General features: G+C 70.1%; 55 protein-coding genes (2 of these 55 only partly in view). 22 read left to right on the top strand and 33 right to left on the bottom strand.

Going from position 1 to position 55,277, the window contains the following annotated elements:
- On the top strand, positions 1 to 830 hold the 3' portion of the coding sequence (locus ACFPZ3_RS15305; protein WP_379514751.1) for a cellulase family glycosylhydrolase. Its footprint begins 742 nt before the window's first position; the window shows 830 of its 1,572 coding nt (coding positions 743-1,572); its start codon lies off the left edge, out of view; the stop codon is at positions 828 to 830.
- A 383-nt stretch (positions 831 to 1,213) separates the two neighbouring features.
- On the opposite strand, the gene ACFPZ3_RS15300 is transcribed toward ACFPZ3_RS15305, so the two are convergent.
- Both ACFPZ3_RS15300 and ACFPZ3_RS15295 read right to left on the bottom strand, forming a co-directional pair.
- Positions 1,214 to 1,738, bottom strand: a complete 525-nt coding sequence (locus tag ACFPZ3_RS15300) for a hypothetical protein (protein ID WP_379514750.1) — start codon at positions 1,736 to 1,738, stop codon at positions 1,214 to 1,216.
- Positions 1,735 to 2,817, bottom strand: a complete 1,083-nt coding sequence (locus ACFPZ3_RS15295) for a lytic polysaccharide monooxygenase (RefSeq protein ID WP_379514749.1) — start codon at positions 2,815 to 2,817, stop codon at positions 1,735 to 1,737. Before ACFPZ3_RS15295 ends, ACFPZ3_RS15300 begins: the two co-directional genes overlap by 4 nt.
- Positions 2,818 to 3,079: 262 nt before the next feature.
- Between ACFPZ3_RS15295 and ACFPZ3_RS15290 the strand changes: the two genes are divergently transcribed.
- Positions 3,080 to 4,438 carry a GH12 family glycosyl hydrolase domain-containing protein gene (locus tag ACFPZ3_RS15290; RefSeq protein ID WP_379514748.1) on the top strand — a complete coding sequence of 453 codons (1,359 nt, stop codon included), beginning with the start codon at positions 3,080 to 3,082 and terminating at the stop codon, positions 4,436 to 4,438.
- A 195-nt stretch (positions 4,439 to 4,633) separates the two neighbouring features.
- On the opposite strand, the gene ACFPZ3_RS15285 is transcribed toward ACFPZ3_RS15290, so the two are convergent.
- The 3 genes from ACFPZ3_RS15285 to ACFPZ3_RS15275 form a co-directional block, all read right to left on the bottom strand.
- Positions 4,634 to 5,893 carry a serine/threonine-protein kinase gene (locus tag ACFPZ3_RS15285; protein WP_379514747.1) on the bottom strand — a complete coding sequence of 420 codons (1,260 nt, stop codon included), beginning with the start codon at positions 5,891 to 5,893 and terminating at the stop codon, positions 4,634 to 4,636.
- Positions 5,880 to 6,851, bottom strand: coding sequence for a LacI family DNA-binding transcriptional regulator (locus ACFPZ3_RS15280; RefSeq protein WP_379514746.1), 972 nt, complete (start codon positions 6,849 to 6,851; stop codon positions 5,880 to 5,882). Before ACFPZ3_RS15280 ends, ACFPZ3_RS15285 begins: the two co-directional genes overlap by 14 nt.
- Positions 6,852 to 7,069: 218 nt before the next feature.
- The gene (locus tag ACFPZ3_RS15275; RefSeq protein WP_379514745.1) at positions 7,070 to 9,220 is read right to left on the bottom strand and encodes a transglycosylase domain-containing protein; all 2,151 of its coding nucleotides are present in this window, start codon (positions 9,218 to 9,220) and stop codon (positions 7,070 to 7,072) included.
- A gap of 317 nt (positions 9,221 to 9,537) precedes the next feature.
- Between ACFPZ3_RS15275 and ACFPZ3_RS15270 the strand changes: the two genes are divergently transcribed.
- From ACFPZ3_RS15270 to ACFPZ3_RS15255, 4 genes are read left to right on the top strand one after another with little or no spacing between them, the layout of a single operon-like run.
- The gene (locus ACFPZ3_RS15270) at positions 9,538 to 10,713 is read left to right on the top strand and encodes a hypothetical protein (protein WP_379514744.1); all 1,176 of its coding nucleotides are present in this window, start codon (positions 9,538 to 9,540) and stop codon (positions 10,711 to 10,713) included.
- Positions 10,710 to 11,705 carry a hypothetical protein gene (locus ACFPZ3_RS15265; protein WP_379514743.1) on the top strand — a complete coding sequence of 332 codons (996 nt, stop codon included), beginning with the start codon at positions 10,710 to 10,712 and terminating at the stop codon, positions 11,703 to 11,705. Before ACFPZ3_RS15270 ends, ACFPZ3_RS15265 begins: the two co-directional genes overlap by 4 nt.
- 39 nt (positions 11,706 to 11,744) lie before the next feature.
- Complete coding sequence (locus tag ACFPZ3_RS15260; protein WP_379514742.1) at positions 11,745 to 12,272, top strand: MarR family winged helix-turn-helix transcriptional regulator; 528 nt, start codon at positions 11,745 to 11,747, stop codon at positions 12,270 to 12,272.
- 58 nt (positions 12,273 to 12,330) lie between these two features.
- A complete protein-coding gene (locus ACFPZ3_RS15255; RefSeq protein ID WP_379514741.1) occupies positions 12,331 to 12,711 on the top strand; it encodes an STAS domain-containing protein in 381 nt (126 codons plus the stop codon).
- Between the two features lie 7 nt (positions 12,712 to 12,718).
- Here ACFPZ3_RS15255 and ACFPZ3_RS15250 read toward each other — a convergent pair whose 3' ends face one another.
- Entirely contained in the window at positions 12,719 to 14,125 is a 1,407-nt protein-coding gene (locus tag ACFPZ3_RS15250; protein ID WP_379514740.1) for a dihydrolipoyl dehydrogenase family protein, read from the bottom strand.
- A 127-nt stretch (positions 14,126 to 14,252) separates the two neighbouring features.
- Here ACFPZ3_RS15250 and ACFPZ3_RS15245 point away from each other — a divergent pair, with 127 nt between their 5' ends.
- A complete protein-coding gene (locus ACFPZ3_RS15245; protein WP_379514739.1) occupies positions 14,253 to 15,359 on the top strand; it encodes a sialidase family protein in 1,107 nt (368 codons plus the stop codon).
- On the opposite strand, the gene ACFPZ3_RS15240 is transcribed toward ACFPZ3_RS15245, so the two are convergent.
- The 4 genes from ACFPZ3_RS15240 to ACFPZ3_RS15225 form a co-directional block, all read right to left on the bottom strand.
- Positions 15,356 to 17,212: a CheR family methyltransferase gene (locus ACFPZ3_RS15240; RefSeq protein ID WP_379514738.1), complete on the bottom strand. Its 1,857-nt coding sequence runs from the start codon at positions 17,210 to 17,212 to the stop codon at positions 15,356 to 15,358. The genes ACFPZ3_RS15245 and ACFPZ3_RS15240 overlap by 4 nt on opposite strands.
- A gap of 28 nt (positions 17,213 to 17,240) precedes the next feature.
- Positions 17,241 to 18,224 (bottom strand): chemotaxis protein CheB, encoded by a 984-nt coding sequence (locus ACFPZ3_RS15235; protein WP_379514737.1) that lies wholly within the window; start codon positions 18,222 to 18,224, stop codon positions 17,241 to 17,243.
- 76 nt (positions 18,225 to 18,300) lie between these two features.
- Positions 18,301 to 19,065, bottom strand: a complete 765-nt coding sequence (locus ACFPZ3_RS15230) for an STAS domain-containing protein (protein ID WP_379514736.1) — start codon at positions 19,063 to 19,065, stop codon at positions 18,301 to 18,303.
- 44 nt (positions 19,066 to 19,109) lie between these two features.
- Complete coding sequence (locus ACFPZ3_RS15225; protein ID WP_379514735.1) at positions 19,110 to 20,606, bottom strand: IucA/IucC family protein; 1,497 nt, start codon at positions 20,604 to 20,606, stop codon at positions 19,110 to 19,112.
- A gap of 80 nt (positions 20,607 to 20,686) precedes the next feature.
- Here ACFPZ3_RS15225 and ACFPZ3_RS15220 point away from each other — a divergent pair, with 80 nt between their 5' ends.
- From ACFPZ3_RS15220 to ACFPZ3_RS15190, 7 genes are all read left to right on the top strand, one after another.
- Positions 20,687 to 22,192, top strand: coding sequence for an IucA/IucC family protein (locus ACFPZ3_RS15220; protein ID WP_379514734.1), 1,506 nt, complete (start codon positions 20,687 to 20,689; stop codon positions 22,190 to 22,192).
- Between the two features lie 93 nt (positions 22,193 to 22,285).
- On the top strand, positions 22,286 to 23,353 hold the full coding sequence (locus tag ACFPZ3_RS15215) for a glycosyltransferase family 9 protein (protein WP_379514733.1): 1,068 nt from the start codon (positions 22,286 to 22,288) through the stop codon (positions 23,351 to 23,353).
- Positions 23,350 to 23,628, top strand: coding sequence for a hypothetical protein (locus ACFPZ3_RS15210; protein WP_379514732.1), 279 nt, complete (start codon positions 23,350 to 23,352; stop codon positions 23,626 to 23,628). The genes ACFPZ3_RS15215 and ACFPZ3_RS15210 overlap by 4 nt, the downstream gene beginning before the upstream one ends.
- Before the next feature lie 38 nt (positions 23,629 to 23,666).
- Positions 23,667 to 24,203 (top strand): SigE family RNA polymerase sigma factor, encoded by a 537-nt coding sequence (locus ACFPZ3_RS15205; RefSeq protein ID WP_379514731.1) that lies wholly within the window; start codon positions 23,667 to 23,669, stop codon positions 24,201 to 24,203.
- Positions 24,200 to 25,381, top strand: coding sequence for a hypothetical protein (locus tag ACFPZ3_RS15200; RefSeq protein WP_379514730.1), 1,182 nt, complete (start codon positions 24,200 to 24,202; stop codon positions 25,379 to 25,381). The genes ACFPZ3_RS15205 and ACFPZ3_RS15200 overlap by 4 nt, the downstream gene beginning before the upstream one ends.
- A gap of 133 nt (positions 25,382 to 25,514) precedes the next feature.
- Positions 25,515 to 26,093: a TetR/AcrR family transcriptional regulator gene (locus ACFPZ3_RS15195; RefSeq protein WP_379514729.1), complete on the top strand. Its 579-nt coding sequence runs from the start codon at positions 25,515 to 25,517 to the stop codon at positions 26,091 to 26,093.
- Positions 26,094 to 26,211: 118 nt separating this feature from the next.
- Positions 26,212 to 26,958, top strand: coding sequence for an SDR family NAD(P)-dependent oxidoreductase (locus ACFPZ3_RS15190; RefSeq protein WP_379514728.1), 747 nt, complete (start codon positions 26,212 to 26,214; stop codon positions 26,956 to 26,958).
- Positions 26,959 to 26,983: 25 nt separating this feature from the next.
- Here the strand turns inward: ACFPZ3_RS15190 and ACFPZ3_RS15185 are convergent, their stop codons facing one another.
- Positions 26,984 to 27,739: a hypothetical protein gene (locus ACFPZ3_RS15185; RefSeq protein WP_379514727.1), complete on the bottom strand. Its 756-nt coding sequence runs from the start codon at positions 27,737 to 27,739 to the stop codon at positions 26,984 to 26,986.
- Positions 27,740 to 27,821: 82 nt separating this feature from the next.
- On the opposite strand from ACFPZ3_RS15185, the gene ACFPZ3_RS15180 reads away from it, so the two are divergent.
- Positions 27,822 to 28,364: a GNAT family N-acetyltransferase gene (locus ACFPZ3_RS15180; protein ID WP_379514726.1), complete on the top strand. Its 543-nt coding sequence runs from the start codon at positions 27,822 to 27,824 to the stop codon at positions 28,362 to 28,364.
- 64 nt (positions 28,365 to 28,428) lie between these two features.
- Here the strand turns inward: ACFPZ3_RS15180 and ACFPZ3_RS15175 are convergent, their stop codons facing one another.
- Together ACFPZ3_RS15175 and ACFPZ3_RS15170 are read right to left on the bottom strand one after the other, a co-directional pair.
- Complete coding sequence (locus ACFPZ3_RS15175) at positions 28,429 to 28,638, bottom strand: hypothetical protein (RefSeq protein ID WP_379514725.1); 210 nt, start codon at positions 28,636 to 28,638, stop codon at positions 28,429 to 28,431.
- Positions 28,635 to 29,048, bottom strand: coding sequence for an ATP-binding protein (locus ACFPZ3_RS15170; RefSeq protein WP_379514724.1), 414 nt, complete (start codon positions 29,046 to 29,048; stop codon positions 28,635 to 28,637). Before ACFPZ3_RS15170 ends, ACFPZ3_RS15175 begins: the two co-directional genes overlap by 4 nt.
- Before the next feature lie 179 nt (positions 29,049 to 29,227).
- Between ACFPZ3_RS15170 and ACFPZ3_RS15165 the strand changes: the two genes are divergently transcribed.
- The gene (locus tag ACFPZ3_RS15165) at positions 29,228 to 30,028 is read left to right on the top strand and encodes a helix-turn-helix domain-containing protein (protein WP_379514723.1); all 801 of its coding nucleotides are present in this window, start codon (positions 29,228 to 29,230) and stop codon (positions 30,026 to 30,028) included.
- The gene (locus ACFPZ3_RS15160) at positions 30,015 to 30,239 is read left to right on the top strand and encodes a DUF397 domain-containing protein (RefSeq protein ID WP_379514722.1); all 225 of its coding nucleotides are present in this window, start codon (positions 30,015 to 30,017) and stop codon (positions 30,237 to 30,239) included. The genes ACFPZ3_RS15165 and ACFPZ3_RS15160 overlap by 14 nt, the downstream gene beginning before the upstream one ends.
- A 106-nt stretch (positions 30,240 to 30,345) precedes the next feature.
- Here ACFPZ3_RS15160 and ACFPZ3_RS15155 read toward each other — a convergent pair whose 3' ends face one another.
- The 6 genes from ACFPZ3_RS15155 to ACFPZ3_RS15130 all read right to left on the bottom strand — a co-directional run bounded on the left by ACFPZ3_RS15155 (position 30,346) and on the right by ACFPZ3_RS15130 (position 37,568).
- Positions 30,346 to 30,561, bottom strand: a complete 216-nt coding sequence (locus tag ACFPZ3_RS15155) for a hypothetical protein (RefSeq protein WP_379514721.1) — start codon at positions 30,559 to 30,561, stop codon at positions 30,346 to 30,348.
- Between the two features lie 537 nt (positions 30,562 to 31,098).
- Positions 31,099 to 31,728, bottom strand: coding sequence for a YrhB domain-containing protein (locus tag ACFPZ3_RS15150; RefSeq protein ID WP_379514720.1), 630 nt, complete (start codon positions 31,726 to 31,728; stop codon positions 31,099 to 31,101).
- A 29-nt stretch (positions 31,729 to 31,757) separates the two neighbouring features.
- Positions 31,758 to 32,927 carry a methyltransferase domain-containing protein gene (locus ACFPZ3_RS15145; protein ID WP_379514719.1) on the bottom strand — a complete coding sequence of 390 codons (1,170 nt, stop codon included), beginning with the start codon at positions 32,925 to 32,927 and terminating at the stop codon, positions 31,758 to 31,760.
- Positions 32,928 to 32,944: 17 nt separating this feature from the next.
- Positions 32,945 to 33,088 carry a hypothetical protein gene (locus ACFPZ3_RS15140; RefSeq protein ID WP_379514718.1) on the bottom strand — a complete coding sequence of 48 codons (144 nt, stop codon included), beginning with the start codon at positions 33,086 to 33,088 and terminating at the stop codon, positions 32,945 to 32,947.
- 76 nt (positions 33,089 to 33,164) lie between these two features.
- Positions 33,165 to 35,879 (bottom strand): hypothetical protein, encoded by a 2,715-nt coding sequence (locus ACFPZ3_RS15135; RefSeq protein ID WP_379514717.1) that lies wholly within the window; start codon positions 35,877 to 35,879, stop codon positions 33,165 to 33,167.
- A gap of 171 nt (positions 35,880 to 36,050) precedes the next feature.
- Positions 36,051 to 37,568, bottom strand: coding sequence for a golvesin C-terminal-like domain-containing protein (locus ACFPZ3_RS15130; RefSeq protein ID WP_379514716.1), 1,518 nt, complete (start codon positions 37,566 to 37,568; stop codon positions 36,051 to 36,053).
- A 183-nt stretch (positions 37,569 to 37,751) separates the two neighbouring features.
- On the opposite strand from ACFPZ3_RS15130, the gene ACFPZ3_RS15125 reads away from it, so the two are divergent.
- Positions 37,752 to 39,695 (top strand): family 10 glycosylhydrolase, encoded by a 1,944-nt coding sequence (locus ACFPZ3_RS15125; RefSeq protein ID WP_379514715.1) that lies wholly within the window; start codon positions 37,752 to 37,754, stop codon positions 39,693 to 39,695.
- Between the two features lie 54 nt (positions 39,696 to 39,749).
- Complete coding sequence (locus ACFPZ3_RS15120) at positions 39,750 to 40,844, top strand: sensor histidine kinase (RefSeq protein WP_379514714.1); 1,095 nt, start codon at positions 39,750 to 39,752, stop codon at positions 40,842 to 40,844.
- A 55-nt stretch (positions 40,845 to 40,899) separates the two neighbouring features.
- On the opposite strand, the gene ACFPZ3_RS15115 is transcribed toward ACFPZ3_RS15120, so the two are convergent.
- Genes ACFPZ3_RS15115 through ACFPZ3_RS15100 form a run of 4 tightly spaced genes read right to left on the bottom strand, consistent with a single transcriptional unit; the run spans position 40,900 to position 43,694 of the window.
- The gene (locus ACFPZ3_RS15115) at positions 40,900 to 42,312 is read right to left on the bottom strand and encodes a pyridoxal phosphate-dependent decarboxylase family protein (protein WP_379514713.1); all 1,413 of its coding nucleotides are present in this window, start codon (positions 42,310 to 42,312) and stop codon (positions 40,900 to 40,902) included.
- Positions 42,309 to 42,923 (bottom strand): TetR/AcrR family transcriptional regulator, encoded by a 615-nt coding sequence (locus ACFPZ3_RS15110; protein WP_379514712.1) that lies wholly within the window; start codon positions 42,921 to 42,923, stop codon positions 42,309 to 42,311. Before ACFPZ3_RS15110 ends, ACFPZ3_RS15115 begins: the two co-directional genes overlap by 4 nt.
- 51 nt (positions 42,924 to 42,974) lie before the next feature.
- The gene (locus ACFPZ3_RS15105; protein ID WP_379514711.1) at positions 42,975 to 43,301 is read right to left on the bottom strand and encodes a YbaB/EbfC family nucleoid-associated protein; all 327 of its coding nucleotides are present in this window, start codon (positions 43,299 to 43,301) and stop codon (positions 42,975 to 42,977) included.
- Between the two features lie 9 nt (positions 43,302 to 43,310).
- On the bottom strand, positions 43,311 to 43,694 hold the full coding sequence (locus ACFPZ3_RS15100) for a YbaB/EbfC family nucleoid-associated protein (protein WP_379514710.1): 384 nt from the start codon (positions 43,692 to 43,694) through the stop codon (positions 43,311 to 43,313).
- A gap of 142 nt (positions 43,695 to 43,836) precedes the next feature.
- On the opposite strand from ACFPZ3_RS15100, the gene ACFPZ3_RS15095 reads away from it, so the two are divergent.
- Genes ACFPZ3_RS15095 through ACFPZ3_RS15085 form a run of 3 tightly spaced genes read left to right on the top strand, consistent with a single transcriptional unit; the run spans position 43,837 to position 45,194 of the window.
- On the top strand, positions 43,837 to 44,127 hold the full coding sequence (locus ACFPZ3_RS15095; protein WP_379514709.1) for a hypothetical protein: 291 nt from the start codon (positions 43,837 to 43,839) through the stop codon (positions 44,125 to 44,127).
- Positions 44,118 to 44,960, top strand: coding sequence for a DUF4258 domain-containing protein (locus ACFPZ3_RS15090; protein ID WP_379514708.1), 843 nt, complete (start codon positions 44,118 to 44,120; stop codon positions 44,958 to 44,960). The genes ACFPZ3_RS15095 and ACFPZ3_RS15090 overlap by 10 nt, the downstream gene beginning before the upstream one ends.
- A 9-nt stretch (positions 44,961 to 44,969) precedes the next feature.
- On the top strand, positions 44,970 to 45,194 hold the full coding sequence (locus tag ACFPZ3_RS15085; protein ID WP_379514707.1) for a DUF2283 domain-containing protein: 225 nt from the start codon (positions 44,970 to 44,972) through the stop codon (positions 45,192 to 45,194).
- On the opposite strand, the gene ACFPZ3_RS15080 is transcribed toward ACFPZ3_RS15085, so the two are convergent.
- The 10 genes from ACFPZ3_RS15080 to ACFPZ3_RS15035 form a co-directional block, all read right to left on the bottom strand.
- Positions 45,191 to 45,676, bottom strand: a complete 486-nt coding sequence (locus ACFPZ3_RS15080) for a cupin domain-containing protein (protein ID WP_379514706.1) — start codon at positions 45,674 to 45,676, stop codon at positions 45,191 to 45,193. The two genes, ACFPZ3_RS15085 and ACFPZ3_RS15080, sit on opposite strands and share 4 nt — an antisense overlap.
- Positions 45,677 to 45,681: 5 nt before the next feature.
- On the bottom strand, positions 45,682 to 46,287 hold the full coding sequence (locus ACFPZ3_RS15075; RefSeq protein WP_379514705.1) for a TetR/AcrR family transcriptional regulator: 606 nt from the start codon (positions 46,285 to 46,287) through the stop codon (positions 45,682 to 45,684).
- An 80-nt stretch (positions 46,288 to 46,367) separates the two neighbouring features.
- Positions 46,368 to 46,787 (bottom strand): hypothetical protein, encoded by a 420-nt coding sequence (locus tag ACFPZ3_RS15070; RefSeq protein ID WP_379514704.1) that lies wholly within the window; start codon positions 46,785 to 46,787, stop codon positions 46,368 to 46,370.
- Between the two features lie 32 nt (positions 46,788 to 46,819).
- Positions 46,820 to 47,998, bottom strand: coding sequence for an ABC transporter permease (locus ACFPZ3_RS15065; protein WP_379514703.1), 1,179 nt, complete (start codon positions 47,996 to 47,998; stop codon positions 46,820 to 46,822).
- The gene (locus ACFPZ3_RS15060) at positions 47,998 to 48,696 is read right to left on the bottom strand and encodes an ABC transporter ATP-binding protein (protein WP_379514755.1); all 699 of its coding nucleotides are present in this window, start codon (positions 48,694 to 48,696) and stop codon (positions 47,998 to 48,000) included. Before ACFPZ3_RS15060 ends, ACFPZ3_RS15065 begins: the two co-directional genes overlap by 1 nt.
- Positions 48,697 to 48,748: 52 nt before the next feature.
- Entirely contained in the window at positions 48,749 to 50,578 is a 1,830-nt protein-coding gene (locus tag ACFPZ3_RS15055; RefSeq protein ID WP_379514702.1) for a peptidoglycan-binding protein, read from the bottom strand.
- A 7-nt stretch (positions 50,579 to 50,585) separates the two neighbouring features.
- A complete protein-coding gene (locus tag ACFPZ3_RS15050; RefSeq protein ID WP_379514701.1) occupies positions 50,586 to 51,482 on the bottom strand; it encodes a hypothetical protein in 897 nt (298 codons plus the stop codon).
- Between the two features lie 33 nt (positions 51,483 to 51,515).
- Positions 51,516 to 52,466, bottom strand: a complete 951-nt coding sequence (locus tag ACFPZ3_RS15045; RefSeq protein WP_379514700.1) for a hypothetical protein — start codon at positions 52,464 to 52,466, stop codon at positions 51,516 to 51,518.
- Positions 52,463 to 52,786 carry a PadR family transcriptional regulator gene (locus tag ACFPZ3_RS15040; protein ID WP_379514699.1) on the bottom strand — a complete coding sequence of 108 codons (324 nt, stop codon included), beginning with the start codon at positions 52,784 to 52,786 and terminating at the stop codon, positions 52,463 to 52,465. Before ACFPZ3_RS15040 ends, ACFPZ3_RS15045 begins: the two co-directional genes overlap by 4 nt.
- Before the next feature lie 57 nt (positions 52,787 to 52,843).
- Positions 52,844 to 55,277, bottom strand: the 3' portion of a protein-coding gene (locus ACFPZ3_RS15035; RefSeq protein ID WP_379514698.1) for a glycoside hydrolase family 9 protein. Its footprint extends 98 nt past the window's final position; 2,434 of the gene's 2,532 nt are visible here — the last part of the coding sequence; its start codon lies off the right edge, out of view; its stop codon occupies positions 52,844 to 52,846.

The raw sequence follows: 55,277 nt of genomic DNA, 5'->3' as shown, positions 1-55,277 counted from the left end.
TCGACCACTCCGACGGCAACCCCGACGAGGACACCATCATGGCGCAGGCCGTGAGCCGTGGCCTGGGCTACCTGGGATGGTCCTGGAGCGGCAACGGCGGGGGCGTCGAATACCTCGACCAGGTCACCAACTTCGACGTCACCCAGCTCACGTCCTGGGGACAGCGGCTGTTCAACGGCGCCAACGGCATCGCCGCGACCGCCAGGCAAGCCGCGATCTACGGCGGCGGCACCACCGACCCGACCCCGCCCAGCGTGCCCGGCACGCCGTCGGCCTCCGCCGTCGCCTCCACCGGGGCCACCCTGACCTGGACCGCCTCCACCGACAACGTGGGCGTGACCGGGTACGACGTCTATACCTCCACCGGCGCCTCGCTCGGGGCCTCCGCCACGAACTCGATCACGCTGACCGGGCTGACGCCCGCGACCGCCTACCAGGTGTACGTCAAGGCCAGGGACGCGGCCGGCAACCAGTCCGCCCAGTCGCCCTCCGCGTCGTTCACCACCTCAGCCGCGCCGGTGGGCGGGTGCACGGCGGTGGGGACCGTACAGAGTCAGTGGGGCAACGGCTACGTCGTCCAGCCCCTCACCGTGACCAACACCAGCACCTCGGCCAAGACGAGCTGGACGGTCACCTTCACCCTGCCCGCCGGCCACACCCTCGCGGGCTCCTGGAACGCCGCCGTGACGGTCTCCGGCCAGACGGTGACGGCCAAGAACCTCGCCTACAACGGCACCCTCGCCCCGAACGCCACCACCGGCTTCGGCCTCCAGGTCAGCCGCCCGACGGGCAACACCTCCATCCCGTCCGGCTACACGTGCGCCAACTGAACTCCCCGGCCCACAGGTGCGTATGAGGAGGTGAGGCCCTAACCATCTATCCCTGCCCCACACACCATCCCCGCCCGGATGGGACGGACGCGGCCGAAACCTCCACTCGGCCGCGTCCGTTTTCCACCGCCCCACTCACCGCGCTTTCGGTGGGCCCTTTCATAGGACACGAGGGAACGCGCCCACCCTGCGCCCGCCGTCCCAGAATGCCGTCCTGCCGGGGGAGCCCACCTGCCCAGGAGCTTGGCACACCGGAGACACCTACGCGCCCGCCATACACCTGCCTGCGCGCTCCCCACGCGCCTGCCTGCGCGCCCGCTCCGGTCGCCGGGGGTCGCGGCGAAGGTGGGTGGGGGCCGATGGTGGCCGGCCCCCGGGATGGGTTACTTCGCGGTGGAAGAGGCCAGGGCGAATCGTTCCTGGGCTGCCTCGATGGCCGAATCGTCCGAGAACTCCTCGAACGCCAGCGAGTGATACCGCTCAGGGATGAGCTGCCGGACCCGATCGGGATAGCCGAGTCCGGCCTTGGGCACCCGGACCTCCGGCGGGATGCTGATCTTGACGGCGATGGGCCCCGAGGCGCGTACGGAGGAAGCCCAGTCGGGGCTCTCCCCGGTGATGGCGCACATGTGGCGGGCGTAGACCCACCGCACCTCCACCAGAGAGGTGGCGCCCGGGGGTTCGGTGCCGAAGGGTTCCACGGCGCACACGACGCGGGAGTCGAAGCTGTGCCCGTGGGCGTGGTGCTCGCCGGGTGAGGCCTGTTCGAGGATCAGGGTCACCTGGGCGGCGAGCTCTTCGTTCAGCTGCGTGGAGGGTTGCCTGGCAACGAAGAACATCACCCCGGCCAGGGTCAGGCTGGCCAGGGTGACGCTTGCCGCGACGAGCCCGCGACGTGTTCTGATCACGGGCTGGTGCAGGTCAGGGTGGGTGCGGGGCTCGGGATGGAGCCGGTGGCGTTGAAGCCGAACGCGGTGGACGCGTTCGACCCGAGCTGGCCGTTGTAGGTGGCGTTCTTGACCGCCACGTTCGGCGGTTGCCCGGACAGCACACCGTTCCACGGCGAGCCGTCGAAGCCCTGGCCGCCGCTGTAGGTCCACTTGACCGTCCAGCCGTTCAGTGAGCTGGTGCTGGTGTTCTTCACGGTGACCTCACCCTGGAAGTGGCCGGCCCAGCCGGTGTTGGTGGCCTTCCAGGTGGCGGTGCAGGCGCCCGTGGGAGTCGGGGTCACGGTCGGGGTCACAGTTGGGGTCACGGTCGGGGTCACGGACGGGTCGGGGGTGCTGCCGCCGGGGCCGACACCGGTGACCTGGCCGTTGCCGCCGTCGAAGACGACGTCGGAGCAGCTGTAGAAGTTCTCGTTGCTGTCGGAACGGATCCAGTGCGTGTAGATGATGTGCCGGCCGGACTTGCCGGACGGGAGCTGGGCGTTCCAGTAGTAGTAGTTGAGCCCGCCGGCGCCGCCGGTCTTGGGCGGGTTGGTGGCGCTGCCGAACGACTCCAGGTCGGACCACTTCAGCGCCCCGTTGGCGTTCCAGCCGTTCTTGGTGATGTAGTAGTTGAACGAGCCGGGGTGCTCGGCCCAGTTGCTGTGCCGCATCTGGATGCTGGCACCGGAGGTCAGGTGGGTCAGCGGCCAGTCGGAGCGGACGGCGTTGTAGGACGAGAAGTCGTACGGGCCGCCGGTGCCGCCGCTGCAGAGTTGTCCGTCAGGGATGAATCCGCTGGTCCGGCCCGCGCCGTCGGAGCGCAGCACGGCGAACCAGTTGTACAGGGGGGTCGCGCCGCTCTGGTTGACGGCGGCGGCGCACGCGGGGTTGTAGGGCAGGATCTGGCCGTTTTCCCGCAGGCCGTCCTGCCAGCACAGGAACGTACGGGCGCCGGGGAACATCGACACGCCGTGGGCCTGCGCGGGCATCGGTGCGATCAGGACAGAGGTGATGAGGACCAGGACGGCGGTAAGTGCCGCCGACTTGAATAACTTCATGGGGATTCCCTTGTGCTGACGACAGAGGAAACCTGCCCACGACCTGCCCGCCCGGCCTGCGCATTGAATCATGACTTTTCGGGATTCGACAACGCTCGGTGAAACTTTCAGCCGATCTTCGTCACGGTTTTCCCTGGTGACCCGCCTCACCCCTGGTCGCTCACGAATGCGGGAGCTTGCCGTGCCGGTAATGGCTGAGGAGGCTGAGGGTTGGGAGCGCTCCCACTACACTCCCCTGTCTGAGAGGCGGGAGCAACACGCCATGAGGCACGCGCACATCCACCTGATCATCGCGGCGTTATTCGCCACCGGTCTGTTCGCCGCGCCGGCGCAGGCCGCGCCGGTGCTCTGCGAGAAGTTCGGCTCGGCGACCGTACAGAACGGCCGCTACGTCGTCATCAACAACGTCTGGGGCGCGGACACCGCCCAGTGCATCGACGTCAACCAGAATGGTGGCTTCGCCGTCACGCAGGCCGCGCACAACAAGGCCACCAACGGAGCCCCGGCGTCGTATCCCGCGATCTACGCGGGCTGCCACTACGCCAACTGCAGCACCGGCAGCGGACTGCCCATGCAGGCCGGCTCGTCGAGCTTCAACTCACTGCGTACCAGCGTGAGCATGACCTACCCGAGCAGCGGCGTCTGGGACGCGGCCTACGACATCTGGTTCGACCCCACTCCGCGTACCGACGGTCAGAACACCGGCGCCGAGGTGATGATCTGGCTCAACAAGCAGGGCTCGATCCAGCCCGTCGGCTCCCAGGTCGGCACCGCCACCCTGGCGGGCGGCACCTGGCAGGTCTGGCAGGGCAACATCGGCTGGAACGTGATCTCGTACGTGCGCACCTCGGCCACCTCGTCGCTCGACTTCACGATCAACACCTTCTACGCCGACGCGATCAGCCGCGGTTACGCCCAGCGGTCGTGGTACCTGACCAGCGTGCAGGCCGGTTTCGAGCCCTGGGTCGGCGGCGCGGGCCTGGCGGTCAACTCCTTCTCGTTCGGCTCGGGCGGCGGCCAGACCGACAGCACGCCGCCCAGCGTGCCCGGCAACCCGTCCGCCTCCGGCACCACCTCGAACAGCACCACGCTGTCGTGGGGCGCCTCCAGCGACAACGTGGGCGTGAGCGGGTACGACGTGCTGCGCGCGACGGGTGACACCTTCACCAGGGTCGGCGGCGGCACGGGCACGAGCTACACCGACAGCGGCCTGAGCCCCGCCACCACCTACCGCTACCGGATCAGGGCGAGGGACGCCGCGGGCAACCTCTCATCCGAGTCCGCCACGGTCACGGTGACCACCCAGCAGGGCGGCGGCGGTGGCGGCGGCTGCGCGGTCACCCCCACCACCCAGACCACCTGGAACAACGGTTACGTCATCCAGCCGGTGACCGTCACGAACCGCGGCACCTCGGCGCTCAGCTCCTGGACGGTCACGTTCGCGCTGCCGTCCGGGCACACGATCACCGGCATGTGGAACGCGAGCTACACCGTCAGCGGCGGCACGGTCACGGTCAGGAGCAACGGCGCTCTCGGGCCGAACGCGAGCACGTCCTTCGGCTACCAGGCGACGCGGCCGAACGGCAACACGCAGGTGCCCACCGGTTACACCTGCGCATGAGACTCGCGCGGGCACGCTTTGCGAGGGGCCCCGCCCGCGCGACCACAGGAGGGGCACGGCTGGTGCTGCCGTGCCCCTCCTCAAACAGCGTCGATCCCGCTATGTCGCGGGGCCGGTGATCAGCGTCGATCCCGCCGTACGGCGCGGTCGGTGATCAGCGTCGATCCCGCTGTATCGCGGGGTCGATGATCAGCGTCAGTCCGGCTGGATGGCGGCGTCGATGTCGTCCAGCCTGGCCTGCAACTCGCTCAGGCAGGCAGGGGTGAGCCGGCCCTCCCGCATGCGGTCGGTGAGCTTCGTGCGCAGGTTCTCGGTCCTGGACTCCTCGGGTCCGTGCCGCACCGCCACGGCGCTCTCCAGCACCTGCCGCAGGTCGAGCACGACGTCGGCGTCGGTCGCGCCACACGGCGTCCTGGCCTCCAGCACGGTCCTGAAGCCGTCCGCGGCCTGCCGTACGGTGACCGACGCGGACGGCGAGCTCTCGATCAGCCTGGCCGTCACCGTCGGGGACGGCGCCGGCTCGGCCACCCGCGCCTGCTGCTGCCGCTCGGGCGGCTCCGCCTGCTGGAACCAGAGCAGAGCGGACAGCACGACGACCGCCGAGCCCGCCACCGTGAGCCCGCGCCGCACGTGCCGGCCCAGCGTCACGGTGCCGAGCGCGGAGGTGAGCGCCGAGACGATCTGCGCCGCCGTCGGCCGCCGCTCCGGCTCGTCCGCCAGGCAGCGCTGGCAGAGCGTGGCGATGGCGTTGGGCACTCCGGGTACGCGGGGCGGCGGCGAGGTCCTGGAGGCGGCCTCGATCTCCTCCCACGTGGTCTCCGGGTACGGCGTGCGCCCGGTGAGCATGGCGTGCAGCAGCACGCCCAGGGCGTACACGTCGACCGCGGGATGGGTCGGCGCGCCGAGCAGCCGCTCGGGGGCGACGTACGGAGGGGTGCCCCGGTCGTCGTCGGGGTCGCCCGCCCAGGACGCGATGCCGAAGTCGAGCAGTTTCGGGCCGCCCGCGGTGAGCAGCACGTTCTCCGCCGTGACGTCCCTGTGCACCAGGCCGCGCGCGTGCCCGGCCATCAGCACCCGCGCCAGCCGCAGCGCGATGGCCGCCGCCTCGGACCACGGCAGCGGGCCCTTCTCGATGCGCTCGGCCAGCGGGGTGCCGTCGAGCAGCGGCATCACCACGTACGCGGCGACACCGCCGTTCGTGGTGACGGTCTCGCCGTAGTCGTAGATCTCGATGGAGTCGGGATGGATGAAGCGGGCGGCGGCACGGGCCTCGCTGCGTACGCTGACCCGTTGACCCGAGTCGGTGTGCAGCGAGGCCGTGAGCACCTTGACCGCGATCATCCGGTGCAGGGACTGGTCGAAGGCACGCCAGATGACCGACATGCCTCCGCTGGCCAGCGGATCCAGCAACAGATACCGCCGGGCCAGCACATCCCCAGGCTCAAGCCGACTCACGGACGACCAGTTCCGTGGGGAGTACGGGGTCGATCCCCGCTGCCCCCGTCAGGAGCAGCCGGGTGGCGACCGTGGCGAGCTCCTCGACGGGCTGGCGGATGGTGGTGAGGGCGGGAACGGTGTGTCTGGCGACCGGAGCGTCGTCGAACCCGATCACCGCGACGTCGGCGGGGACCTTGCGGCCCGCCCTGCGCAGTGCCTGGATCGCGCCCGCCGCCATCAGGTCGGAGGCCACGAAGACGGCGTCGAGGCCGGGGGCATGGCGTAACAACCACTGCATGGCGTGGGTGCCGGACGCGGCCGTGAAGTCCCCGTACGCGACGGGTACGTCAGGTGCGCCGGCCGCCTGCAGGGTGCGTACCAGGCCTTCTAATCGGTCGCGGGCTCCGGGTAACGACGGCGGGCCGCCGATGGCGGCGACATTACGGCGGCCCGACAACAGGAAATGTTCGGCCGCCTGACGGCCGCCGTCGAAGTTGTCGACGTCGGCGAACGGGAGTTTGAGGTCGTGGGGCGGGCGGCCGATGTTGCGCACCGGGACGCCCGAGGTGGATAGCTTGATCGCCAGGGGGTGACGCTCTCTGGCGCCCACGATCAGCACCGCGCCGGATAGGGCGGGCAGCGTGGACGAGGTGGGGGTGACGGTGGTCACCATGAGGTGGGTGCCGTGTTCGGCTATCACGGCGCCCGCGGCGGACAGGAGCCTGGCGTAGTAGGGCTCGGAGAAGAGCCGGGGAAGGTGGTCACAGATCACCGCTGTGACGCCGTCGGCCAGGGTCTTGGCGGCCGTTCCCCGGGGTGCGCGTTGTCGGACGTATCCCATGCGGGACACGGCGTCGTAGACTTGGCGGCGGGTCGAGGTACTGACCCGCACCGAGCCCGTGAGGACTCGAGATGCGGTCGCGGGGGAAACCCCTGCAGCGGCCGCCACCTGTGCCAGTGTGGGCTGCTCGGTCATGGAGCACCTCGCGGGAAGATCCTGGGAGCGCTCCCACGTTACCAATGTTTCGCCGCTGTTAATAGGGCCTTTGCAAGGAGTGCGCCCCTCAGTGCGGACGCACTCCGAATTTGCTCAGCTAGGGGCACTGGTGGCCCTCAGAGGTTTCTGAGCCGGATGTGGATCACGGCATATTGACCGCGCCCGATTTGTCTTATCCGACGATCAGGAAACCCTTTCTATCCTTGATCACCGAAGTCCGCGATGTCCACGTCGTCCAGTCCCCCGTCTGTCGTCACGTCGCCCTCGTCGTCGGGCTCCGTCCGCTCCACCGGCGCGCAACCCGAGCCGCAGCCGCCGAAGCGCGAGGTGTTGACCGGGGTGAACTCATCGGCCGGGACGCCCTTCAGGGCGGAGAGCATGGTGTCCTTCCAGATCGGCCCGGGGATCGAGGCGCCGAAGACCGAGCCGAAGTACCGGCCGCCGATGGTGACACCGTTGAGCTTGTGGTCCTGGGCGCCGCGCGGGTCGCCGATGCTGACCGCGCCCGCCAGGTTGGGGGTGAAGCCGGCGAACCAGGCGCTGGCCTGCGAGTCCGTGGTGCCGGTCTTGCCTCCCGCCGGTCGGCCGATGCCGCCGACGCTGCTCATCGTGCCCTTGGTGAACACGCCGGACAGGATGCTCGCCGCGGCGTCCGCCACCTCCGCGTCCATGGCCTGCTTGCACTTGGGCTTGTAGTTCTTCACCTTGCCGTCACGGTCGGTGATCTTGGTGATCGCCATCGGCGCGCAGTACTTGCCGCGCGCCCCGATGGAGGCGTAGGCGTTGGCGACGGTCACCGGGTCCATCTCGTTGATCCCGAGCGTGAACGTCTCGTACTCCTGCAGCGGCAGCCCGTCGGAGCGCTTGATGCCCAGCGACTTGGCGGTCTGGATCGTGTCACACAGGCCCACCTTCTGCTCCAGCTGCACGAAGAAGGTGTTGACCGACTGCCAGGTGCCGGTCTGCAGGGTCTTGAAGCCGCCGCCGCCCTCGTCGTTGGTGACGGTGTGACTGGGGTCGCCGATGTTCTCGTTCTTGCAGTTCTTGAACGAGGAGTAGTACGGGGAGGTGTAGCCGCCGCCGACGCTGAACCCGTCGTTGATCTTCATGCCCTCCTTGAGGGCGGTGAGCAGAGTGAACGTCTTGAACGTCGAGCCCGCCTGGAAGCCGGTGCCGCCGCCGTGCACCGCGTCGGCGACCACGTTGAACGACATTTCCTTCTTGCGCTTGTTGTTGCCGTACTTGCGGCTGGCGGCCATGGCCTTGATCGCGCCCGTGCCCGGCTCCACCAGGGCCTCGGAGGCGACCGGGTCGTCGGAGGCGAAGACGTGCTTCTTGATCGCCTTGTCGGCGGCCGTCTGCATCTTCGGGTCCAGCGTGGTCTGGATCGTCAGGCCGCCCCGGTTGAGGAACTGGCTCCTGGCCTTGGCCGTCTTGCCGAAGATCGGGTTGCTGAGGACCTCGTTGCGCACGTACATGCAGAAGTACGGCACGTTGCTGGCGCCGCACCCGCCCGGGATCGCGATGTTCTTGAAGCCGAGCTTCTTCTTCTTGGCCTCGGCGGCCTCTTCAGGCGTGATCTTCTTCAGCTCGGCCATCCGGTCGAGGACCACGTTGCGCCGCGACAGCAACCGCTTCTGCTGCGCCTTGCCGATGTTGGGGTCGGTCGAGTTGGGGTCCTGCACGGCGCCGGCCAGCGTCGCCGCCTGCGACAGCGTCAGCTCCGACGCGCTCACCCCGAAGAAACGCCTCGCCGCCGCCTCCACCCCATTGGCGCCGGCGCCGAAGTAGGCGATGTTGAGGTATTTCTCCAGGATCTCGTTCTTGGTGTACTTCTCCTCGATCGCCATCGCGTAGCGCAGCTCCTTGAGCTTGCGCGCGTAGCTGGCCTCCAGGGCCGCGTTCCGTTCCTTGTCGCTGGTGGCGGAGTTGAGCAGCACCTGCTTGACGTACTGCTGGGTGATCGACGAGCCGCCCTGGGCGATGCCGCCGGAGGTGGCGTTCTTGGCCAGGGCCCGGACGGTGCCCTCGATGTCGATCGCGCCGTGCTCGTAGAAGCGGAAGTCCTCGATGGAGATGATGGCCGTCTTCATGATGTCGGCCACCTGGGCGAGGGGGACGCTCTCGCGGTACTCCTCCCAGAAGTACGCGATCTCGTTGCCCTTGGCGTCGAGCACCGTGGTCCGCTCGGCCAGCGGGGGTTCCTTGAGCTGCTCGGGTTTGATGCCCAGGTCCTCCGACGCCGAGACGAACATCGCCCCGCCGCCCCCCACCGCGGGCAGCGCGATGGCGGCTGCCACTACGCCGGCTGCCGCCGCGGCCGCCGTCAGGCGCGCGACACTCGACATACGGGAACCCATGCTGGTAAACCCTCTCCCTTGTGGCAATAGGGTGCATCCTAAACCCGGGCAAGACATGCTCCGTGTAAAGGCTTGGACGCTTCAAGAGGCGTGAATGTTCAGCCTGGAGCGGGGGTTTTTCGCCGAGTTCGCGCGCATAACGGGCGTTCGGGCAGCTTGGGGCTCGTGGGACGACCGCCTTCTTCTTCGGCGAACTGAGTTTCCACCAGCGACGGGCAAAGAACCGTGTCGGCCGCCCGGCGGCCGCGCGCCGATCTGGCAACGTCTCACCAGGGCATTCTTCCTTGGCCTTGGTGGAGGGCTTTATGCGTCGCGTCGGGGATGGCGAGCACGTCGATCGGCTGCTCGCCGCCGCCAGGACATGGTGGGCGGGTGGCTCCGGCGGTGACGGCTGCGTCGTGGCGGAGGCGTACGACGACGATCTTCGGGTCGTGGCCCGTACGTTGCTGGTGGCGAAGGCGGTCTGCGGCCTGCTGTCCGCGCGGCTGGTCGCGCGGACCGGGCCCGAGTGGGCGGGGCTGGCCGAGGCGTTCGGCGCCGAGACGGACGTGCGGCCTGAGACGCCGCTGGCCGCGCTGGTCACCAGCCGGGTGGACCGCGCTGTGCCCAGGGAGATCCCCGTCGTGCACGTGCACGGGACGGGGACGCTGAAGGCGTACGCGCTCTTTCCGGACCAGGGGCCCTGCTCGATCGAGGAGGAGCTGCCCGCCAGGGTCGGCGCGTTCTTCGAGCGGCACGTCTGGCCGCTGCGTGACGTGCTGCGGCCCAGCGCCGAGCGGGTGGCCTGGCGGGCGAAGAGCGGCTACCAGATCCGTACGGAGACCGAGCGCCGCCAGCTCCGCCGGTACGGCTGCGCCCGCCTGGGCCTCGACCCCGACCGGCCCACGGTCGCGATCTTCGGCCACCCGCCGGAACGCGACGCGCCGCTCTTCGAGACGACGACGGAGTTCGCCGCCGCCGACCGGTCCGCGAACTGGTTGTTCCTCGACCGGGCCGGCCCGCTGTCCGCCAACCTCCTGTGGAGCGTGGCGGACGTGGGCGTCGCGTTCGGCGACAGCGATCTGCCCGCGTTCGGCATCCCCGTCATCCAGGCCGGCTGGGCCGAGGGCGGCGCGTGCGGCGCCACGCACGTCTCGCGCTCGCCGTCGGAGCACCGCCTGATGCTCGAAGAGGCCATCGCCAGGCACGCCAAGGGCGAGTCCTTCCTCGGTCCCGAGCAGCGCGAACGCGCCCGGCTGTGGCTCTGGCTGCGCCGCTGCGGCGCCGACGTGCCCAGCCAGCTTCTGCCCCACTGGCAGCACGGCGACGACTACGCGCGGGCGCTGGCCGTCAACCTGCGGCACGTGGAGCGCGACGGCGACCCCCTGTACGGCGCGCTCGCCCGCATGTGGGAGCGGCGCGAACCCCTCCTCACCCGATTCGACTTCCACGACCCGGCCGCTCTGGCCGCCACACTCACCCCGTCGAGGAGCACCCGATGACCAACTCAGGGTCCGCCACGGAACTGGATCAGGTGATCCTGCCCGCCATCCCGCCCATCCATCTGACCAGCGGCAAGGTGGCCGCGCTGCAGGTGGCCGACCGGCTGCGCCGTGGCAGCCAGATCGTGGGCAGGTTCGAGACGTCCGGGCTGGCCGGCTTCAAGGTGTCGGCCCAGGGGCGGACGCTGCGGGTGCAGGTGGCGCTGTCGGCCGACGAGCGGTCGGTGAGCGGGTGGCACGAAGGGCGTACCGAGGTGGCGGGTCTGCCCCGCCTCGTACAGGTCCGGTCCCAGGGGCGGCTGCGTCAGTGCGTGCTGCTGCGCGGCAAGAAGGCGCACGCCAGGGTGGCCTTCGACCTGTCGCCGGAGGAGATCCCCGACGACGGGCTGATCTGCGTCGAGGTGCTGGACATCACCGAGGGCGACGGCGTCTGCGAGGAGGTGCGGCAGGCCGTGGCGGGCCGCGTCGCCGAGGACGGGGTGGCCGGGCTCCGGCTGGACAAGGTCGTGTTCGAGGAGCCGCCGCCCGTGGACTACGACCCCGACACGCTCGACGGCTCACGCTGCGAGCTCTACTCCCTGATCAGCGCGGGCGGTCTGGCCAACCTCAACCGGCAGGGCCCGCGGGTGCTGCGTTCCGGCATGTTCGTGGTCAACCCCGTGCTCAAGGACCGGTTCGGCTCCAGCGGCCACGTCACGCTCCGGCTCGGCACCAGGGCGGAGGCGGTGAGCATGATCCCCGCGACGTGGCGGCGGGTCAACAGCGAGCTGCGCTGGCTGCGCCACGCCACCAGGAAGCTCCTGCACTCGGCGGCGCCGTCCGTGGCGGGCGTGTTCAGCCTCAGGGACGGTGACCTGGGAGCGCCGGAGCAGAGCATGCTGGGCAACGTCACCGACCTCGTGCTGCCCAGCCCCACGGCCTCACCGCTGCTGGTGGTCCTGGCGCCCTGCCCCGACTCCATACCGACGCTGGAGTCCGGCACCGCGCACTAGTACGGATACGGATAGTTTCCGCTCGAATAAGATGCGGTCATGGCCGACGCTATCGACGCGATCCTGGAGCAGTGGCGGCGCGAGCGCCCCGACCTCGACCTGTCGGCCATGGACGTCTTCGGCCGCCTCGCCCAGATCACCCGGCTGATGACACCGCAGGTGGACCGGGTCTTCACCAAGCGCGGGCTGCGGCAGGGCGAGTTCGACGTGCTGGCCGCGCTGCGCCGGGCGGGGCCGCCGTACACGCTGATCCCCTCCGAGCTGTCGGCGGTGCTGATGATGTCGCGCGCCGGCATGACCAACCGGCTCGACCGGCTGGAGAGCGCCGGGCTGGTCGAGCGCAGCCTCGACCCCGCCGACCGGCGCAGTTTCCGCGTCAGGCTCACCGAGGAGGGCCTGCGGATCATCGACGACACCATGACGGAACACGCCGCGAACCTCGCCCGCCTGATCTCCCCGCTCACCACCGACGACATGCGGAATCTCGCCGCCCTCATGCGCAAGCTGGCCGACGGTCCCCTTGGTGACCGCGGGAACGACGGGGCCCAATGGGGCGGGGAAAAATGACGATTGACCGTGATAAAGCCTCTCAGCGGGCAGTTTGAATGATGTGTCCAGGAGCGGATTGCGCATCGAGACGACCCGGCACCTCCCCTGCACGGTTATCCGCGCCATCGGCGTGCTCGACCACGCCGGCCGGGTCCGGTTCAGCGCGCGCATCAACGCCGTGTGGGGCTGGACCGTCGGACCCGTCCTCGTGCTCGACCTGGCCGACCTGGACTTCTACGACTCGTCGGTCATCGGGGTGCTGGCGATGGCGATGCAGCGGATGGAGGAGGAGGGCGGCGACGGCCGGATCATCCTGGTGCGGCCCTCCGACCACCTGCTGTCGGCGCTGCGGCTGACGGACCTGCTCTCGCACGTCGAGCTGCGCGACGGCGTCGAGGAGACGGTGGCGGAGCTGATGGTGCAGCTGGAGGAACACGCCTCGCCGGCCCCCGACTGACGCCGCCTCACATCCCGTACGCCTCCAGCAGCCGCAGCCACACCTCGCTCACCGTCGGGAACGACGGGACCGCGTGCCAGAGCCGGTCGAGCGGCACCTCGGCCGTCACCGCGATCGTGGCGGCGTGCAGCAGCTCGGCCGCGCCCGGCGCCGCGAACGTGATGCCGACCAGCACCTTCCTGTCCTCGTCCACCACGGCCCTGGCCCTGCCCCGGTAACCGTCGCCCTGCAGGTAGGCCCCGGTGACGGACCCCATGTCGTAGTCCACCGCGCGCACCCGGATGCCGGCCCGGCGAGCCGCCTCCTCGGTACGGCCCACGGCGCAGATCTGCGGGTCGGTGAAGACCACCTGGGGCGCCCCGTAGCCGCCGGCGAGGTCGCGCATCGCGGGCAGCTCGTCGCCGCGCGCCCGCGCCGCGATCACGTCGCCGCAGATCCTGGCCTGGTACTTGCCCATGTGCGTCAGGAGCACCCGGCCGTTGACGTCGCCCACGGCGTACAGCCAGCCGTCGGCGATCCCCGTGGCCCGCATGCTGTCGTCCACCTCGACGGGGGCGTCGTCCGGCAGGCCCACCGTGTCCAGCCCCAGGTTGCCGGTCGCGACCCGGCGGCCGGTGGCGACCAGCAGTTCGTCGGCCTCCAGCGGCGGGCCCTCGGCCAGGTGCACGGTCACCTTCCCGCCGGGCTCGGGGCGCTCGACCCTGGCGATGTCGGTGTGGGTGCGCACGTCGATGCCGGCGTCGGCGAACGACTCGGCGAGCAGCTCCCCGGCGAAGGGTTCCATGCGGTTCAGCAGGCTGCCGCCGCGTACCAGGACGGTGGTCTGCCTGGCGCCGAGCCCGTGCATGGCCTGGGCCATCTCGCAGGCGACCACGCCGCCGCCGATCACCGCCAGCCGCTCGGGGATCGTGCTCGTCGCGGTCACCTCGTGGCTGGTCCACGGGGCCGCCTCGGCCATTCCCGGCACGGGCGGCACGACGGCGGTGCTACCCGTGGCCAGCACGACGGCCTGCCGGGCGGTCAGGACGCGCTCGGCGCCGTCCTCCGCGGTGACGCGGACGCGCTTGGGGCCGTCGAGGCGGCCGCGGCCGCGTACGAGCTCGGCGGGGACGCTTTCGAGCCAGCGGACCTGGCCGGCGTCGTCGTAGTTGGAGACGGCCTCGTCGCGCCTGGCCAGCACCGCCGCCGTGTCGATCGGCCCGAGCGAGAGCCCGGGCACCCGCCCCACCTCGCCCGCCAGGTCGATCGGCCGCAGCAGCGCCTTGCTCGGCACGCACGCCCAGTAGGAGCACTCGCCCCCGGCCAGCCGCTCCTCGACGATGGCCGCGGTGAGACCGCCCCGCACGGCCCGGTCCACGACGTTCTCGCCGGCCGGACCGGCGCCGATCACGATGACGTCGAACTCGTCAGCCATCTGTGCCTCCACAACGTTCGCTGGGCTACAGGAGAAATGCTTTCACGCCGGTGCCACGGGCCTGCCGCTGGCCCCGTGTACGTCCTGCCGTTGAGATCCGTTAACCCAGGAGCTCTAGCGTGGCCGCATGGCGGATCGTTACCCGACGTCGGTGCCGTATCGGCAGCAGACGGACGGCTACCACACGTATCGGATCCCGGCGGCCGTGGTGAGCGGGGCGGGCACGGTGCTGGCGTTCGCGGAGGGGCGGCGCGGGTCGGCCGGCGACTCCGGCCACATCGACCTGGTGCTCAGGCGCTCGGTGGACGGGGGCAGGACGTGGGGCGGGCTGCAGGTGGTGGCCACCGAGCCGCGCCGGGGCACCGCGGGCAACCCCGCCCCGGCGGTGCTGGACGACGGCAGGATCGTGCTGGTCTTCGTGCGGCAGGGGCCGTCGGCGACCGAGGAGAAGATCCGGCGCGGTCAGGTGGCGGCGGCCGACGGGCGGCGGGTGTTCGTCCAGATCAGCGAGGACGACGGGGTGACGTGGCCGGCGCCGCGCGAGATCACCCAGAGCGTGAAGCGGCCCGAGTGGCGGTGGTACGCGACCGCGCCGGGGCACGCGCTGGTGTTGCGGCAGGGCCAGAACGCCGGGCGCGTCGTGGTGCCCGCCAACCACTCGCTGCCGCCCGGCGGGCAGGACAACGGGACGGAGGGCCCGTACAACGGCGGCCACTCCCTGCTGAGCGACGACGGCGGCCAGACCTGGCGCATCGGGTACGTCGACGACAATCCCGACGGGTACGTCAACGTGAACGAGACCACCGCCACCGAACTGCCCGGCGGACGCCTCTACCTCAACGCCCGCACCGACTCCACCGCCCCGGGCACCAGGGCCGACGCCTACTCCGCCGACGGCGGCCAGACGCTGGAGCTGCCCTTCCGTCCGCAGGCGGGACTGGCCGGGCCGGTGGTGGAGGGCAGCGTGGCGTGGTGCGAGCCGCCGGGCGTGCTGCTGTTCTCCGGCCCGGCCGCCCCCGACGCGCGGGCCATGATGACGGTGCGCGCCAGCGACGACCTCGGCGTCACCTGGCGGGTGGCGCACACGGTGTCGGGGCTGCCCGCGGCCTACTCCGACCTCGTGCGCGTGGATCCCGACACGGTGGGCCTGCTGTTCGAGACCGGGAACTTCGGCCCGTACGAGAGCATCGCCTTCCGCCATATCCCGGTCGCCGAGCTGACCGCCGCTCCCTAGGGGTCCTGATCGAGGATGTTCATGACCATGATCAGGCCGTGGACGGTGTCGTCTTCCGTGCGTAGATGGGACAGATGTACCGTCAGCGGCGACGGCCGTCCGCGCCGGTTGACCGCGTCGAGCACCAGCCCCTCCACCTCCTCCACCGGATCCGCCCCATTGACCAGCGCGGCGAGCAGGCGCGGCGTGAGCTGGTCGAGGGGCAGGCCGATGTCGAGACCGGCGAGCGGCTCACCTACGGCCTCGTCCGCGCGGACCCCCCACAACTCCTCGGCCCCCGGACTCCACACGACCACCCGCAGCCCTTCGTCCAGCACCACCACCGCGTCCCCGAGGCTGCGCACCACCGAGGAGACGAACCGGTTGACCTCGTCGAGCTCGACCGTGCGGGTGGTCAGGGCGTCGTTGATGTGCTGCAGCTCGTCGTTGGTTGACTGGAGCTCCTCGTTCATCGTCTCCAGTTCCTCGTTGGTGGACTGGAGCTCTTCGTTGGTGGTCTCCAGCTCTTCGTTGGTGGACTGGAGCTCTTCGTTGGTGGTCTCCAGCTCCTCGTTGAGCGACTGGAGCTCCTCGTAGGCCTGCTCCAACTGCTGGTTGGCCTGCTCCAGCTCGTCCCTGAGCTTGCGGTAGCGGGTGACGTCGTTGAAGTGGATGGCCATCCCGACGAGGGTGCCGGCACCGAGCAGGGGGACGACGGAGATGTCGAAGACGCCGGCCTCCGGCGTGCCGACGCGGTGCCAGGTCACCTCCCGCAGATCGACCGGGCGCAGGTCCTGGCGGGCCTGCTCGATGACCGAGCGCAGCTCCGCGGGACGATAGGAGACCTCCAGATCCTGGAAGGGACGGCCGACGTCGCGCGGGTTGAGGTTGAACAGCGCTTCGGCCTTGGAGTTGACCAGGGCCAGGTTGCCCGAGACGTCCACGACGATCTGGGCCACGGGGCCGGAGGCCAGCGCCACGGAGGCCAGCGTGGGCAGGCGGGAGGCCAGGTCGGCGGCGACGCCGACGCCGGACCAGGACGCCCGGTTGCCGTGGTTGGCCGGGCGGATCTTCCTGAACAGGCGCATCCGCAGGTCCACCGGCTCGAACTTGTCGCTGTGGTTGAGCAACATCTCCGCCTTCCCGAGGAACAGGAAGCCGGGGTCGGACAGGGCGAAGTGGAAGCGCTGGACGATGTTGAGCTGCATCTCCGTGTTGAAGTACATCAGCGTGTTGCGGGCCAGCAGGAGGTCCACGCGGGAGATGGGCGCGTCGTGGGTGAGGTCGTTGCGGCCGAAGATGAGCTGGCGGCGCAGGTCGCGGCGGAAGGTGTAGCCGTTGTCCACCGGCTCGAAGTAGGTCTCGCGCAGGTCGATCGGCACGTCGGCGAGCGTCCTGTCGTCGTAGACGCCCGTCCTGGCCACGTGCAGCGCCTTCTCGTCGAGGTCAGTGCCGTAGATCTTGACCCGGTCGCGGAACCCGTCCATGCCGAGCTCCTCGGCCAGCACCATGGCGACGGTGTAGGCCTCCTCGCCGGTCGCGCAGCCCGCGCTCCACACCCGGATGGGCTGGCCGGCCGACTTCTGGTCGAGCAGGGCGGGGATCACGATCTCGCGAAGCCGCTGCCACGCGGCCGCGTCCCTGAAGAAGCTCGTGACGTTGATCAGCAAGCTGTCGAAGAGCCTCGTGAACTCCTCCGGCTCCAACTCCAGCAGATCCCGATATTCGCTGTAGTCGTGCAGCTTCAACGCTTCGAGCCGGCGGGCGATCCGCCGGACGAGGGTGTTGCGCTTGTATCCCGTGAAGTCGAACCCGCGTGTCTCCTTGAGGAGAAGGAGGAGGTCGTCGAACTCACGCTCATCCTCAGTCGTCACAACGGAAGCCTACGCTCGGCCCGGGTGCTCAACCCCGCAGCAGCGTGTCACCGTTGCGGCCGATACCGGATTGCAGCATGCGAATGGTGTTCAGAGCTTCGCGGGTGCGTTCCGCCTCCTCGCTGAAATACCGCATCGAGAGCTGCTGGCCCCGGTCCTCGGCGGCGCGGTGCATCCGTTCGAGCACCCCCAGCCGCTCCTCCAGCCGCTGCATCGCCACCCACAGGGCGCGCTCGACGGCGTCCGACTGGGCGCTCATCATGCTTTCCCGCGACCAGGCGTGGCCGACCTTGCAGAGGTAGCGGCTGGTGGTGGCGCCCTTCTGCTCGTAGATGGGACCGTCGCACTGCGGGCAGCTGAAGGCGATCAGCTCTCCGTCGGGCACGCCGAGCGAAGGCTCCTCCCGTAGGAACTGGTCGATCTCCCGCCGCATCTCGCTGTCGTACGCCTGGCCCTCCGTGCCCACAGGAGCACGGCTCCGCCGCACGATCCACCCGGCCAGCTCGCGCACGCGCAGCGCCGGCGCACCCGGCACCGCCGCCACGGCGGCGCTGGGCATGCCGGGAAAGGCACACTCCTGGAGATCCTGTACGGCGACCGCGCCCCCATGCCTGCTGATCGCCTCGCAGCCCTTGGCCCCGTCGTCCAGCGTGCCGCTCAGCACCACGCCCGTGGCCCGCGACCCGGCGTCCAGTGCCGCGCTCATGAACAGCGGATCGGCGGCCGGACGGTGCCCGTTGTGCTGCGGGCCCCGTGACAGGCGCGTCCTGCCGTCGCTCAGGAGCAGGTGGAAGTCGGGGCGGGCGACGTAGACGCGGCCTGGGCGCACCCTCTCCTTGTCCTCGGCGGGAGCGGCCTTGAGCGGCCCGGCCCGGTCCAGGATGTTGGCCAGCACGCTGCTGCCCTGCGGCGGCATGTGCAGGACCACGAGCACCGCCGCGGGCAGATCCGGTGGCAGTTCCCTCAGCAGGCCGCGCAACGCCTCGACGCCGCCTGCCGATGCGGCGACCACGACCACACCATGAGCTGCCGTCCCCATACCTTCACCCCTGTCCGGGAATGGGGTTTCCATACTTGAAAGTGCCTTTTCAGGAAGGAAGGTGCGGTCCTGCCGGGTGCGCGCCGTCGAGCCCCACGACCGCGCGTGCGTCGGAAAGGCTCTCGCGCATGGCTCTCAGGTTGTCGTCGCAGCGCTGGCGGACCGTGAGCAGCACGCTGCGGGCCCTGGCCGTGGTGGCGAGCCGCCGGGCCAGTGTCTCGTTCTGGCGGGCGACCTGCTCACGGAGCGCGCGCGACTGGTGGATGATCGACGGCACCGAGCCGGTGTCTGGAGCCACGCGCCGTTCTGTCGCGGGTTTGCCAGGTGACGGCTGGGGCCGCGGCTTGATCCGGTCGCGGACGACGGGCGGGTCGCGGGGTATGGGACGCATACGCGGCAGATGACGGCGCCTCGACGCACGGGAAGCCGGCGTCTGATACTCCTCCATCCCGGTGTCCGCCAGGGCCTCGGCCATGCTGTCGAACACCGGGAGCGCCGCCTTGGCCTGCTCGCTCATCAGCGAGATGAGGCGGCGCAGCGGCGGTTGGGCCTCGGCCACGGCCAGGTGGCCGTCCTTGGCCTGCAGGGCCCTGTGGGTGATCGAGAGTTGTTCGAGGCCGGTCAGGTCACAGAACCAGAGGTCGCCCGCGGCGACGAGCACGTACTTCACCGGCGAGGCCGGCAGGGGATCGAGGAACGCGGACAACACGGGCCGCGTCGTCGAGTCCAGCTCTCCCGTCAGCGCGATCACCAGTGTGGCGTCGCTGACCGGAACGAGCCGTACCGACAGTTGCATCATCGTGAGCCCCTCCATCTGGCCATCGCATCGGCAGGTTCGACTCCAGGCCATCTTCCCTCTCAGCCGCCGAAAGGACCAGACGCTTCGCCATCAAGGGGGTTGGGCAGGCTCGTCCAGCTGTCGCCGGGGGGCGCGTCCGCCAGCCGGGCGAGCAGGTGGGCCTTGACCGGGATCCGCTCCCCGAAGAGGGCCTCGCGGTCGGGCAGCGACTGGGACGCCCGGTGTGCGGCGGCGGCCACGACCCCCCAGAGCCCGGCCTCCAGGGTCCTGTCGCCCTGCCCGAACAGACCGATCAGACTGCCGAACGTGGTGCCGACCAGCGAGCCGAAGAGCTTGGCGCGCAGCGCCTCCGGGTCGTCGGTGAGCAGCCTGGGGCTGACCGGCGGGACCTCGATGCCGTGGCGGGCCAGCCTCGCGGGGCTGATCCTGATGTCGGCCAGGTCCCGGTAGACCAGCCGGTGTGGAAGCCCGCTCCCGTCCAGCTCGACCAGCAGGTTCTGGCCGTGCGCCTCCAGTGCCACGCCGAGCGCCAGCAGGCCCAGCGCGTTCGGCAGGGCCAGCCGGGCGAACGCGGCCAGCCAGGCGGCCGGGTCCGGCACCATCGCCAGGGTGACGGCCGCCACGGGGATCCCCGGCGTGGGCTCGCGGAGCATGACCGACAGGTCGGCACTGTGTTCCCCCAGGGCCCCGGCCAGGTAGCGGGCGATGCGCAGCCCGCCGCCGCAGCGGGCGGCCACGGTGGTGAGCAAGTGGGACAGGGGGACGCAGTCGCGTACCGAGCCGGGGGAGATGTCCCTGATGCCCGAGGTCATGCGCGTGGTGAAGGCCGTCTTCAGGTGCGGGCCGCCGTCGAGCGGGGCGAGGGTGCGTACGGACATGAGCGGCCGCGCCGGGATGGCCCCCGTGGCGTACGGACGTGTGCGCAGGACGTGCCGGGTCTGCCAGGGATGCACGGGCAGCAGCAGCCGGTCGCCGTCCATGAGGGCGGCCGGCCACGGGCCCCAGACCTGGTAGTCGCGCAGCGCCACCAGGTCGAGGCGGACCGTGGGGCGGTGCTCCGGCATGTAGGCCAGTTGCTCGGCCACGGAGACCCCCGGCCGGTTGCGGCACCCCGGGTGGTAGGGATGGCCGTCCACCACGCTCTGCTCGTAGTCCTCCGGGGACGTGCCGGGCATGGGGGAGGCGCCGGCCCTGGAGAGCGCCAGCGAGGCCACGCTGTTGTCGAGGTCCTCGACCAGCCGGTCCGTGCCGGGCAGGTCGAGGGCGGCCAGAAGCTCGGCGGGGTGCGTGTGGGGCCGGCCGTCCAGCCAGAGCGCGGGTTCGACCCCGAGGTCGTACGGCCGCCGCTCCCGCCCCGTCACCTCACGCCCGGCGGCCAGCAGCACCCGGGCGGGACCGGGGGTCGTGAGCCCGGGGAGCGGTTCGTACAACAACCCCCGCCAGAGGCGGGCCAGGACGGCGGCGCGGGCGCCCGGGAGCGCTCGCGCGTACCGGGCGGAAAGGTCGGGACGCACGAGGGCCAACTCCTCGGCGAACTGCGCCTCCGAAAGCCTCATATTTCCCATCTTTCCCAGGAACATGCCTGGTAGCTACCCGGTGGGGCACCAGCGGGGACAAAGGGTAGGAGTAGGTCGCCATGGCATCTACCGACGGCCTCCTCCCGCCTCCGGGGCCGGAGCCTGAGGCATCGGCGCTCGCGGTGACGGCGCTGCTGAACTGTCTGGTCCGGGAAGTGGCCCGGCCGGCCGGATCCGGCGTTCTCCAGCTGCCCACGACCGGGCACGTGCTGCGTACCGATGGCACGCGCTTTCCCACCGCGCCCGCCCTGCTCACCCCGGACGGCTGGTGCCCGCTGTCGCTGCCCGAGCTGGTCGCGCTTACAGCCGCCGAGCTGCGTGCGGGCACCGGGGTCGCCAACGACGTGCTGCCCGCCGAGATCCTGCACAGCAGGGACGTCACGGCCGCCCTGCTGGCCGCCAGGCGGGACACCGTGCCGCCGGCCGACCTGTACCTGCGCTCGGAGCAGGCCCTGGTGGCCGGCCACCGCTACCATCCCGCGCCCAAGGCCCGTGGCGGGGGCGGGCCGGAGGCGTGGCTGCCGTACTCGCCGGAAGCCCGTGCCCGCTTCGCCCTGCCGCTCCTCGGCGTGCCCGCCGAGGACCTGGTGGAGTGGGGGGACACCGGAGCGCTGGACCGGCTCGGCGACGCGGACGGCCTCGTCCCGCTGCCCGTTCACCCCTGGCAGGTCGAATTGCTCGGCGACCTGCCGCCGCTGGGTGTCACGGAGGCCACGGCGGTGCCCACCGCGTCGATCCGCACGGTGTACCTGCCGGAGGCGGACCTGTTCTGCAAGTTCAGCCTGGACGTGCGGATCACGAACGACGTACGCCGCCTGTGGCTGCACGACCTGCACCGGCTCCCGCTCGTCGCGGCGCTGGTGGACGTGGCCTTCGACGACATGCCGTACTGCTTCCCGCGCCCCGCCGTGCTGCGCGACCGGGGTTACCGCGCCGTGGAACGGGACGGGGACGGGGGCGAGGCGCTGGCCGTGATCGTGCGCGACGGGTTGCGCCGGCACCTGCGTCCAGGGCTGACCGCGCTGCTGGCGGCGGGGGTAAGCGAGGGGTTCGACGGCAACCCGCTGGACGATCTGGACGAGGACGGGATGCTGGTGTGGTGGGAGCGGTATTTGGAGCACGTGGTGCCGCCGGTGTTGCACGCGTTCCTGCGTCATGGGGTCGTGCTCGAATGCCACCTGCAGAACGTGCTGGTCGCTGTGGACGGGCGTGGGCTGCCCGCGCAGGCGCTGTTCCGTGACCACGAGGGCGTCAAGCTCGTCGCCGAGCTGGGAGGTGTGCGGGCGTGGGAGCGGCTGGTGTACTGCCTGGTGACCAACAACCTCCTGGAGGTCGCGGGAGCCATGACGGAGCGCCGTCCCCGGCTGCGCCACGAGTTGTGGGCGCGGGCCAGGGAGTTGTTCGCCGCCGTCGGCAAGGAGTACGGCGATCCGGCGGAGGTGCGTGACCTGCTGGCCGCCACGCACGTCCCGGCCAAGGCCAACCTGCTGCTGCGCTGGCTGGAGGCCGACGGCGCGGCCATGCGGTGGGTGCCGATCCCCAATCCGCTGCGGCCCTTCCTGTAAAAGACCAGCTCAAACCACATATTACGGAAGTTATGGACGTCAGGTCCGTGGGTAGCGAGGCGCTATGTACTCGCTGTTTCCACTGGAGCGGCCATGACGGCGCTGATCGGCGGCGTACGCCGGATCGCGGTGTTGCGGGCCAACGCGCTCGGCGACTACCTCATGGCCGTGCCTGCCCTGGAGGCGCTCAAGCGGGCCTACCCAGGCGCCCGCCTGACGTTGCTGGGCACCGCCTGGCACGCCGAGTTCCTCACCGGACGGCCGGGGCCCGTGGACGACGTGGTGGTGCTGCCGCCGATCTCCGGCGTGTCCACCACCGCGATCGGGCGGGCCGCGCCCGAGGGGTTGTGCGAGGAACTGCGGGGGCGCGAATTCGACCTGGCCGTGCAGATTCACGGGGGCGGGCGTTTCTCCAACCCGTTCATCCGCCGGATCGGCGCCAGGGTGACCGCGGGGATGCGTGCGCCGGGGGCGGAGAGCCTGGACCGCTGGGTGCCGTACACGGACTATCACCACGAGACTCTGCGCTTCCTGCAGGTCGCCGCGCTGGTCGGGGCGGTGGACGGCGGGCTGGAGGCGAGCGTGGCGATCACCCCCGCCGACCGCGCGGAGCTGGCCCGCGCGCTCGGGCGACCACCGGCCGGGCTGGTCGCCGTGCACCCGGGCGCGACCGACCCCCGGCGGCGCTGGCCGGTGGAGCGCTTCGCCGAGGTGGCCGATCTGACCGGCCGTCCCGTGGTCGTTACCGGTACGCGGGAGGAGAAGGACCTGGTGATGGGCGTGGTCGCGGCGATGCGGCGGCCCGCGATCCCCGTCGTGGGGGCGCTCGGCATCGGCGGGCTGGCCGCCCTGTACGAATGTTGCGACCTGCTGATCGCCAACGACACGGGCCCGCGCCACCTGGCCGCCGCCGTCGGGACGCCCACGGTCGCCGTCTACTGGTGCGGCAACCTGATCAACGCGGGACCGCTCAGCAGGACCGAGCACCGGCCGCTGATCTCCTGGACCACCGCCTGCCCGCGCTGCGGCGCGGGCGGCGTGGACCCGGGCGCCGAACGTTGCCCCCACGACGAGTCATGGGTGGGCGACGTGTCGGCGGACATGGTGATGGAGCAGGTCGAGGACCTGCTCTCCGGACCTCATGGGGGGAAGACGGAATGACTGACCACGCGGTGATCCACGAGCTGAGACAGGCCATCGACGAGGTGTTCGAGGGGCGTGAGCGGGTGGCGATGCGGGAGGTGTACTCACAGGTCTCCCGACATGTGGGCGTGCCCGCCGACCTGCTGACGCACCTCAACGAGCTGCCCGAGGGCGCCTACAACAGGCGTGAGCTGACCGAGGCCATCAACGGCGTGATCATCCGCAGGGGCGAGCAGGACAGCATCGGGCTGCTGCAGGAGCCGGACGACGAGGGTCCCGATCTGATGCGGTAGAGGTCGCATAGCGGGGGGCGTCGCGGGCGTCTGAGAGGGTGAAGTCCATCCCCTTGGAGGTGACCGTGGACGCCGCGGACGAGCAACGTTTCCGCGAGTTCGTCGCCGCTCGGTCTCCCGCGCTCATGCGGCTCGGGTTCCTGCTCACCGGCGGGGACCAGCATGCCGCGGAAGACCTGGTGCAGACCGCGCTGGCGAAGCTGGCGGGCAAGTGGCGGCGGGTGGAGACGCCTGAGGCGTACGCCAGGCAGATCATGTACCGGCAGCAGATCAGCTGGTGGCGGGCGAGCGTACGGCGGGGCGAGGTGGTGCAGGCGAGCCCGCCCGAGCGCGAGGAGCGCGACGCGCACCACCAGAGCGAGCTGCGCATGGTGCTGCGCTCCGCGCTGGCCAGGCTCACCGCCCGGCAGCGCGCGGTCCTGGTGCTGCGCTATTTCGAGGACCTGCCCGAGCAGGAGGTGGCCCGGATGCTGGGCTGCTCCGTCGGCACCGTCAGAAGCACCGCGCACCGGTCGCTGGCCCGGCTGCGCGACCTCGCCCCCGAACTGGCACAGGCACTGGAGGTGGCCACGTGACCCGACTGCTGCGTGAGGCGTTCGACGAATGGGCCGACGAGGTCAGGGTGCCGCACGACCTGGCCGACCGGGCGCTACGGAGGCGCGCCTGGAAGCCCGTCGGTGCGGCGGTGCTGGTGATGGCCATGATCGCGGCCGTCGCCGTGTTCGTAGGCGGTCAGCCCGAGTCCGTGGTGCGCCCGGCCGACGCCCTCACCCTGCCCGCCCGGCCGTCCCCCGCCCCCACGGACGTGCGGACCGACACCGAGCACAGCCCGCCGACCAAGCTGATCGCCGCCGGGGGCTATGCCGTGTCGGCGTACTACGTGACCAGCCGGGAGCAGGAGCGGGTCCGGCGAACCTGGTCGCTCTACGACCCGCGCACCGAGGGCTACGAGCAGACCTCGTACGCGTGGGTGGATGCCGCCCCGGGGCTGCAGGCCGCGGCCGTGATCGACGGCGACCTGCTCGGGAACCGGGTGGGCGTCATGGACATGAACACCCGCCAGATTCTGAAGTGGTTCGACCTCGAGCACTCGGTGGGGTCCGTCGTCTGGTCACCGGACGGCACCAAGCTCCTGGCCACCGCCTACTCCAGCTATCCGGACCTCCGGCGGGCCGATGGCCCGTCCACGCAGCGCGTGCCGGAGAGCCCGCGCATCGGCTACTACATCATCGATCTCCAGACGGGCGAATCCTCCTTCCACGACCTGCCCGCGATGAAGGACATCGAGCCCGGCGAAGATCCCCGGCCCTTCAACGTGAACGGCCGCCAGGACCTCGGCTGGAGCCTGGACGGCACGATGATCTGGGAACCCACGGCCACCCAGCCCGACAAGGTCTTCCACACCCTCGACGGTCAGCCACGCGAGGCGCCCGAGGGGGAGCGGTACGCCGAGCATTCGCCGATCTCGGGCACCTCACCTGACGGGCGGCTGGTCCTGGGCGGCAGCGGGTTGCCGACGAAGATCACCGAAGCCGCGACCGGCAGGGTCGCCGGACAGCAGCGGGTCCTGCAACTGCACGCCTGGGCGGACGACGACAACGTCATCGCGCTGGGCTGTGCGGGCAAGTGCGAGAACGAGTTCAACGCCGGCCTCGTGCTCGTCAGCGTGGACGGCTCCAGGACGACCCAGCTCGCCGCCAACTTCGACAGCAACAAGGACGGCGCCTGGCGGTGGGTCCTGACCCCCAGATAACGCCGGACGGATGAACCGGGCGTTGTCCTGAGGCAGCGACCCGCCGGGACGGATGACCGGGCGTTGCCTTGAGGCGGCGACCCGGTCAGCTCTTTTTTGACCGATCGTTCTTGATAATGCTAGCGTGCTCGTCGTGGCAAGGACCAAGGAGTTCGATCCCGACGCGGCGCTGCAACAGGCGCTGGAGCTGTTCTGGGAGCGCGGTTACGAGGCGACCTCGATGGCCGACCTCGTGGAGCGCCTCGGCGTCGCGCGGGCGAGCATCTACGCGACGTTCGGCGGCAAGCGCGAGCTCTACCTGAAGGCGCTGGAGCGCTACCTCGAACAGAACAACGCCATCGAGCCGCTCTCCCAGCCCGGCCCCGCGCTGCCCGCGATCCGTGGCCTCTTCGACGCCTACGTGGCCGAATGCCTGGCCGACGAGCTACGGCGGGGCTGCATGGTGGTCAACACGGCCGTGGAGTTCGCCGGCCGCGACGCCGCCGTGCTGGCGAAGGTCGTGGTGAGCTGGGCGGGGCTGGAGACGGCGCTGGCCGGGGCGCTGATCAGGGCGCGTGCCCAGGGGGAGATCCCGGCGGGCAAGGATCCTGAGGCGCTGGCCAGGTTCCTGCTCGTGCTGCTGCAGGGCATCAGGGTCCTCGGCCGCGCCGACCCGGACCCGCGCAGACTGCGCGACGCGGTCGATCAGGCCATGATCGCCGTCCAAATTTAAGAACGATTGGTGTAAAATAATGTCAGTACGTTTCGCAGAACCCTCCGCAGAAGCAGGACCCCCCGCAGAGCCGGGACGTTTCGCAGAACCAGGATCCTCCATAGGGTCGGGACGGTTCGTGGGCAAGGTCGTGCTCGTCACGGGCGCGAGCGGCGTCGTCGGGCGGGCGGCGGCGCTGGCGTACGCGAGGGAGGGCGCGGCCGTCCTCGTCGCCGGCCGCGACACCGCGAAGCTGGACGAAGTCGTGAAACTGGCCGAGGAGAACGGCGGCCGGGCCAGCGCCTTCCCGGTGGACCTCACCCGCTCGACCGAGATCGCCGCCATGGTCGAGGCCGCGGTCTCCCGCTACGGCGGCCTCGACGTCGCACTCAACTCGGCCGGCATCTTCGGCACGGTGGCCCCGCTGGCCGACTACGACGAGGACATCTGGGACGACGTCGTAGCGACCAACCTCAAGGGCGTGTTCCTCTCGATGAAACACGAGATCGCCCACATGCGAGCCCACGGCGGCGGCACCATCGTCAACGTCTCCTCCAACCTCGGCGCCCACTGGCGGCTGGCCGGGGCGAGCGCGTACGTCGCCTCGAAGGCCGCGGTCAGTCACCTGACCCGCACCGCCGCCCGCGACCACATCGCCGACGGCGTCCGCATCAACGCCATCAGCCCCGGCCCCATCGACTCCCCGATGTCGATGCGCCCCGGCGAGACCATCGACGACCGCGACGAACGCATGAGGGGCGCGCTACCGATCGGCCGCGTGGCCACCCCGGACGAGATCGCCGCCGCCGCACTGTGGCTGTCGTCCCCGGAGTCGAGCTTCGTCGTCGGCGCCGACCACGTGATCGACGGCGGCGCCACCGCCTGACACCGAGGTCAGGCGGCTTGACCGGTCAGAACGTCGCTCGGAGCCGCCGCCGCAGCCGGCACCAGGTGCCGGGCGTCCTAAGGGACAGGAGGAAGAGGACCATCACCGCCGAAACCAGCGCAGGCCACGGGTTGCCCGGGGCGGGGATCACACCGAGCCAGATCAACGGCCGGATCAACAGCCCGACTTCCAGCCAATCCCTCGTCATGATGCCGCCGACCACAAGGAACACGGCCACACATCCATAGCCGACGAGGACCGCCACCACCCAGCGCACCACCGCCCAAGCCGACACGACGGGTTTCTCGTCGGCGGGGCCCATCACCTGGCCGGCCATCAGCACCAGCACGGCGGCGACCAGAAAGCCCACGCTCGTGCTCGACCCCAGCCGGCTCCCCACGTTCGCGAACCAATGGCCGCTGAGCACCGGCACCTCACCGCAATACTCCGGATCGACATACAACCAGGTGAGCGAGCCGAGAATGGCGGACAGCGCGAGAACCGCCGCCACCCGCCGTCCCGCCACCGCCGACCGCCATTGAGCCATCCCCACCAGCACCACAAGTACGGGGACGGCCCAGCACATGGCGAGCCACAACACCAGTTGGGCATCCGCGCGCAACGCCAGGACGAACTGCTCCCACACCGTCGGAACCGGAACGAACGAGGCGGGACAGAAGGAGAACCACCCAACCTCCAACATGGTGCTCCACAGCCGCCATGTCGCGAACGCGGCGGCACAAAGGGCCGCCAGCCACGTGGCCAAGGCTAATCGTGACAAGTCGATCTCCCCTTTTCGCGAACCCTATCGGCGGGTTCAAATCGGTTTGCCGGGGGCCAGCCCGATTGGATAGAAAGCCTGCATGCTAAGCGGCACCAAGGTCGGGCTCAGGGCCCGGCACGAGGACGACATTCCGATCCTGCAGGCCGAGCTCTACGACGACGTGGTCACCCATTCGCGGGCCCAAGGCAGTCCGTGGCGGCCGATCACGCCGGGCTCGAAGGACTCGCTGCTCGTGGTGGACGACAAGGAGCAGGGGCACGTCCCGTTCTCCGTGGTGGAGCTGGACGGCGGCACGCTGGTCGGCACCGCGACGTTGTGGGGCATCGACAACCACAACCGGGCCGCGCACATCGGGCTGGGGCTGCTGCCGTCCGCCCGCGGCAAGGGCTACGGCACCGACGTGGTCGCGGTGCTGTGCCACTACGGTTTCGTCGTGCGCGGCCTGCAGCGGCTGCAGATCGAGACGCTGTCGGACAACGCCGCGATGCTGCGCTCCGCCGAGAGCAATGGTTTCGTCCGCGAGGGCGTGCTGCGCTCCTCGGCCTGGGTGATGGGCGAGTTCCTGGACGAGGTGCTGCTCGGGCTCCTCGTCCAAGAGTGGAAGCCGAACTCGAAGACCTGAGCTGCCGCCCGGCGGTCGAGGACGGGCCGCGGAGCCGACCATGGACGACCGATGGCCAGGGGCTCTAAGCGGCGCGTTCCGGCGATCCCTCCGCCGCGGACCGCCGCTTCTCGCTGCGCACTTCCTGCTCCAAGCGTTCGAACAACTCTTTCATGGTCGCACCGCACCGTACGTTGGAGAGCCTGCTGTGGCCAGGCACCAGGACGGTGCGGTACGCGATGTACCCGCCTCCGGCCCCCTCCATGATCTCCCAGCCCGGGTACTTCCCCGTCACTGACCGACCGCCAGATCGGCCCACACGACCCGACGGCCGCCCTCGACGATCTCTGTGCCGCACCGGATGCTGAGGCCGGCCACGATGCCGAGGCCCCGGCCCGACTCCTCCAGGGATGTCGCCCGGGAGGTGAAGCGCGGTTCTGTCTCGCGAGTGCCGGGGTCGATCACCTCCAGACGAACGAAACCGTCCCCGAAACCCAGCCGCACCTCCACCCAGTCACCCGGCACGTGCTGAATGACGTTGGCGACCAGCTCCGAGACGATTTGAAGGGCGTCGGATCTCAGCGTCGAATTGCAGTCGGCAAGCCAAAGTCCGGTCGCCTGCCGAGCTTGCCATGACGTTTTGTCATTTCGGCGTAGGGTCGTTTCACGCCATAGGCATTTGGCTGCTGTGGTTTCCGTCCGCACAGAATCACCGACTTTGATTGGCTATGCCGTCTTTTGGCCCCGGACAGAAGTCGAAATCACCGTCCGGAAGCACTTAACAGAGTGCCGGTCAGCCGCTAGCTTGTAATGGCTACATCACTGTCTGTATCCAGACGGAGGTGAGCGGTGCTGTCGGAGTCCTTCGAAGGGGCGTGAGATCCATGACCGAGGACACGCGGACATACGGCGAGGTATTGAAGAAGGCGCGCGATACGGCGCGTCTGTCGCAAACGGCCCTGGGAGAACTGCTCTCGTGTAGTGAGAGCCTGGTCGGACTGATTGAGCGTGGTAAGCGTATGCCGACCAAGAATTTCACACTCATGGCAGAAGCGGCACTGGGCCTCAACGGCGAGCTGTTCGAGCTTCTGCCTAACACAAGGGTCATGTCTGTGCCGAAGTGGTTCAGCGAATGGCCGAAAGTAGAAGAAAGAGCGCACACCATAAGAACCTGGCAACCGCTCGCGGTTCCGGGCCTCCTCCAGACCGCCCGCTATGCGCGGGCCATCTTCTCAGACGCACCCCAAGCCACCGAGCAATGGATCGAAGAGGCCGTCGAGACAAGGATGCGACGGCAGACCGTGTTCGAGCGCGATGAGCCGCCCTTGTACTGGGCCCTGCTCGACGAATGCGTGCTCCTGCGTCCGGTCGGTGGAAAGGAGGTGATGCGCGAACAGCTACGGCATCTGCTGAAGATGGCCGAACGACCCAACATCTCGTTCCAGGTCGTTCCGCTCGATGTAGGGGCCACTGCGGGGACGTCTGGAGGCTTCGCGATCGCCCAGGGTGACGGCATGCCGGATCATGTCAGTATCGATGCCGCAGCGCATGGCTCTGTATCCGTTCGTGAGGACATAGTGCGGAGCATCAACGTCAGGTATGACGCCATTCACAAATGGGCACACCCGGTACATATAAGCCAACGTCTAGTACGTGAGGTGGCGGCAAGGTATGGCGATCAGTGAGGAACTGCGCGCTGAACTGGAGACCGCTCAGTGGCGGAAGTCCACGCTCTCCCATGACGACGGAGGGGACTGCCTCTACGCGGCCAGGTTGAGCGGCGACAGGTATGCGATCAGAGATTCCGAGCAGCCGGACGTTCCCCCGATGATCGTGAGAGGCGGCGTCTTCCGCGCCTTCGTGGGCGGCACGAAACTCGGTGAGTTCGACTTCTGACCGGACAGATCACCCGGCCCTCGGCGCAAGGCCAGGTGCCGGGTGATCTCATGTACAGGAGGAAGAGGACCGCCACCACCGCCCACGTCGAAACCCTAGCGACGGGCTACGCGGCGCGTTCCGGCGATTCATCCGCCGGGGACAGTTGCTCCTGGCGGCGTACTTCCTGTTCCAGGTGCTCGAACAGCTCTTTCATGGTCGCGCCGCACCGTACGTTGGAGAGCCCGCTGTGGCCAGGCACCAGGACGGCGCGGTACGCGATATAACCACCCCCGGCGCCATCCATGATTCGCCATCCCGAAAACTTCCTGTCAGCCGTCATAACAACCTCCCTTCTGGCGCGACCGCCAGATCAGCCCACACGACGCGGTGACCGGCCTCGATGACATCCGTGCCGAACCCGCCACGATGCCGAGGCCACGGTCCGGCTCCTCCATGAACTCTGCTTGGATGGAGACGACATTCCCCCGATGGGTCCTGCGAGGCGGCGTCTTCCGCGCCTTCGTGGGCGGCGCGAAACCCGGTGAGTTCGATTTCTGACCCGACAGATCCCCCGACCCTCGGCGCAGACGTTCCAGCGCCGTGCTTTCCAGCCGCTTCGCAACAAGTAGCCCTGATGAAGACAGCCGAGATCGTGGACGAGTACGAGCGGCAGCACGGCACCATCAGCGAAGAGCGGATGGAGCGGGCGAGACGTCGTTGGCGCGACTCCTGAGGAATGTCCGGCAGTCGCGGATTGATCGGTCAGACCGCCACTCGAAGTGTCCGTCCCGCTTGAGAATTGCCTCTACCGAAGAGCTGAGCTGCTGAATGCAAGGCCAAGTTGAACAGCGATCAGTCTGGTTGTTGTTGTTCGGACTTACTCTTCATTTCTGCGTCGCCCCTGGGCACTGGGTGACGCCGAGCCGGGTTCAGGAGGGTCGGTGGCCGAGAGGAGGGGGGCTGTGATGGTCGTGATCCCCAGTCGGGGTGAGAACGGTTCGGGTGGCCTGACCAGTTCGATCAACTCGGCTGTTGGGCGTTCGCCGGTCCCGATCGCTACAACGTAGTCACTGGCTTGGGCCATGTTCAGGATGGGAGCGCGTCGCCGGAGGAGGCGGATGGCGGCGACCCGACCGTCCCCCAGCGCCGCACGGACTTCGGTCGCGAACGGAATGTCGCGACGAGGGTCGTTCTCAACAGAGCCGATGGGTTTGATGTGCTGCTCGTAGTCCTCTTCCCAGAGCCCGGCGACGTAGTCGGTGACTGGGATGAGATGGATGCTGCCGTCATGGCGGTCGACCAGATAAGGGCCGTTGCCGCCAAGCAGATCGCTGATGCTGCCGCTGCGGAGGTATGCCTGGGACTGATAGCTGACGATCCAGCCGAGGCGGTGCTCGGTGACCCTGGTGATCGTAAGGGGAATCGCGTGGCCGTGACGATCCACGGTCTCGCGGTCAGCACGGAGCAGTTCCTCGATCAGGCGCACGGCGTGCTCTCTGTCGATCATCGGCCCATTCTCCCGGTCAGATCCTTCCTTTACGCGTTCACGAGCTCGTCTTGAAGTCCGGCGTGACTGCCCACGATTCGGTCGGGGGAGTCGAGCCAGATTTCCTGGCCCTCGGGGGTGACCGTCATGCCGAACCGTTCGCGATTCGGCCTGCCCCAGCTCACCCACCGGAAGTACGCCTCCAGGACCTCGTCCCAGAGAGGCCGGTCGCCGACCTGGTACACCTTGTGCTCCACGGCGCCCGGTCTCCATATGGCCACCGCCCACGAATTCGGGTCGTTGGGATCGGACACCCACATCCGGAAGGCTTCCCCGTCCTCGTCGGGCTCGTCGCTGGTGCTGGAGTCCAGGCCGGTGAGCGTTGAGATGACCAGGTCCGCGCCGGCCGGTGCGTAGGCGATCGTGCGTGGGTCGACCTGCGTGGTCAGGTGGTGCTTTTCTTCCGGACCGCGCGCCGCGCATGGCTCGACGGAGCGCTGGGAGCGCATCATCATGTACGAGGCGAGGCTGGGGAAGTGGCCGATCGCGGTGCCGTTCGGGAGGACGACGAGTCGCAGCACGAAGTTGCTGTTGAAGTTGGGGCTGTACGGCAGCACGATCACCGCGCCGGGCCGGCACTGCTGGATCCAGGCGTAGGGAACGGTCCGTATCCCGCAGGTGACGTGTACCCGGTCGTAAGGGGCTCGTCCCGGATATCCGAGTGCGCCGTCACCTAGGATCAGGTTCGGGCGGGCGCCGGCGGCGGCGATGTTGTTGGCGGCCTGTTCTGCGACGGCCCTATCCACCTCGATCGAGGTGACCTCTCCGTGCTCGCCGACCAGGTGGCACAGGAGCGCACTGGTCCAGCCCGTCCCGGTGCCGATCTCCAGCACGCGCTGGCCCGGGTCGGGGTCCAGCAGGTTCAGCAGGTCTGCGACGGTGCTGGGTTGGGACGACGAGGAGGTGTAGCCGCCGGTCGCCTCCCGGAGTGGGACGGTGCCGTCGTGGAGTTGGGTGACGACGGCGGTGTCGGAATAGACCACGTCCCACCAGGTGTGGGGGTCCGCGTCCCGGTTGATCAGGTAGGCGGTGGAATCCTTCCCCGGTGTGATCAACCCGACCGGCGGGATGAACTGGTGGCGAGGCACCGCGCGGATCGCCTTCTTGATCACATCCATGATGTCCAGCGACGGACTGAGATCGTCGATCAGACGATCCATTCGAGCAGCGAGGTCCACTATTTCTTGCCGCCCTTGCCCTTGTCACTGTGCTTGCCGGATGGGCTCGGGTGATGGTCGCCGGTGCTTTCCGTAGTGCCCTTGTGCTTGTCGGGGTCGAACTTCTCGTCCTTGGGGCTGTCGGGGTTTTCGTGGCGACCCATGAGGCTCCTCCTCCGAAGTCGATCGGTTGCTGAACGTAATGATAGGTCTACTAGACGTATCTACGCCAGTGCCAATTCAAAAGAGGTTGAGCGGTGTGGTCACGACCAGGTCGAAGTAGCCCCAGCTCCCGTCCATCCAGGCGATCACCGGGCGTCCGCGGCTGTCCAGGGCCATGGTCAGGCCGTAGCCGGGGCCGTTGCGCATCTTCGTCACCGGGGTGTGCGTGCAGCGGGCTCCCGTGCAGGTGGCGATGACGATCGCGTCCTGGTCGAGGTCCTGGTAGGCCACCAGGACCCGGCCGCGCCCGTCCAGCAGCATGGCCGGGGCCATGTGGTTCAGGCTGGGGGTGGAGAGGGCGGTCGTGGTGGCCTGTGCGCATTCCCGGGTGTGGCAGTCGAGCAGCTTGATCGTGCCGTCGGTCGTGTCGCGGTAGGCGATCATGGGGCGGCCGTCGGGGCGGAGCACCATGGTGGCGCCGGCGGCGTCCTCGTTGCCGGTGAAGGGCTCGGGTCGTTCGCCGTCGGGGACCGGACGTCCCATACGTGCCTGTGCGCAGGCGGGGTCGTCGCAGGCGATCACCGAGACGGAGCCGGTCCAGTCGTCGAAGCGGAGGATGACGGGGCGGTCCTCGGCGTCCACGGCGGCGGCGAAGCTGTGTTTCCTGCGGTGCATGGAGACGGAGGTGAGCTGGGCGACCTCCTTGGTTCGCGGACGGGTGCAGACCGGGTCGTCGCAGGTGGTGAGGGAAAGGACCTCTTTGTCGTCCTCGTCGTTCCGCCACGACAGGGGGTGGAGATGGGCGACGAGCAGGCCGCCGCCCGGACGGGTGGCCAGTGCCACCATCCCGCTGCTCGCGTTCTCGACCTCGGTGATGGGACTGCCGCCGGGGGCCTGGACGCAGCCCGCCGCGTCGCACGTCAGCAGTCCGAGCCGGGAGTGCTGGTCGCCCTCATCCCCCTCTGTGGTCCAGGTCGTCAGGGCGAGGCGGCCGTCGGCCAGCCGGACGCCGGTCGAGGACCCGTACTGGTCGGCGCTGATCGGCTCGGCCCACCTGTACCGGGTCTGGGCACAGGTGCTGTCGGTGCAGGTCAGCAGCTTCGCCTGCTGGTAGCCGTCCATGAGCATGACCATGCGCGTGCCCTGGCCCGCGTATATCGCTTGCAGGTCCCACCCGCCGAGACTCGGTCTTTCGCGTCCGTCCTTCTGCGGGGGCTTCGGGTCGCGTGTCCACGAGGCGGTGACGACCGTCTCGTTGACCTCCAGCCAGCCGTACGGGTTGGTCCGCATCGCGGCCCCGTACAGGAGGCCGGGGAGCAGCAGCGCCGCGAGCACCGCGATCGCGCGCGCCGGACGGGGCCCGCTCTGGGGGAGGGTGTCGATGACCTGGTCGAACTCGGCGGTCGTGACTTGGAGGATCAGGCTGTGCAGGAACAGCCGGGCGATCACCGTCGCCTGGAACGGTGGGATGAGCAGGCCCAGGACGGTGGCCGCCACGCCGCCCACGAGGGGATCCGCCGACCACCGCACCGCCTGCTGGGCCAGCCCCGGGAAGACCAGCACGCCGAAGGCCAGGGTGAACACGGTAAACCAGGGGCGGTCCGCCGTCAGCCAGTAAGCACGTCCGAGCGCACCCCACGCGGACCGGCCCTCCAGGACCACGATCGCCACGGCCAGCAGGCACGGCATCGCGAGCAGCGCCAGGACCGCCATCACCGTGAAGGTCCAGAACAGTCCCCCGCTCCACAACAACATCCCGAACCCGGCCGCCGCGATCGCCGCGAACACCACGACGCCCAGCAGGGTGAGCAGGAGCATCGCGGGCCAGCGCCGGGCCGCCGCCCGCATCGCCCCGGACGCGGAGACGGGCCTGCCGAGTATCAGGCCTGTGGCGAGCACGATCGTGGCGGGTATGACCACGGTCTGACCGGCCAGCGAGGCGACCACTGCCGCCGCCGCCCAGATCATGAGGGGCTGCCCTGGTGTGCCGAGCAGCTCGAACTCGCCGTTGACCATCGCGGCCGATCCGTCCATCACGAAGCCCAGACCCAGGAGGGCGAGCAGGCCGATCGGCACGAACACCAGCAGGGTCGGCACCAGGAGGCGGATCAGGTGCCGGGCCGCGAAGGCGTAGGCCAGCCAGAGCACACCCTCCCGCCGCGCCTCCTCGTGCCCGGCGTCGTCAGCCGCCGCCTGGGCGGGAATCGGTGCGCCCACGGAGGCCGGCGCCTGCACGAAGGTCGGCGCCTGCACGAAGGTCGGCGGCTGCACGGAGGCCGGCGCCTGTACGGGGGTCGACGGCTGTACGAGGGTCGGAGGCTGCACGGGGGCGGGCGGCTGGACGAAGGTCGGCGGCTGTAGGGGCGCCGGCTCCGGTACGGGGACCGACTCCAGTACAGGGGCCGCCGCTTCGGCGGGAGCCGGCTTCGGCGCAGGTGAAGGACGCCGCCGCCCCCGTACACAGAACCACTCCTGCGCCGGTTCGGAGAGCAACTGGGTCAAGCCCACACCCGCGACCAACAGCCCCAAAGCTCCCCAGAGGAACCAGCCTTCGTCGAACATGGCGAGGAGCCCGCGCGCGGCGACCAACGCCTGGATCCAGACGGCGGCGCGCCGCAGGCGATCACGGCGGGTCGCGGAGAGGACGGTCGCGGCGCCCAGCACCAGCGCCGCGAGGGCCAGGAAGTCCCAGTGAACGTCCTGTGTCAGCGGCAGGAGCAGCAGCAGGGCCTGCCCGCACAGGCAGGCGGCGGCCAGCTTGACGGGCGCGGGCGCTGAGGAGACGGCGGGCATGGTGGCCTCCGGCGAAACGGTTGGAGGCCATGAGCGTAGGGTCCGGGATGTGGCTGATTGAGGGCATGCGTCGGGGTTGGCATCGGATCGAACCCGCCGCGGGCTCCGATCCGTACCCCTACGGCCCGCGCCCGGGGAGGGGTGTCGGGCGCGGGCCGGGTTCGGGAGGGGTCAGAGTTTGCTGATGCGTACCGCGTCGGCGATGACCAGTCCGGTGCCCGAGGTCCACCGGCTCACACCGACGACGTTGGCGGTGCCGGCGTTGAGGGCGAACGTGCCGATGCTACGCCAGGCTCCACCGCCCGAGCGCTGGTCGACGTACACGGTCTGGTTGCCGCTGGAGGTCGCCACGATGTACGGGGCCGAGCTGTTGTAACCGGCGTCGGCCGGATACCAGACCTCGACCTGGTAGTTGCCCGCGCTGGGGATGGTGGCCGACCACCAGGCCGGGTCGCTGGCGGCGACCGTCTCGGCGAAGCGGTAGTCGGGGCCCTGGCGCTGGCTGGAGTAGGTGGAGGTGCCCCAGTTGGCGCTGGCGGTGAACTGGCCGGAGGTGGAGTTGTCCACCGTGGTGGTCCACGAGGGGGTGCCGCCGCCACCGGTCACGTAGTTCATGTACGTGGTCCAGTTCCAGTGCGAACCCGGGTCGGTGTGGGTCGCGCCGGGCACCTCGTTGTGGCCGATGATGCCGGTACGCGTCTTCGGGATGCCGTACTTGTCGCACAGGGCGCGCGTCAGGGCGGCGGAGGACCGGTACATGGCGTCGGTGAACCAGGAGGCGTCGTTGACGAAGCCCTCGTGCTCGATGCCGATCGAGCGGTTGTTGTAGGTGGAGTTCCCGGCGTGCCAGGCGACGTCCTTGTCACGGACCATCTGCGTGATGGCGCCGTTGGAGGACTTGACCACGTAGTGGGCGGAGACCTGTGCGCTGGCGTTCTGGAACCAGGAGATGGTGCCGGCGTAGGAGCCCTGGGTGACGTGGATGACCACCCGGTCGATGTTGTAGCTGGTCTCGCGGCTGGAGACGCGGTAGTTGCTGGAGCTGGCCGCGACCCAGGCGGCCGGCGGGTAGTCGGGGCTGGCGACGGCGGCCTGCGCGCTCAGGTCGCGGGCCTTGGCCAGGTCGCCACGCTGCGCGGTGACCTCCTGCGGCTTGACCTGCACGCCGCGCGTGTCGATGCCGAGCCCGAGCCCTTCGTAGACGGCGTCGGCGTACAGGCGGGCCAGCTCAGGGGAGGTGGTGTTGCCGTACGCGGCCACGGCGGGGTACCAGCGGCCGGGGTCCTTCCTGGCGGCCTCGTCGAGGCCGAGCTTGTCGGCGTGGGCGCGCAGCACGGCCGCGCCGCCGAGGATGTTGGCCTCGTCGTCGGTCTTGAGCTGGTCGGTCTTGAGCCCGGTGAGCTCGGCGGCCTGCTCAAGCGCGTGGTTGGTCGGGTTGCTGACCAGGTGCATCACGCCGTAGCCGCCGCTGGCGCTGGGCTCGCCGTTGTGGCCGTCGAGGTGGGTCTCTGCGTAGGCGAGCGCGACGAGCAGGTCACGCGGTACGTCGTGCGCGGCGGCCGCCTTGGCGAACGCGGCGGGTAGCGGGGCCTCCTTGACCTGGGACCAGGCGGGCTGGCCTGCGGCTATGAGGAGGATGGCGAGGATCGAGGTGGCAAGAGCTGCTAATCGCGTGCGGGCGAGAGTCATAGAGGTGCTCCTCGTTCACAGGTGACGGCAGCACGCTACGGCAGCTTCTGACTCATGTCGATAATTGACATTACTGGCGAGTTAGGTGAAACTCCTCGCCGCGCGTGGCGCGTGAGAGATTGGGCCCCCTTGATGTTGTGAAAACTATTGCGCTCAAAGACGATTGCGCTGAAACTTCCCTTCGTGACCGCGCTCCTGCGTATCGTCCTGGCGGCGCTCACCGCCGCACTCGTCAGTATCGTGGCCCCCATCTCCCAAGCCTCCGCAGCCGTCTGCACACCCGACCCCGCCACTCCGAAGCGGCAGCTCCGCGCCATGTGGATCTCCTCCGTCGCCAACATCGACTGGCCCAGCCGCACCGGGCTGAGCGTGTCGGCGCAGCAGGCCGAGTTCCGCGCCTGGCTCGACCTGGCCGTGGCCAAGCGCATGAACGCCGTGGTCGTGCAGGTCCGGCCGACGGCCGACGCGTTCTGGCCCTCGTCGTACGAGCCGTGGTCGCAGTGGCTGACCGGCACCCAGGGCGGCAACCCGGGCTACGACCCGCTGGCGTTCATGGTCGGCGAGGCCCACGCCCGGAACCTGGAGTTCCACGCCTGGTTCAACCCGTACCGGATCGCCAACCACGACGACCCGTCGAAGCTCGTGGCCACGCACCCCGCCAGGCAGCACCCCGACTGGCGGTTCGCCTACGGCGGCAAGCTCTACTACAACCCGGGCATCCCGGAGGTCCGCGACTTCATCGAGGACGCGATCATGGACGCCGTCTCCCGCTACGACGTGGACGGCGTGCACCTCGACGACTACTTCTACCCCTATCCGGTGAGCGGCCAGGCCATCCCCGACTCCGCCGCGTACACCAAGTACGGCGGCTCGTTCGGCAACGTCGCCGACTGGCGCCGCGACAACGTCAACCTCCTGGTACGCGAGCTCGACCAGCGTATCCACGCGGCCAAGCCGCACGCGTCCTTCGGCATCAGCCCGTTCGGCATCTGGCGCAACTCCGGCACCGACCCGCTGGGCTCGCGCACCTCGGGCCTGCAGTCGTACGACGCGATCTACGCCGACAGCAGGCAGTGGGTCAAACAGGGCTGGGTGGACTATCTGTCGCCGCAGATCTACTGGCACATGGGCTTCTCGACGGCCGCGTACGAGGTGCTCACCGCCTGGTGGTCCGACGTGGTGCGGGGCACCGGCGTGCAACTCGTCGTCGGCCAGGCCGCCTACCGCGCGGGCGCCTCCGGGCAGGACGCCGCCTGGCAGGACCCGGCGGAGCTGAGCGACCACCTGTACGACAACCGGAAACATCCCGAGGTGGTCGGCGACGTGTTCTTCAGCGCCAAGGACGTCAAGGCCGACAGGATCGGCGCCTTCACCAGGCTCGTCAACGCCCACTACACCAAGCCGGCGCTGCTGCCCGCCCGCGGCACGGCCGCCGCGCCCGCCGCGCCCGTGATCACCTCGGCCACCCGGGTCTCGAACGGCGTGCAGCTCGTCTGGACGGGCTCGGCCACCTCGTACGCGGTCTACCGCCTGAGCGGCACGGCCGACGAGTGCTCCTTCGCCGACGCCCGCAACCTGGTCACGACGACCAGGAAGACGACGTTCACCGACACGGGCGCCACCGGATCGGCCTACACCTACCACGTGACCGCGCTCAACCGCACCCACCAGGAGAGCTCGCCCAGCGCGGGCAAACCGGTGGGCGGGGGAGGCACCGCGTTCAGCGTGGTGGTCGACAACGCCGACGCGGGAGGCTTCGCCGCGAGCACATCGTGGGGCACCTCCACGTACTCGGGGCAGCTCCACGGCGCCGACTACCGCTTCGCCGAGCCGGTCGCGGCCAGCGATCCGGCCTGGTTCAAGGCGGCCATCCCCAGCGCCGGGAGTTACCGGGTGGAGGTGTGGCATCCGGCCGACGCCGGGTACAACAGCGCGACGCCGCACATCGTGGCGGCCTCCGGCGGGAACCAGACGGTCACCGTGGACCAGCGCACGGGAGGCGGGGCCTGGCGGGCCCTCGGCACGTTCACGCTCGCCGCGGGCACGTACAACGTGGTCGGGGTGAGCCGGTGGACCTCCACGACCGGCTACGTCATCGCCGACGCCGTCCGTATCACCAGGCTCTGAGCGGCTACCAGATCAAGGGTGGGCAGATACGGCGGGTGATCGTACGATGAGGCGGTGGACGGTGCCCGTCCGCGACCGATCGACGCGGTCGCGGTCCTGGTCGCGGCAGGTTTGACGCCGGCGGTCGGCTACGCGGGCCCGAGCCTGGTGATCCTGCTCGCCACGGCGCTGCCGGTGTTCTGGATGCGCAGGGCGCCCCTCGTCGTGGCCTGGATCGGCGCGGGCACCGCGCTCGTGGTGCCCGTGCTGGCCGTGCTCGCCGTGATCCCGCTCCCGTCCGACGGCGCTGTGATCTGGCCGCCCATGTGCGCGTTCGGGGCCTATGGCGCGATGGTGTTCGCCTCCAGGAGGCCGCTCGCGCGGTGGTTGCCGGTGCTCGTCCTCGCGCTCGGCGTCCTGTGCCTGCCCGACCGGCTCCCGCTGGTCCTGCGCACCGAGGCGGTGATCGCGCTGGCCGTCGTGTACGGCCTGTACGTCTCCGTCAGGGAACGCCTGAACGCCGAGCTCGTGGAGCGCTCCGAACGGGTCGAGCGCGAGCGGCTGGCCGGCGAGCTGCACGACGTGGTCACCCACCGCGTCAGCCGGATGGTGTTGCAGGCCGGCGTGCTGGCCCTGGCCGCCGGCGACGACCGGGCCAGGGCGGCGGCCGAGGACATCCGCGCGACCGGCTGCGAGTCGCTGGACGAGCTGCGTCACATGGTGGCGTTGTTACGGCGCGGCAGCGGGGAGGGGTTCGACCTGGGGCTGCCCATGCCCGACCTGCGGCCCCTGGTGATCGACTCGGCTCGGGCCGGGGTTCCGGTGGAGCTGACGGTGGACGGCTCGCCCTCCCCCGTCGCGGGGGTGGTGGGGCGGACGGCGTACCTGGTGGTCGAGGCGGCGCTGGCCAACGTGGCCAAGCACGCGCCGGGGGCCGACGTGCGGGTCCGGGTCCTGTACGTCCGGGGCTCCGTACGGCTGAGCATCCGCAACACCGCCGGCCTGCCGGCCGCCTGGGTCACCGCCACCGACCCCGGGACCAGCCTGACCGCCCTGCGGCCCCAGGTGGAGCTGGCCGGCGGCACGCTGGAGTGCGGCCTGGAGGAGGACGGCGGCTTCCACGTCGAGGCGAGCTTCCCCGCGACCGCGAGCCTCACGAGCCGCAGCTGAGAGCCGCAACTGAGAGCCGCAGGGGCTCGTGTCCCGTAGCTGAGGGTCGCGGGGCTCACGTCCCGTAGATGACCGACAGGAAGCGCACCAGCACCGCCTCCCGCACGGCGACCGGCAGCGCGTCCAGCACGGCGTTGACCACCGCCATCTCCGGCTGCCCGGAGCCCGGCCGCAGATCGACCCCGACGGACGCGGCCAGATCGGCGAACGTGGCGTCGTCGAGCGCCTCCAGGTCCAGCCCCGCCACCAGCTCCACCAGCCCGCCGGGCAGCACGGCGGGCCCGCGCTCGCGAGCGGCCCGCGCCGACTCGGCGATCACCTTCAGCATGGCCTCGACCCCGGACAGAGTGACCCCGGTGACCGTGATGTGCAGGTTGGCCGGAATGCCGGCGTACGAGAGCTGCGGCTGCAGGAACCACCCCCGCGCCCGCGCCTCGTCCGCCAGCACGAACACGTCGATCCCGTCCCCGGCGAACGCCACCAGCGACGCCGCCGGCTCCCCGAGCACCCGCAGCCCGGGAATCGCCGCGATCCCCTCACGTAACAGGGCGGTCGCCGCCAGCGTGGCCCGCCCGAGCTCCAGGTACCCCTCCCGGCCCAGCGCCTGCAGGGTCGCCCAGGCGCCGCCGAGCGGCCCGGCCGAGCGGGAGCTCTGCACGGTCGCGTTGATGACGGTGTACCCGGGCCAGGCCGCCGAGGCGAAGTACGCCTTACGCCGCATCGCGGGATCGGCGAACAACACGACGGAGGCGCCCTTGGGCGCGTACCCGAACTTGTGCAGGTCGCAGGAGATCGACGTGACCCCCGGCACCGACAGGTCGAACGGCGGGATCGCCGCGCCCGCCTCGCGCAACCACGGCAGCAGCCACCCGCCCACGCACGCGTCCACGTGGAACGGCACGCCCGCCACCACGGCGCCGATCTCCTCGATGGGGTCGATCACACCCTGGGGATAGGACGGCGCGGAGGCGACGACGAGGATCGTGTCCTCGTCCATCGCCCGCTCGACGTCGCGGGCCCGCACCTCGTACGTCTCCAGGTCCACCGGCACGGCGACGACCTCGACGCCCAGGTAGTGCGCCGCCTTGTGGAAGGCCGGGTGCGCGGTGACCGGCAGCACCAGATTCGGGCGGGCGCGGCCGGCCAGGTCGCGGGCGGCCTTGACGGCCAGCATGATCGACTCGGTGCCGCCGCTGGTGAAGATCCCGTGGCCGCCGCCGAGCAGGTCCGCGACCGCGCCGACCACCTGCCGCTCCATCATGACCACGCTGGGGAACGCCGTCGGGTCGAGGCAGTTGACCTCCAGCATCTCCAGGTACGCCCGGGTCGCCGCGTCGTTCACCTCGGGCCGCCCGGTGTCGTAGACGTAGGCGGTCACCTGGCCGCCGCGTACGGGCAGGTCGTGCTCCTTGAGCTGGGCCACCTCCGCCAGCAGGTCTTCCACGGCCCTTCCTGCCCCGGGCATCATCGGGGGTCGCCGGGCAGGCCGAGCGTCCTGTGCAGGGACAGGTGCAGGTGGGCGCGGAAGCGGCGCAGCGCGGCCCGGTCGCCACCGGCTCTGCGGCGGCCCTCGCCGTCCAGCACCCCGCCCTTGGCGAAGCCGTGCACGGACCAGATCACCGTCCACACCGTGTATTCGAGGTCCGCCTCACGGGAGATCAGCCCGGCCTCGACGGCGGGCCGCAGCGCGGTGGTCACGGCGGTGAGCAGCGGTTTCACGTACTGGCGCTCCAACTCTGTGATGTCGCTGGCGTCGGAGAGCCAGCGGTGCATCCACAGGGCGGGCACCTCGGGATTGTCCACGCAGAAGTCGAGGTAGTCGTCGGCCATCCGGTGGATGGCCGCGACGGGGTCGTCGCCGGGCAGCCGGTCGAGGGCACTGTCCAGGGCTGCCTTCTCCGCCCGGTGCGCGCGCTCCATGACGGCGAGGTACAGCTCCCGCTTGCCGCCCACGTGGTAGTTGACGGTCGCGATGTTCAGCCCGGCGGCCTCGGCGATCTGGCGGGTTGAGGTGCCGTCGTAGCCGAGCGCCGCGAACAGTTGCGTCGCGACCTTGAGGATCAGGTCGGCCTGTGTCATGTGACCGAAGAGTAGTTCGAAAACCCTCTCTCCATCAAGTGATTGATCGGGTCAGTTCCAGTCGTTCAGCAGGTTCTCCAACTCGGCGCTCGCCTTCGCCGGGTCGTAGCCGGGCAGGGCCTCGCGCATGAGGTCATGAGTCCGTCGTACGGCGTCCGCGCCCGCCGCCCGCACCGCCACCAGCGTCTGCTCCGCCAGCTCCGTGCTGCCCAGGCGCAGGGCGCGAGGGCCGTAGGCCACGTCGAGGACCTGGCCGTTCGCGTCCACGGTTGCCTTGACCTGCCCCGAGGCGGCCTCGCCCGCTCCGACGATCCGGTCGAGGTCCTCCTGCGCCGTTTCGAGCCAGGCCAGCATCCGTTCGCCCTCCTGTTCGTCCACGCTTGCCCCCTAGAGAAGATCCTGGGCCGCCTGCTCGACCCTCTGGCGTACGAACGTCTCGTCGAGCGGCTCGCGGAGGGCCGGACCCGAGGCGGCGTCGGTGATCTCCCGCGCCTGGCGCCCGGCGTCCTCCTGCGCCGCCCGCAGCACCGCCGTCACCTTCCTGCCGAGCGCCGCCTCTCCGCCCCGCATCGCCCGCGGGTCGATGCGCAGGCCGGTGGGACCGCCCTGGCCGTCGGCGGTCGCCTCGACCAGCCCGTCATCGCTCTCGGCTCGGCCCTCGACCTGCTGGACGGCCGCGCGCGCCGCCTGGAGGCCGCGCATGATCTCGCGGCTCTCGGCGACGTACCGGGCCAGGAACTCGGCGTCGTCTTCCGGCGCGGGTGACCACATGGCGACCTCCGGCGGTCAGAGGGGGCGGGCTGAGCCGACCAGTCTAGACAAACCTCGGCCCGATCTTGGCGGCGAGATGGACATCTCAGGAATAACTGAAGAGTCGCGTGAGTCGTGAGATGTCCAGTTATCGTGCGGAAACATGACGGGGTTTGAGATCGAGCCGGGCGCGGTGGAGCGCCACGGCGAACAGGTGAGCACCCACGGCTCGGATTACCAGGCCGCGGTCCAGCGGCTACGGGAGCGGGGAGACGGCGTCTCGTCGTGGGGCGACGACGGACTGTTCGGGGAGATCACCGCCGCCTACGCGGAATGCACCCAGGTCTCCCTGCTGGCGCTCACGAAGGTCACCGGGGAGATCGGCGGCACCGGCGAAGGAATGGTCGGCACGGCCAGGGACACGCGCGACAGGGACCACCTCACATGGGGGTGACGCTCCCGCCCGAGCTGGACGGGTTCCTGGAGCTGCTCGGCGTGCCGTGGCCGAACATCGACGAGGACGAGATCAGGAAGGACGCCGCGGCCTGGCGCACCGTACAGGCCGGGGCCGAGCCCGCGAGCGCGGAGGCCGACGCGGCGGTGCGCAGGACCCAGCAGGTCTACCGCGGCGAGTCGGCCACGGCCCTGGCGGAGCACTGGGACCGGGTCGGCGGGGACGGCGGCCACGCCGCCCAGGCCACGGCCGCCGCGCGGATGGCGCCGGTGGCGCTGGAGGGCACCGCCGGCGTCGTGAGCGCGGTGAAGGTGGCCGTGGGCACGCAGGCGGCGGCCGGGCTGACCTCCGTCATGCAGACGCTGGCGGTCGGCGGCGCGCTGGGCGTGACGGCGGCCACCGCGCGCATGTACCTCGCCCGGCATGCCATGACGAAAGCGCTGCGGGAAGGTTCAAGTGGCACCGGGAAGGTGCTGGCCCCGGCGCTGGCCCGGCGGGTGACCGACCCCATGCGCCGCATCCTCGACGACCTGAGCCTGCCGGGAGGACGGCCGGCCCTGGCCGGCGGACCCAGGGTGCCGGACGGCATGGCCGCGATGGCCCGCGGAAAGGGGAACGCGCGCGGCGGCCGCGACAGGGACGATTTCACCTCCAGGCACGCGCGCGAACGTAAGGAACAACGTGGCATCAGCCAGGCCGACATCAATGAGACCATCTCCAAGGGCAGCAAGAAGCCTGGCAAGACGCCGGGAACGACCGAATACCGTCATGGCGACATCGTTGTGATCAGGAACAACGAGACCTTCAGGATCGTCACGGTCATCAGGAAATAGGGGCTGGGTTTGCGGATCGAATACGGCGAGGAGAACGACGTCGCCTACATCCATCTGGTCGAGCACATCGGCGCCGGTGAGGCGGTCAGGCAGGTCGTGGTCGAGGACGCCGGGATCAAGGGAGAGGTGATCGTCGACCTCGACGGCGATGGCGCCCTGCTGGGCATCGAGATCCTCGGCGCGTCCCATGTCCTGCGGCCCGAGACGCTCGCGCAGGCGTCGAGGAAGGACTAGGAGCGGGCCTTCGTCCAGGCGGGGCTGTCGAGGAAGTGGTTGTCGAAGCGCTCCTGGGAGTCGAGCAGCTCCTCCAGCGTGGCCTGGCCCGCCTTGAGGCGGGCCAGCAGCCGGAAATACTCGAACCGCTCGACCCCCGGCGTGATCACGATCAGCAGGTCGGCCTCTGAGCCGGGGGCGGCGGCGAAGGCGTGCGCCATATCGGGCGGCACCACGGCCACGTCCCCCTGCTCCAGCGTCAGCACCTCGTTCCCGGCCAGCACCTGCGCCTGACCGTCGAGCACGTAGAACATCTCGGAGGCGGTGGTGTGGGTGTGCGGCACCGCGCCGTCGGCCCCTTCGCCGAGGGTGATGCGCATCGTGCTCAGCGCGCCGCCGGTGGCGCTGGAGTCGAGCAACATGCGGCCCGTGCTCGGGTGCCCGCCGATGATCTCGGCGTCCACGGACCGGATGACGGCGGCTGCCTGGTGGATGATCGACATGTACGTCACTCCTTCTCACGCGCGGCACCGCGGAGCGCGGTGTCGACGAGTCGTTCTGCGTAGGCCCGCCCCACGGGCAGGCCGGTGATGAGCACGCGGTAGTAGAGAGCCCCGGTGAGCTGGTCGAACAGCGCCTCGACGTCGAGGTCCGCGCGTAGTTCGCCGCGCTCGACGGCCCGCTCCAGCAGGGCGTGGGCCAGGGCGTTGCGGCGGGCGTACACGTCGCGTTCGAGCGCTCCGACGTCGGGATGGCGGGCGGCGGCCGCGACGAGCTCGGCCACCGTCCCGGCCGACGGGTCATCGCCGGTCCTGCCCGCGCCTCGCATGCGGTTGAGCCCGGCGGCGATCTTCTCCAGGTACGCGGGCAGATCGCGGCGGATGTCCCCGCTGTCGGTGATCTCGTCGTCGTCCTGCAGCCTGGCCACCACGGCCACGGCCAGGTGGTCCTTGGTGGGCCAGCGGCGGTAGAGCGTGGTCTTGGCGACCCCGGCCCGCTCGGCCACCTCGTCGGGGGACAGGCCGGCGTAGCCGCGTTCGAGCAGCAGCTCGATCGCGGCCCTCAGCACGCCCTCGTCCACATCGGCCCTGCGTGGCCGCCCTCGCCCGGTCATGTCCGCCCCTTTTTCGATACTCAGGTAGCGAAAAAGAGACTAGCCGAGGCCCAATGAATTACGCAACCTCAGTTTCGTAATTAGTCCGGCGCCCAGTACTTCGTCATGATCTTCTCCAGGTGCCGCACCACGGGCGTCCAGGTCGTCGGCAGCGTGTACCGGCTGGCCCGCCGCTTGTCGTAGGCCAGCGTGTACTTGATGAAGTCCGCCCCCTGCGGCGGCCCCTCCGACCGGCCGACCTTCAGCTTCTTCAGATGTCCGCGCAGCGTGCGCTTCTCCTTGGCGGTCAGGCACTTGTCGATGGTCGGCCCCGTACGCCGGCTGAGTCGTACGCAGCCGTTGCCGTAGACGATCACGCGGTCGTTCAGCCCCGCGAAGCCGCCCTGCTCGCGCAGGTCCAGCAGCACCTTCTTCGGCGCGACCGCCGCCTGAGCCGGAACCATGGACGTGCTCAGCGCAAGAAGGAGCACGGGCAGGAGCACGATTCGCCAGATCCTCATGTCTACTAGGACGTACCGGAGCCCCGAACGGCTCACCTGAGCGCGTCCACCGGCTCCATCCTGGCCGCGCGCAGCGCTGGGTAGAGCCCCGCCAGCAGCCCGACCAGGGCTCCCGCCACCGGTGCGGCGATCGCCAGCCGCACGTCGAGCAGAGGCGTCCACTGCTTGACGGCCGAGACCGCCACCACGACGATCACGCCCAGGCCGGCGCCGATCACGCCGCCGGTGAGCCCGATCAGCGTGGACTCCAGCAGGAACTGGCCCGCGATGTGCCGCCGGGCCGCGCCGAGCGAGCGGCGCAGGCCGATCTCCGGCACCCGTTCCATCACCGTGACCAGCGTGACGTTGGCGATGCCGACGGCGCCGACGACGAGCGAGACGAGGCCGAGGATCAGGAAGAGCGCGTTGACGTCGTCCTGCGCCCCGTCCCTGGCCCTGGTGGGGCTGGGCGGAGTGATCACCTGCAACTCGTCGCCGTTGCCCGGGCTGAGCGCCGCCGGGGCCTGGCCCGCGACGAGGCCGGCGGCGCCCAGGCTGGTGTTGACCAGCACCCTGGTGACGTCACGCAGCCCGAACTGCCTGCCCACGGTCGGCGGCACGATCACGGCGCTGCTCAGGTTCCGCTCGCGGCGCAGGCCGCCGAGCACGCCGATCACCGTGTACGCGTGCTTCCCGATGAAGATCGCCGGTGCCCGGTCGAGCCGGGTGACGCCGAGCATCCTGGCCGCCTCCTCGCCGATCACGGCCACCCGGTCGCCCCGCCGGACGTGCCCCGCGTCGTAGAACCGGCCCTGCGTCATCCGGCCGCGCGCCGCCTCCGGCAGGCCCGTCGTGGCGGCCAGCACCGCCAGAGAGAGCGTGGTGACCCTGGCGGGGTCCACGAGGTCGTTGGAGCGTACGGACAGGTTCGTACTCTCCTCGCCGTCGGACACCGCGGCGGCCGACTCCACGCCGCGCAACCTCGTCAGCCGCTCGACCGCGTCCCAGCCCACCAGCGGGGTGCTCTTGGACTCGGGCACCTCCACCGTGATGGCCGTGGCCACCAGCTCGTCGAAGCGGCCGACGATCTGGTTGCCCGCCGTGGCGGACACGCCGAGCGTGACGACCAGCGTGGTGATGCCCAGCACGGTGCCGAGCGTCGTCAGCGCCGAGCGCACCGGCCTGGCGAGCATCCCGGCCACGGCCTCGCCGGCCAGGTCGCGTACGTGCATCACTCCTCCACCAGCACGCCGTCGCTGATCCGCACCCGGCGCCCGGCCCGCTCGCTGACCTCCCGCTCGTGCGTGATGACCACGATCGTCAGGCCCTGCTCCCGCAACTCCCCGAACAGGTCGAGCACCGCCTCGGTGTTGCGGCTGTCGAGGTTGCCCGTGGGCTCGTCGCACAACAACAACGACGGCTCTCCCAGGAGGGCCCTGGCGATGGCCGTGCGCTGGCGCTCGCCCCCGGACAGCAGGCCCGGCGCGAACCCGGCCCGGTGACCGAGACCGACGCGCTCCAGCGCCGCCAGGGCCCGCTCCCGCCTGCCCGTTCTCCTCTGCCGGCGGTAGACCTCGGCGAGCATCACGTTCTCCTGCACACTGCGGTGGGAGAGCAGGTGGAATGCCTGGAAGACGAAGCCGATCCGGTCGCCGCGCAACCGGGTTCTGGCTCCGTCCCGCAGCGTAGTGGTCTCCGTGCCGTCGAGGCGATAACTACCCGAACTGGGTCGGTCCAGCAGACCCAGCACGTTCAGCAGTGTGGACTTTCCCGAACCTGACGGGCCGGTGATCGCCAGGTAGTCGCCGCGGTTCACGCGGAGTGAGACCTCGTCGAGGGCGCGGACGGGAGGTCGCGCGGGGAACTCCCGGCAGAGCCCGACCAGCTCGATGACCGGCTCAGGCGCTGCCTCGGTGACCGCCTCAGGCACCGGCCCAGGCGTCGCCTCGGTGGCCGGCCCGGGCACCGCCTCGGTGGCCGGCTCAGGCACCGCTGATCACCACCCGGTCGCCCTCCGTCAGTTCGCCGGTGACCTCGACGTTCCCGTCGGCGGTCAGGCCCGTGCGCACCTCGACGTCTTTCGTCCTGTCCGTGGCGTACTCGACGCGCACCCGCGCCTTCCCATCGGCCGAGGTGATCACCGCGGTCACCGGCACCACCAGCACCGGCTCCTTGGTCGCCCCCACGGTCACCCGCGCGGTCACCGCCGTACCGGTCCGCATGCCCTTGGCCGAGGACGGCGTGATCAGCACCGGCTGGGTCCCGGCCGCGGCCTCCTCCGCGCCGGGCACCTTGGCCTTCTCGCCGATCGCGGTCAGCGTGGCCGCGATCGGTCTGCCCGTGTCCAGTTCGACGCTGGCCGCCATGCCCGGCCGCAGCAGCTCGGACTCCGCCGCCTCCACCGACCCGGTCACCGTGAACGTCGAACTCGTCACCGTGGCCACCTCGTCCTCGATCCGCTGCCCCGGCTTCGCCGAGACCTTCTGCACGCGGGCGGGCAACTTCGGCAGGAACACCACCTCGCCGGGCGGGATCGAGGTGCCGTAGGTACGGGAGTACTCCGCCAGCGTCGCCTTCGCCTCCGCCACGTCCTTCCTGGCGTTCGACACCTTCAGCCGGGCCGGGGAGAGCTGCCTGGCCCGGCGCAGCGCCTGATCGGCGGTGACCACGGCCTCCTTTCCGGTCCGCACGGTCTTGCGCAGCTCGTCCAGCTTGGTCTCTTTGCTCTCCGCCGCCTGTCGCAGGGCCAGATCACGGGACTCCTGGGCCGCCTCCAGGTCCGCCCTGGCGTTGTCCACCTTCAGCTCCAGCAACCGGGTGTCGGCGGTGGGGAGGGAAACGGGCGTGGTCGTGCCGGTTCTGGCACCGGTCGTTCCCGTCGTGCCGGTTCTGGCACCGGTCGTGCCGGACGTGCCGGTTGTGGGACTGGCCGTGGGGACGGTCGTGCCGGACGGTGTGGGGGTCGCCGTCGTGGGGCCGGGCGTCGGCTGAGTTCTGGCCGCCGCGAGTGCCTGCTCGGCCTCCAGCAGCCGCTCCTCGGCCGCCCGCACCGCCGCGTCGGCCGCGGCCAGCCTGGTCTCGTCCTCGGGCGTCAGCTCCCGAGCCCCCGCCTGTTCCAGGGCAGTGCGCGCCGACTTCAGGTCCTGCTCGGCGTTGTCCAGCTTGACCTTCAGCGGCAGCACGTCACGCCCCTGGTCCAGGGCCAGTTTCTCGGTCGCGAGGGTCTCCGAGGCCGTCCGTACGGTCTTGCGCAGCGTGTCGTACGTCTGGCGATCGGTCAGGGCCGGCCGCTGGGCCTCGTACCCCTTCTTGGCGTACATCTCGGTGACGGCGGCGACCGTCGCGGAGTCGAACACGCCCGAGGCAGGGGCCTCGTGCCCGAGCCTGCGCAGGGCCCGCTGCAGTTGCTTCACGTCGTCCCCCTTGCCGCCGGGGGCGATCGTGCGGTGCATCGGCACCGTGCCGCGCAGCGCGAACACCGGGCGGCCGTTGACCTCCATCAGCACGGCGCCCTCCTTGATCTTGCCCTTGCGGGGCGCGCGGGTGGCCCGCTGGAGCTCGGAGGTGCCGCCGACCACCCCGGCCAGGCTGATCGGCAGCGGGGAGCCGTACTCCAGAGTGCCACTGAGCACCACGGTGCTGACCAGCTTGCGGCGTTCGACGGCGGCGGTGACCAGCGAGGCCGCGGGCGCGGCGCGGCGGGCCGCCTCGTCGGCGGGGGAGCGCAGCCGGGCGCCGACCGCCCAGCCCGCGCCCGCGATGACCACGACGCCGGCGATGACGCCGGCGAGGAGCCTGCGTGGGGAGTTCATGAGGGCGTCAGAAGGCGAACTGCTCGTTGACCCGCTGCTGGACCGTCGTCTCCCTCGGTATGAAGGCCGGGTAGAAGTCCTTGCCGCACTCCAGGTCGTCGAGCGCCGCCTTGATCTCCTTGTTGAGGTACGGCATGGCCTGCTGGGGCGTGAGCTCCGGCATCTGGTACTGCTGTGTGTCCTTTGTCATCTTCGGCGGCGCCTGCAGGTCCCCCTCCTGCTGCTTGCCCAGGTTGGACTGCTGCTCCAGGAACGTCCGCTCGCCGCGCAGGTCGATGGCCGACGGCTTGGTGTCGCTCACCGTGTAGCCCTTGCCCTTGAGGCAGGTCGCCATGGCGCCGGCCAGCTCCACCAGCTTGGGGTCGCCATCGAGCTCGGCGGCCTTTGCTCGCTTGTGCGCCTTGGCCATCTGGCTGAAGTAGTCGAGGTTCGACTTCAGGGTCAGGCCGAGCACCTTCTTGCCCGCCACTCCCATGCAGGCGTTCTTGGCCTCGTTGTAGGCGACGAGCTGGGCGTTCGAGAGAGAGCTCAGCATCTTGCGGTTGGGATCCTTGACGGGGTTTCCCGCCATCCCCTCCGGGGCCATCTCCTTGGGATAGGCATACACGGCGTAGACCCCGAACCCATATTTTTCGCGATATGTCTTCATCGCCTGGTAGTCGCCGGAGGCGATCTTGCGGTCCTCGTCGCTCTCCTGTTTCTCCGGCGCCACGTACGCCACGTACTTGAAGCCCTTCTGCTTCATGCAGTCGGCCTTGGCCGCCTCGAACTGGTGCTTCTTGTCCTTGGCGGCGGCCGTGGACGCGGCCGGCGAGGGCTGGGCGCTCTGTGCGGCGCCCCCGCAGCCGCACAGCACGGCCGCGGAGAACGACATGGCGACAGCCAGGTGGGATCTCTTAAGCATGACGGAGACCATACTCCGTTGAACGGAGCATGGTCAATCCAGGCAGTGCCGCCGCTGGCGGAAGGGGGCGAAGGCGGTGGCCGCGAGCAGCACGATGAGGATGCCCGTGTACGCGAGGTGCTGCCTGGTCAGCTCCTCCGAGTGCAGGGTCAGGTCGCCGAAGTCCACCAGAAGATAGATGCCCGCGCCCAGCGCCCACCGGTGGTCCCGCGCCAGATAGCCGCCCAGCGTCCCCAGCCCGAACAGCGTCACCTCCACCGCCAACCGGCTCAGGCTGATCGGGAACGAGGTGTCCTCCGTCATCCACTCGGGACCGGCCCACGCCGCGAGCACGACCACCGCCCACCACCACCATGACCTGGCCCGCGCCGGCTGTCGTGACGACGCGAGCAGCACCAGGCCGATCAGCACGATCGCGTAGCCGCCGGCCACCAGGTAGGGATCGCTGTCCTGGTACAGGGAGCGATCGGTGAGCGCGTTCGGATGGACCGGCAGCAGGGTCAGGTCGAAGAACTGCCGGCCGGCCGCCATTCCGACGGCCTTCACGCCGACGAGGAGGGTGAGCGGGAAGGCCGTACGCGTCCATCCGCGCAGGATCGCCAGCAGCGCCAGCGCCGACAACACCGTCCACAGCGGCATCGCCCCCGTGTACGGGAGCAGCGCCGCCAGGTTCACCACCGCGACGGCCGTGACCCCCAGGTGCAGGCCGTCCTCCCAAGCGCTCCCGGTCGCCCGGTGCACGATGCGGCTGCGCACGCCACCGACCAGCAGCCCCCACGCCTCCCTGAGCACCGGGATCCGCCTGCCGGGGGCGGCCGACTCCAGCAGGATGTCGAGCAGTTCGTCGCCGTGCGCCCGGCGGTAGTTCCGCGGATAGGCCAGCAGCAGCCTGCGGTAACGCCGTTCGAGCGCGGTCACTGCCTGGGCGCCCGCCGGATCGAGCGCAGTCACGGCCCGCGCGCCCGCCGGGTCGAGCGCCGTCATGCGCCGGACGGGCGCAGGACCAGGGAGGCCGCCTCCTGCATCCGCCGGGCCTCCGCCTCCACGAGCGTCTGGCCCTCGGGGGTGATCCTGAAGTAGCGCCGGTTGCGGCCGTTGACCGTCTCCTCGCGGTCGACGATGATCACGCCCCGCTCGTTCAGGCGCTCCAGGATGCCGTAGAGCGTGCCGACGGACGGCTGGACCCGCCCGCGCGACAGCTCCTTGATCGACTTGCTGATCGCGTGTCCGTGCAGCGGGCCCGCGCGGAGGGCGGTGAGCACGAAGTACATCGGCTCGCTGACTTCAGAGGTTCCCCTGGGCATGGGGACGACAGTATTCCGTTCAACGGAGCGTCCGCAACGCCCAGGGGGACTCCCGTTCTACGTGCAGCGCACGCCGTTGAGGTGGAACACCTCGGGGGCCGGATTGGGGCCTGAGGTGTTGGTGCCGTTGAAGCCGAATGTCACCTTCTGCCCTGGTTTGATCTTGCCGTTCCAGCCCAGGCTCTTGGCCGTCACCACCGAGCCGGACTGCGACAACGCCGCGCCCCAGACGTGCCCGGCCCGCTGGCCGCCGAGGAACGACCAGCGCAGGCTCCAGCCGTCCACCGTCTCCTTGCCGGCGTTCTCGATCACGACCTGGGCGGTGAACCCGCCGGGCCACGAGCCGTGGGCGGAGTAGCCCACCCGGCAGTCGGAACGCCCGCCCTTGTCCGCCAGGAACGCCGAGACCCAGGCCAGCGGGGAGTTCCAGTTGATGGTCAGCTCGTTCGTGGCCCACGACTCGATGTCGTCGATGTAGCAGAACTGCGGCGCGCAGCCGCGCAGCAGGCGCTGCGCGAGCGGGTCCTGGATGCCGGAGTTGGGGCCGCCCGCCAGCGTGCCGCGGGGCGGGTTGGGCAGGTTCGGGTCGAGCTGGCGGGAGTACCAGCGGCTGTGCTGGTTCTTCGAGGCCACCTCGCCGTAGCCGGTGACGTACGACTGGTTGAGTGCGTTGCGGCCCAGGATGTAGTCCATGCCCTCCCGTACGGCCGTCCTGTACTTCTCCTGGCCCGTGAGGTCGTAGGCCGTGGCCATGACGACCATGTTGTTCAGCACCAGGTTGTTGGAGCCCCAGTCGAAGTCCGGCGGGTTGTAGGGCAGCCCGTACGGGTGCGCCTTCTGGACAGCCACATACTTCTCCGCCCCTTCGACCACCGACTGCCGCACGCGTGCCCGGTCCGGCAGCGCGTTCGGCACGGTCGCCAGGTCCAGGCGGCCGAGCTGGGCCGTGTTGCCCCAGTCGAAGCCGCGCTCGCGCCAGATGTCGCCGGTGTGGTGCGGCGAGGCCAGCACGAAGTCCCTGAACTCCTTCTCGCCCGTCGTGATGTACAGCTCGGCCGCCGCCCAGTAGAACTCGTCGCTCACGTCGCCGTCGTTGTACGCGCCGCCGCCGATGCCGTCGTTCGGGTCGGCGTACCTGGCCGGGTTCGCCTTGGCCGCCGCCCACGCCTTGCGCGCCGCCTTGAGGTTCCTGGCGGCGAACTCCGCGTCGTACGGGGCGAACAGCCGGGCCGCCTGCGCCGCCGTCGCCGCCAGGTTGAGCGTGGCGGCCGTGGAGGTGGGGTGCAGCTCGCGCAGTTGCGGGTCCAGGTGGGGCAGGAGGGGAAGACCGGTCCAGTTCTGGTCGTGGATCTTGTGGTGGGCCATGCCCGCGTACGGCTTGCCGTCCGGCGCCTGCATGCTCAGCAGGAACTCCTGCTCCCAGCGGGCCTCGTCCAGGATGTCCGGCTTGCCGTTGCCGCTCTCCGGGATGTTCAGCTGGCCGTCCTTGAAGGCGGCCTTGTCCCGTTCGTAGGCGGCCATGAGCTGGTAGACCGAGATGCCGCCGTTGACGACGTACTTGCCGTGGTCGCCGGCGTCGTACCAGCCGCCCTTGACGTTCAGGCTGTAGTCGCAGACGCCGGGCTGGCACGGCACGCTCACGTCGCCCTGGTTCGGCGCGACGCCCACGTGACCGGCCGGCCTGGCGTACCCGGGCCTGAGGCTGTCGAGGATCTCGATGCCGCTGCGCTGGGTGTAGTAGAACTTCAGCGCGTCCACCGGGAGCTGGTCGTAGATGCCGGCCGCGATGTCGAACGGCCTGCTCGTCTCACCGTCCGCCGTCAGCGTGTAGCCCTCGCCCGGCTTGCGGTAGGCGCCGAAGTCCAGCGTGTGCACGTTCTGCCCGGAGCTCCCGTCCGCACCCCTGGGGACGGTCCTGCCACTGGCCACCGTCACCTTCCCGGCGTTCTTCAGCTCCCAGTCCAGGGCCTCGGTCGACGTGGTGACCACCGTGGCCTTCTTGGGGCCCGTGGGGAGGTAGCCGACCATGTTCACGCGTACGCGGGGGCCGGTGTCCGGCTCGTACACCTCGGGCTCGGCGCCGCCCTTGAGCGACACGTCGTCCATGCAGAACCTCCAGGGCTCGGCGCTGCCACCCACCTGGAAGGCGACCTGGGCGTTCGGCAGCGACACGGGGGCGGTGAACGTGTAGGAGTAGCCGTTGCCCGAGACGCTCATCTCCGGCGCGGCCGACAGATACTGCGTGTAGGGGTCCACGGGAAGCTGGATCAACGCCCTGCCGACCTTGGCGGGGGTCGCGGTGGCGAAGAACCTGTAGGCGTAGGTCTCGCCCGCCACCAGCGGGAGGTCGTTCTGGCCGACGATCACGTCCCAGGGGTTGGTGGTGCCGCCCGGGATGTCGGCGCACAACCGTCCGCCGTCCACCGCGAGGGTGATGTTGCCGGTGCCCCACCAGGGGGCGGTGCCTGCGTCGAAGGTGCCGTTCACGATC

Source organism: Nonomuraea insulae, from assembly GCF_042656245.1.
This window is presented reverse-complemented; position numbering and strand designations above follow the sequence as displayed.

Excerpts from the sequence above, each read along its gene's own strand:
- ACFPZ3_RS15295 (WP_379514749.1), bottom strand. The coding sequence starts at position 2,817 with ATGAAGTTATTCAAGTCGGCGGCACTTACCGCCGTCCTGGTCCTCATC.
- ACFPZ3_RS15290 (WP_379514748.1), top strand. The coding sequence starts at position 3,080 with ATGAGGCACGCGCACATCCACCTGATCATCGCGGCGTTATTCGCCACC.
- ACFPZ3_RS15280 (WP_379514746.1), bottom strand. The coding sequence starts at position 6,851 with ATGACCGAGCAGCCCACACTGGCACAGGTGGCGGCCGCTGCAGGGGTT.
- ACFPZ3_RS15275 (WP_379514745.1), bottom strand. The coding sequence starts at position 9,220 with ATGTCGAGTGTCGCGCGCCTGACGGCGGCCGCGGCGGCAGCCGGCGTA.
- ACFPZ3_RS15270 (WP_379514744.1), top strand. The coding sequence starts at position 9,538 with ATGCGTCGCGTCGGGGATGGCGAGCACGTCGATCGGCTGCTCGCCGCC.
- ACFPZ3_RS15265 (WP_379514743.1), top strand. The coding sequence starts at position 10,710 with ATGACCAACTCAGGGTCCGCCACGGAACTGGATCAGGTGATCCTGCCC.
- ACFPZ3_RS15260 (WP_379514742.1), top strand. The coding sequence starts at position 11,745 with ATGGCCGACGCTATCGACGCGATCCTGGAGCAGTGGCGGCGCGAGCGC.
- ACFPZ3_RS15250 (WP_379514740.1), bottom strand. The coding sequence starts at position 14,125 with ATGGCTGACGAGTTCGACGTCATCGTGATCGGCGCCGGTCCGGCCGGC.
- ACFPZ3_RS15245 (WP_379514739.1), top strand. The coding sequence starts at position 14,253 with ATGGCGGATCGTTACCCGACGTCGGTGCCGTATCGGCAGCAGACGGAC.
- ACFPZ3_RS15230 (WP_379514736.1), bottom strand. The coding sequence starts at position 19,065 with ATGGAGGGGCTCACGATGATGCAACTGTCGGTACGGCTCGTTCCGGTC.
- ACFPZ3_RS15225 (WP_379514735.1), bottom strand. The coding sequence starts at position 20,606 with ATGAGGCTTTCGGAGGCGCAGTTCGCCGAGGAGTTGGCCCTCGTGCGT.
- ACFPZ3_RS15220 (WP_379514734.1), top strand. The coding sequence starts at position 20,687 with ATGGCATCTACCGACGGCCTCCTCCCGCCTCCGGGGCCGGAGCCTGAG.
- ACFPZ3_RS15215 (WP_379514733.1), top strand. The coding sequence starts at position 22,286 with ATGACGGCGCTGATCGGCGGCGTACGCCGGATCGCGGTGTTGCGGGCC.
- ACFPZ3_RS15210 (WP_379514732.1), top strand. The coding sequence starts at position 23,350 with ATGACTGACCACGCGGTGATCCACGAGCTGAGACAGGCCATCGACGAG.
- ACFPZ3_RS15180 (WP_379514726.1), top strand. The coding sequence starts at position 27,822 with ATGCTAAGCGGCACCAAGGTCGGGCTCAGGGCCCGGCACGAGGACGAC.
- ACFPZ3_RS15165 (WP_379514723.1), top strand. The coding sequence starts at position 29,228 with ATGACCGAGGACACGCGGACATACGGCGAGGTATTGAAGAAGGCGCGC.
- ACFPZ3_RS15160 (WP_379514722.1), top strand. The coding sequence starts at position 30,015 with ATGGCGATCAGTGAGGAACTGCGCGCTGAACTGGAGACCGCTCAGTGG.
- ACFPZ3_RS15155 (WP_379514721.1), bottom strand. The coding sequence starts at position 30,561 with ATGACGGCTGACAGGAAGTTTTCGGGATGGCGAATCATGGATGGCGCC.
- ACFPZ3_RS15150 (WP_379514720.1), bottom strand. The coding sequence starts at position 31,728 with ATGATCGACAGAGAGCACGCCGTGCGCCTGATCGAGGAACTGCTCCGT.
- ACFPZ3_RS15145 (WP_379514719.1), bottom strand. The coding sequence starts at position 32,927 with ATGGATCGTCTGATCGACGATCTCAGTCCGTCGCTGGACATCATGGAT.
- ACFPZ3_RS15140 (WP_379514718.1), bottom strand. The coding sequence starts at position 33,088 with ATGGGTCGCCACGAAAACCCCGACAGCCCCAAGGACGAGAAGTTCGAC.
- ACFPZ3_RS15135 (WP_379514717.1), bottom strand. The coding sequence starts at position 35,879 with ATGCCCGCCGTCTCCTCAGCGCCCGCGCCCGTCAAGCTGGCCGCCGCC.
- ACFPZ3_RS15130 (WP_379514716.1), bottom strand. The coding sequence starts at position 37,568 with ATGACTCTCGCCCGCACGCGATTAGCAGCTCTTGCCACCTCGATCCTC.
- ACFPZ3_RS15115 (WP_379514713.1), bottom strand. The coding sequence starts at position 42,312 with ATGATGCCCGGGGCAGGAAGGGCCGTGGAAGACCTGCTGGCGGAGGTG.
- ACFPZ3_RS15110 (WP_379514712.1), bottom strand. The coding sequence starts at position 42,923 with ATGACACAGGCCGACCTGATCCTCAAGGTCGCGACGCAACTGTTCGCG.
- ACFPZ3_RS15100 (WP_379514710.1), bottom strand. The coding sequence starts at position 43,694 with ATGTGGTCACCCGCGCCGGAAGACGACGCCGAGTTCCTGGCCCGGTAC.
- ACFPZ3_RS15095 (WP_379514709.1), top strand. The coding sequence starts at position 43,837 with ATGACGGGGTTTGAGATCGAGCCGGGCGCGGTGGAGCGCCACGGCGAA.
- ACFPZ3_RS15090 (WP_379514708.1), top strand. The coding sequence starts at position 44,118 with ATGGGGGTGACGCTCCCGCCCGAGCTGGACGGGTTCCTGGAGCTGCTC.
- ACFPZ3_RS15080 (WP_379514706.1), bottom strand. The coding sequence starts at position 45,676 with ATGTCGATCATCCACCAGGCAGCCGCCGTCATCCGGTCCGTGGACGCC.
- ACFPZ3_RS15075 (WP_379514705.1), bottom strand. The coding sequence starts at position 46,287 with ATGACCGGGCGAGGGCGGCCACGCAGGGCCGATGTGGACGAGGGCGTG.
- ACFPZ3_RS15070 (WP_379514704.1), bottom strand. The coding sequence starts at position 46,787 with ATGAGGATCTGGCGAATCGTGCTCCTGCCCGTGCTCCTTCTTGCGCTG.
- ACFPZ3_RS15065 (WP_379514703.1), bottom strand. The coding sequence starts at position 47,998 with ATGCACGTACGCGACCTGGCCGGCGAGGCCGTGGCCGGGATGCTCGCC.
- ACFPZ3_RS15055 (WP_379514702.1), bottom strand. The coding sequence starts at position 50,578 with ATGAACTCCCCACGCAGGCTCCTCGCCGGCGTCATCGCCGGCGTCGTG.
- ACFPZ3_RS15050 (WP_379514701.1), bottom strand. The coding sequence starts at position 51,482 with ATGCTTAAGAGATCCCACCTGGCTGTCGCCATGTCGTTCTCCGCGGCC.
- ACFPZ3_RS15045 (WP_379514700.1), bottom strand. The coding sequence starts at position 52,466 with ATGACGGCGCTCGACCCGGCGGGCGCGCGGGCCGTGACTGCGCTCGAT.
- ACFPZ3_RS15040 (WP_379514699.1), bottom strand. The coding sequence starts at position 52,786 with ATGCCCAGGGGAACCTCTGAAGTCAGCGAGCCGATGTACTTCGTGCTC.